Raw genomic sequence first — 57,671 nt, 5'->3', positions numbered from 1 at the left:
TTCAAAGATTGCCGTGGGTAGAACCGTGGTGATGATCTCTCACCGTCTATCTACATTGGTGAATGCACACACTATCTTGGTGATGCAGCAAGGTGAGCTGATGGATAGCGGCCGCCACGAAGAATTATTGACTCGATGTGAGACATACCAACACTTATGGCATCAACAAACAAGCCACCTGTAATTAAAAAAGGCAAAAAAAACTCGACGGTGATCGAGTTTTTACCCGATGCCGATGAAATAGAGCAAAGCCCCTTGCCGCGCTATGTGCGCAGCACCTTGCTTGTATTATTGGTGGCATTTATTAGCGCTATTTTATGGGCCAATTTGTCTGAGGTAGAGCAAATTGTGGTGGCGCATGGGCGGCTAGTGAATCCATTGCCTAATATTGTGGTGCAGCCGCTTGAAACCTCGATTATTCAAACGATTGAAGTAAGGGTGGGGCAAGTGGTAAAAAAAGGTGAGCTATTGGCAACATTAGATCCTACGTTTGCCCATGCTGATGATGCACAGCTACGTACTCGCTTACAAAGCTTGGATACGCAGATTGCCAGCTATCAATCAGAGCTTTCAGGCAAAACCACTAGCAATGCAAATATAGATGCCGATACCTTGCTACAAGCCAAGCTTTTAACTGAACGGCAAGCTAATTATCGCTCTCAAGTTTCTAAATTAGAGCAAAACGTCGCCCGCTTAGCTGCGGCAATTGAAACCAATCGTAATGATAGGGTGGTCTTGTCGAAACGGCTGAAATCGATGAATGAAATCGAGGCGATGCAAGAAAAAGCCTTGCTGCAGCAATATGATTCAAAGCTGCGTTTATTGGAGGTGAGGGATCGGCGCTTAGAAGTTGAGCGTGATTTGGTGCAAATACAAAATAAAGAAAACGAGCTGCTGCGTGAAATGGGCGCCTTACGTGCAGATAAATCAGCGTTTTCAAACAGCTGGCGGCAAAAAGTGATGGAAGACTTATTGGCCGCAACCAGAGAGCGGGATGGCGTGAATGAGCAACTTCAAAAGGCCGATAAACGTAAGCAGTTGGTGACCTTAGTTTCGCCAGTGGATGCCGTTGTTTTGGATGTAGGTAAGCTTTCTCAGGGGTCTGTACTAAGGGAAGCTGAACAAATGTTTACGCTGGTTCCCTTGGGGGCACAGCTTGAGGTTGAAGTGAAAATTGATTCCATTGATATTGGCTATATCAAAGAGGGAGTGCCAGTACATATGAAGCTGGATGCATTTCCGTTTCAAAAACATGGCGCATTAGAGGGCAAAGTGCGCACGATTAGCCAAGATTCATTTAGAAATGAATCTGCTACAGCGGGGCAAGAGGCGTTTTATATTAGCCATATTGTATTTGGCGATGCCAAGCTAAAAAATATGAAAGATAAATCTAGGTTGCTGCCTGGGATGACGCTTTCTGCAGAAATTGTGGTAGGTAAACGCTCGGTTATTTCCTATCTACTTTGGCCTTTAACTAAAGCAATGGAAGAGGCGATTAGAGAGCCTTGATTGGGTTTATTCCAGATTAAATTTCATTACAGTAAAAAGCTCGTTTAAATATAATCATATTATATGAATACAAAAGAGTCTAACAATGCCAATTTCTGAAAAACTGCATAGCGCAATTATTTTTCAAAACCAAGGAAATATTGAGGAAGCCAGTGCATTGTTTAATGAAATATTAGATTTAGAGCCAAATAATGCCGCAGCATTATACTCATTAGGGCTAATTGCATTGAATGCTGGCGAGTTGAAGCAAGCATTAAAATTCAGTGAGCGTGGTATTGAGGCCGCCCCTCAGTTTGCTTTACTAAAGTATTTGCAAGGCTCTATTGTGCAAGCCATGGGAGATAAAGAAGCGGCATTAAAGTGCTTTGATGCCGCCTTAGAGTTAGATCCCAATGATGTAAGCGTTTTGCTTAATAGCGGTGTGTTGCTTAGAGGCATGTACCGGCATTTAGATGCATTAGAAAGATTTCAAAGAATATTAGCGATTAATCCAGATCATGTTTCTGCCCTAGGTAATAGCGGCATTATGCTCACCGAGTTTAAGCAAAGTGAGCAAGCGATTGCCTTATTTGAGCGCTTACTTAAAATCCAACCCGATTACAATTATGGCTTGGGTTTGCTTTTTTATGAGCGCATGCATATCTGTGATTGGCGTGACTTCAAACAATCATGCGAGCAGATTACTGATGGGCTAAGAGCGGGGCAGACTGCGTGCAAATCGCTTGCTTTTATGTCGGTATCCGATAGCGCTGCAGATCATTTATTAGCCGCACAAATTTTTGCTAATCAATATTGCCCCAAAAATAGTAAATCATTTTGGCAGGGGGAGCGCTATCGGCATAAAAAAATACGTTTAGCATATTTGTCCCCAGATTTGCGTGAACATCCCGTTGGGCATTTAATGGCGGGGGTATTTGAGCAGCATGATAAATCACGCTTTGAAATCATTGCCATCTCGCTAGGGATTGATGATCAAAGCCGCTTACGGGCGCGAATGTTAAATGCATTCGATCAATTTATTGATGTGCGGGAAATGGGCTCAGAGCAAGTAGCCCAAATGCTAAGGGATATGGAAATTGATATCGTGGTGGATTTGGGCGGCTATACCTCAGATACCCGTACCGATATTCTGAGCTTTAGGCCGGCCCCTATTCAAGTGAATTACTTGGGGTATCCAGGCACAATGGGCATTGATTATGTGGACTATATCATTGCCGATCGGCATATTATTCCGCCAGAGCATCAGCCTTTTTATACGGAGCAGGTGGTTTATTTACCTGATACCTATTTACCTACCGATAGCAGCGTGCAAATAGCTGAGCGCACCCCCACGCGGGCTGAATGCGGCTTGCCAGAAACGGGCGTGGTGTTTTGCTCATTTAGCCATGATTACAAAATTTCCCCACCGGTGTTCGATGTGTGGATGCGGCTGCTCAGCCAAGTTCCTGGCAGCGTGCTGTGGCTGATGTCTAGGGGGGAAGTATCCCAGCGCAATTTGCGTAAAGAGGCTGAACTAAGAGGCGTGGCTGCAGATAGGCTGGTATTTGCTAATAGAGTACCTTTGGTGGAAGACCACCTTGCCCGCTATCGCCAAGCTGATGTGTTCCTCGATACCCACCCCTATAACGCGCATACCACCGCCGCTGATGCCCTGATGGCAGGCTTACCGGTGGTGACGTATATGGGCAATTCATTTCCATCCCGCGTGGCAGGAAGCCTGCTGCATGCAATTGGCCTACCTGAGCTGGTCACCCATTCCCTAGAGGAATATGAAAAACTTATTCTACAATTAACGAATAACCCTGAACAATTAACTAGCGTAAAACAAAAATTGATCAATAATAAAGCCAACTTCGCATTATTTGATACCAAAGGGCTTTGTCAGAATTTAGAAAACACCTATATCGCCATGTGGCGAGTGCAGCAGCTGGGTGAGTATAAAGACGAATTAAGTCATTAAGCGGCAATACTGGCTCACGCTATAGCTAATGTTTTAAAAAACAAGGAGACACTATGTCACGAAGCCTAGATATTGGTTGTGGGCCCAGCCCTAAAAACCCATTTAATGCCGATGAGGTGTTTGGCATTGATGTAAGAGAAGATCTGGATGCCAATATTAAATGTGCAGATTTAGTGATAGAGCCTATCCCTTTTGAAGATGGCTATTTTGATTTTGTAACCGCCCATGATTTTTTAGAACATATTCCCCGTGTTATCTACGTGCCTGATCGCAGAAATGCTTTTGTAGAAGTCATGAACGAAGTTTATCGGGTGCTTAAAATAGGGGGGCAATTTTTATCCTTTACCCCTGCTTATCCTCACCCTGAAGCTTTTCGTGATCCTACCCACGTTAATATTATTACCGATCAAACCTTTCAAGCCTATTTTGATAATGTTAATCGCTGGGCTGCGGGTTATGGTTTTAATGGCGCATTTGAAATAAAGTTGCAGGAATGGCGCGGACCTCATTTGCTGACTGTGATGCAAAAAGTTGAATTAATTAAATAAAACTTTTCATTTTATATTGGGTGCAAAGGCAATGATGGATGCTGAAAAAGTAAAACAATTACAGCAAGAATTTGGCTTAAGCTACCATATTGAATACGCTTCTTTTGCACAGCAGACGGTTGGGTTTCATGGCAAAAAAGTATTGGAAGTAGGGGGAAGCCTGCCGCAAAGGTTCGTTATAGAAGAGCTTGGCGCTGCACAGTGGACTGCGCTTGAAGAGCTGGATTATTGGAAAGAAACATTAAGCACTGGCTATGTGTTGGGTACCCCGCCCATTGAAGATAATCAGAAAATACTTTTTTCCAGTGCAACACCAGCTCTGCTGGATAAAAATTACAATATTTTTTATGGCCATATTGAAGATCTGCCTGAGCAGATGGAATCGCAGTTTGATTTAATATTTTCTATTGCTGCATTTGAGCATATTGCACGCCTGCCTTTAGCGCTGGATAAAATGAGAAGGGCGCTGGTGCCGGGGGGAAAGCTTTTTACGATGTTTGCTCCTGTGTGGTCTTGTTATAACGGACACCATTTACCTGAGATTGTGGATGACGCAGGTAATCACTGGAGCTTTGGTAATTCCCCCATTCCTCCATGGGGGCACTTACTTTTTCGCCCTATGGAATTATATGATTTGCTGTGTGGAAAATGCGATGAGAAAACAGCAAGAGAGATTGTTTATTTTGTTTATAACTCGCCTCATATCAACCGATTTTTTATTGATGATTATATAGAGATGGTTGAGCGTAGCGGTTTTACTGTTTTGCAAAGCCAAGCGATTTATGAAGTGCCGGTGCCTGATTTGGTGAAACAGCAATTACAAAAACAATATCCTGGAAGAAAAGACTTTTCTAATAGCGGTATTTTTTTTATTTTAGAGCGCAAGTTCTAATACTAAGCGCAGGCAGGTCTGAACAATGTCAATGAATGAAATTCATGAAAAGCACTGGTCAGAGTTTATGGGCGATGCCCATCACCGCTCTCTTTATGATTCATGGTGGACACCCGGCACTGTGAATTACTGGCGGCATACTCAATTGCTTGCCCCTGTGCTTGATATATTCAACAGCTTAAAAAAATATGCCTGGCTGACGGTGGGGGACGGTGCAGGGACAGATGCTTGGCGCTTATTGCAGGCAGGCTTTAGCGACGTATTAGCCAGTGATTTAGACGATACCGTGCTTAAGCAAACCAGAGCAGCAGGGCATATTAATGATTATTGTATTGAAAATGCCGAGGCGCTGAGTTTTGCCGATAATTCATTTGATTTTATATTGTGCAAAGAAGCTCTGCATCATATGAGCCGCCCTTATGCGGCTATTTATGAGTTTTTTAGGGTGGCGCGCTATGGCATTGTAATTATTGAGCCACAGGACCCATGGGTTGATTTTCCTTGCCGCTCAGATGCAAGCAGCCCGCATTATGAATCGGTGGGTAATTATGTTTATCAGTATTCAGGGCGTGAATTAGAAAAAATTGCCTATGGCTTAAATATCCGAGGGATAGCAACCAAGCATATGGTAGATGTTTATATCCCTAATTGTGAATTTGCATTTTGCACCACAGGTGACCCAATCTGGGAAGAAACACAAATAAAAGTGGCAGAGGCCACTGATGCCGTTAAAAATGGTGCGTTGAAGGCTAATTATATTCAAGCGGTATTTTTTAAAAGCACGGTTACGGCAGAGCTGTTTGATATGCTGGCTTTACAAAATCCGGAATGGCGCTTTTTAAGGACAGATACCAACCCTTATCTGGCAGGGCAGAGTGCAGGGTAAATAACAGCGCGTTAAAACAATGCTCAGGGGCCGTTATGGATAAAATTTTAGTGACCGGTGGTGCCGGTTTTTTAGGTTCTCATTTGTGTGACCGTTTAATAGAAAGGGGGGACGATATACTTTGCGTTGATAATTTTTATACGGGAAGTAAGCGTAATGTCTCACATTTATTTAATCATCCTCACTTTGAAATGATGCGGCATGATGTGACTTTCCCTTTATATATTGAAGTAAATAAAATATTTAATTTAGCCTGCCCAGCCAGCCCCGTTCATTACCAGCATGATCCAGTACAAACAACTAAAACCAGCGTGCATGGCGCAATTAATATGCTTGGCCTTGCCAAGCGGGTAAAAGCACGTATTTTGCAAGCATCAACCAGCGAAGTTTATGGTGACCCAGATGTACATCCACAGCCCGAGGAATATTGGGGGCGGGTGAATCCAATTGGTATACGTAGTTGTTATGACGAGGGAAAGCGCTGCGCTGAAACTTTATTTTTTGATTACCACCGTCAGCATAAAGTAGATATTAAAGTGATTCGTATTTTTAATACCTATGGGCCAAGAATGCACCCGAATGATGGGCGGGTAGTTAGCAATTTTATTGTGCAGGCATTAAGGGGTGAAGAGATCTCTATGTTTGGTGATGGGCAGCAGACGCGCAGCTTTTGTTATGTGGATGATTTAATTGAAGCCATGCTCAGAATGATGGATAGCCCCGCTGATTTTACCGGCCCAGTGAATGTAGGTAACCCTAGCGAGTTTACGATGCTGCAGCTAGCAGAAACGGTTTTAAAACTAACGGGTTCTACTTCAAAAATTGTTTATAAACCTCTGCCGCAGGATGATCCGCGCCAGCGTAAACCAGATATCAGTCTTGTACAGGCTAAATTAAACTGGACGCCCCGTGTTTCACTGGAAGATGGCTTAAAAGAAACGATTGCATATTTTAAAACGGTGCTGGTTTGATTTCTTATTTGATTTTAAGGACTGAAAATTGAATCCTATTCAGACGCTTTTTTCCCGCTTATCAGACCGTGATTTGCCAGCTAGGCAGGCGAATGAATATATCAGCAATGCTCAACACGATTCATTTTTTTATTTGGCGGCAGCAAAAGCAGCCCGAGTCAGCCTAATTAAAGCGCATTTTGAAAAAAACGCAGTTAAAAAAGTCTGGTTGAGTGCTAATTTAGCAGGGTTTAATTGCAGTATAAGCGGCATAGAAACGGGCATTCTGGATAAAGCTTTTTTTCAGGAAGACAATGAACAACAGCGTGCAGAGAAAAAAGCGCAGCTTGAGGGCTGTATTGTTATTGTCAATAATAATGATGTGGGCACCGATGTATTGCGCAATGCCTATGCGGATTTTTTTGATGAGTGCACGGCAACATTATTTATTGGCTGGGATTGGGATAATCATCACTGGCTGGATGTCAGTACTTTTTTAGCCGCACATTCAGATATTTATTCCCCAGCACACCATGAAAATTTATATTTATTAAGCCGCTATAATTGGCTAACGGCTGGGCCAGTTTATTGCTCATGCGTGCAGTGGTCACGTCAGTTTTTAAATGAAAACCTACATGGTATTTTAAATGCGGAGCGCTCGGCCCAGCCTTTAGGAATGCATATTCCTTATGCTAGATTTAGTTTTAGAATTCAGATGATTTCTACTTTAAGCCAGCATTATCCTTCTATTGGTTTTAGCAGCCACACTTTTCATGGCCGCTCTGCGAGTGATAGATTGAATGAATGGACTGCACATACCGCACACTGGATTGCGCCGGTATTAAATGATGTGCCTATCCGTATTTTTGATGCCTTAATTAGCGGTGGTATTCCTTTAGTGCCTGCCTCTTTACGCTTTTTGCCACCAGTGAATACAATTAGCCGTGAGCATATTGTTTTTTATTCTCCTGCAGATATTATTGCGCCGCAGGCGGTGGTTGAGCAGGCGAATCGCTTATTTAATGAAGGCGGGCGTGATGGCATACTGGCCCGACACCAATTTGCATTGCAGCAGCATCATGGCGATCAAAGTGTTAGGCAAATGCTGAGCTACGCAGCAGAGATGCTGGAGATTAAAATTGGCTAGCCATACAGGGCATTATTTTATGAATAAGCAGACTGATTCTGCATATTCATATGGGCAAGGTTTATTCTATGCCGGATAAGTTGCTGGTGCTGGTTCCGCTTTATAAGGGCGAGCTTTCTTTGATTGAGCAATACTCGCTGGATGTTTCGCTGCAAAATCTGGCTGGGCGGAATATACGTTTTATTGCACCTAAAAATATGCTCCGATCTTACTATCAGACTCGCTATCCCGCGATAGAGTTTATTTTATTTGATAGCCATTATTTTGCCAGTATCGCTGGCTATAATCGCCTGCTGCTGGCTGATTTTTTTTATCAGCAGTTTATCAGCTATGAGTTTTTACTTATTCTGCAAACCGATGCCATTATTTTACGCGATGATTTAGATGTTTGGCTTAATAAGTCTTTTGACTATATTGGCGCACCATGGCCAGATGGCAATGAGTTATTTGTCAATCTTGGCCGCTTTGAAGGCGAGTTTGGTAAACGGGTTAAGGTTTATGTAGGCAATGGTGGTTTAAGCTTGCGTCGAGTCAATAAGTGCCTCTCTTTATTAAATGAATTCCCTGTGGCGGTTTCGGTGTTTTTAAATACAGGATCAAGTGAGGATTTGTTTTTTTCTTATATGGGTGCTTTATCTATTGATTTTATTATCCCTAATGAAATTACGGCTTCTTTGTTTGCAATGGAATTAAAACCCGCTTATTACTATGAGGTAAATGGTCGGCGCACGCCCATGGGGGGGCATGCGTGGTGGAAGTATGATTTGGATTTTTGGCTACCGTTTTTGCCCTCGCCACCGCCTCAGGTTTAGCGTGGACCCCTGATAGATCTTGCAGGCTAGGCGCAGCATAAAACATGGTTTTCTAGCGTAACTGCTTTAAAAAGGATTGCGTAACCAAGGCGGCGTCTGCGGTGAAATGCACTAGCGCTGCATCTATTGCTGCAAAGGGGTAAAGCCTAAATTCTGCCACTTCTCCGTCCCTATTGTTAGGCACAAAATCTTGAGGCAGCAGTAGATCATAAATATACAAGATCTCATCTTGCGTACCATCTGCCTCCACGCGCGTGCTGCGAATGCTGCCTTGGTAGCTGGCATTTTGTGCGATCCATAGCGGCACACCCGCTTCTTCAGCTAATTCCCTGATCATACAATCCCAGATGGCTTCGCCTGCGCTAATGCCACCCGCCGCCAAATTATCTAAGCGATTGGGATCGGTGGCTTTGCTGCTGGCCCGTTGGCCTATCCATAGCTCCCCAGCGCTGGTATAGCCGTTGATATGCACCGCGCGGCTGGTGAGGCCAAAGCGCCTAAAAGCTGCGCGTTCTAGCTCAAACAGGGGGTGGCTAAGGTCAAGATCGCCCTCTGGGGTGGGGGAAAATACGCTGTAGTTTTCATTGCGCCAGCCTTTGATTAAGCCTGCGGCGCGCATGTCTAGGGCGGCTTTGTAGAGCCAAGCCGCTACTTCTTGGGTATTCAGCTGAGGGTCTAATGTAAAACTATCGGGCGTGATGCAGATCGCTTCATATTGGGATAAAAACTGCACGCTGATGTCTTCTAGCCAGCCTAATGGCTGATCGAGTGCAATAAAGCGGCGTAAAGGGGTTGTTTGCATGCTTAAAATGTTTCGGCTTCGATATAAAGTTGTACTGCATCGCCGGTGAAATGGGTGATGCCGTACTCAATCACATGATGCTGGGCATCGGTGTAAATGCTTTCTACGCAGAGCAAGGGCTGAAATTTGGTTTGTGCCAGCATCTGCGCTTGGCCGGTCTCTGGCAGGCGGGCGCTGATGCGGGACGATTTGCGCTGGCAATGATGAATGCCAAATTGTTGCAAAGCTTGGTCGATATGGTCAACGCTATTGTAGATGGCATCAAAGCCGTGAAAGCGGGGTAGGGGAAAGTATTGGTGGCACAGCCCCACCACGCGATCATCCACAATATCTAAGGCCTCGATATGCAGCACTTCGCTATTGCTGGTAATGCCTAAATGTAGGCAGATATCTTCAGAAGCTGGCTCGGCTTGGCTTTTTAAGATGCGGCTACGGCCTGCAAGCTGTTGTTTTTGTAAGCTATGCGAAAAGCGTGTGCGTCTGCCTAGGCGATAATCAATCAGCTCTTCTTGAACAAAAGTGCCGCGCCCTTGCTCGATCCTTACCAAGCCCTGCGCTTCTATGGCTTGTAATGCACGGCGTATCGTGTGGCGATTAACGGCAAAGCGTGCGGCTAGATCAGTTTCATTGGGCAGCCGATCGCGCAAAACTTTATGCTGTATATCACTCGCTAGGATTAACTCAATTTGTCGCCAAAGGGCGGTGCCAGAGTCTCGGTCGAGCATAGGTATCTAGTTTGTAAGGATGATAAAAGGTATTGTAATGGAAGTGTATTGCATCTAGATGATATTGGGGCAAATTTAGATTTGGCTGATTGCGCCAATATTTTTCACTGGCAGGCTTGCGCTACAATTGGGGCTTCTTAGTAAAAGCCCGCGCATACAGGGAGCCTAGAGATGACAACGATACGCCAGCAAGATTTAATCGATAGCATCAGTGATAGCTTGCAATACATTAGCTACTACCACCCTAAAGACTATATCCAAGCCTTAGGTAAAGCTTACGATAAAGAAGAATCCCCTGCCGCCAAAGATGCGATTGCGCAGATTTTAACTAATAGCCGCATGTGTGCCGAAGGCCACCGCCCTATTTGCCAAGATACCGGCATCGTTACCTGTTTTGTGCGCGTCGGTATGCAGGTGCAGTGGCTTGACGCGACCATGAGCCTTAGCGATATGATCAACGAAGGCGTGCGCCGTGCTTATCTGCACCCAGATAACAAACTGCGTGCTTCTATTCTTCAAGACCCAGCAGGTAAGCGCCAAAACACCAAAGACAATACGCCCGCCGTGATCCACTTTGAGATTGTGGAAGGTAATACGGTAGAAATTGATATTGCAGCCAAGGGCGGCGGCTCAGAAAACAAATCTAAATTTGCCATGCTTAATCCTTCTGATTCGATTGTGGATTGGGTATTGAAAACTGTGCCGCTGATGGGGGCGGGCTGGTGTCCGCCGGGTATGTTGGGGATTGGCATTGGCGGCACGGCAGAAAAAGCCATGGTGATGGCCAAAGAAGCGCTGATGGAATCCATTGATATCCAAGAGCTGATCGAGCGCGGTGCACAAACCCGTGCTGAAGAACTTCGTATTGAGCTGTACGAAAAAGTAAACGCGTTGGGGATTGGCGCGCAGGGTCTTGGCGGCTTGGCCACGGTTCTTGATGTAAAAATCAAAGACTATCCAACCCACGCGGCTAGCCTGCCGATCGCCATGATTCCAAACTGCGCGGCTACCCGCCATGTGCACTTTACCTTGGATGGCTCTGGCCCCGCTGTTTTAGAAGTACCTAAGCTGGAAGACTGGCCAGATGTGACTTGGACGCCAGCCGCAGACGCACTGCGTGTTGATTTAAACAACGTCACGCGGGAAGACGTTGCCAGCTGGAAGCCAGGCCAAACGTTGTTATTAAACGGCAAAATGCTCACCGGCCGCGATGCCGCGCACAAACGCATGGTGGAGATGCTGAATAAAGGCGAAAAACTGCCGGTGGATTTTGCTGGCCGCTTTATTTATTACGTTGGCCCCGTTGATCCAGTGCGTGATGAAGTGGTTGGCCCCGCTGGCCCAACCACCGCTACGCGTATGGATAAATTTACCGAGCAGGTGCTGGCCGAAACCGGCTTGCTAGGCATGATTGGCAAGGCAGAGCGTGGCCCTGCAGGCTTAGAAGCGATCAAAAAGCATCAATCGGTGTATTTAATGGCCGTAGGCGGTGCTGCTTATCTGGTATCCAAAGCGATTAAGGCTAGCCGCGTAGTGGGCTTTGCTGATCTGGGTATGGAGGCTATTTACGAGTTTGACGTGGTGGATATGCCGGTGACGGTAGCGGTAGATTCACAGGGTGTTTCGGTACACGCCACTGCGCCTAAAATCTGGCAGGCTAAAATCGGCAAGATTCCTGTGGTGGGTTGATTGATTTAAACCTAGCAAGCTTATGCAGGCTAAGCACCTCAAACATATGGCGTTTTTCCATGTGCTTGAGGTGTTTTTACGTGGCAAGAGCCATACAGATGGCGCAATGGAAGGCATTTTGCAGATTGTCTCTGAATCAGCCTTGTTTTTTTACCCGTGTTTGTGAGCGCAGTTTGTAGTGACTGCCAGGGTGGAGCAGGCGGCTAAAGCTTACAAGGTGCTTGTGTGACCAAGTACGGCGCAGTACGCGCAGGCAAGGCTCGCCTTCGTTGATATTTAGCAGTGCTTGCTCGGCGGATGTAGGCAGCACCGCTTCTACCGTGTGCTCGATGTCAGATAGTGGGCAGCTGCGCATCAGATAGGCGTTCGGTGTTTCATTGCTAAAATCTTGCTGCAAGTAATCAGGAGCAAAGGCTGGGTTAACGTAGCGGTCTTCAATCTGAATCGCCATTTCGTTTTCAAAATGCACAATGACGGAATGAAATAACTCGGCACCGCTAGCCAGCCCCAGCCAGAGCGCCACTTCTGCAGAAGCCGGTTCGGCGCGCTGCAAGATAATGGCAGCGCGGTAGCGATGGCCACGGCCCTGGATCTCCTCGGCGATATTATTAATATCCAATAGCGGTGATTCAGCCTTGCGCTCGGCCACATAAGTGCCATCTCCAGCAAAGCGGATCAGCACGCCTTCAGATGCCAAATCACGGACCGCCTTATTCACGGTCATTCTGGACACCCCAAATTGCAGCACCAGCTCGGCTTCAGTAGGGATTTTTGCGCCAGGTAAAAAGCGGCGCTCTTTAATGCCGTCCAAAATAAATTGGCGGATGCGTAAGTGAATGGGTCTGTTCATGGCCGTATTGTAGCGTTTGCAGGGGCTGAGTAAGCAAAATACTCATGAAAAAGAGAAGACGTGCGTAGGGCTAGATGGTCTATCAACGCGATTTAAATCAGCCAGTTGGCCGCCGTGAATTTGGGGAAAATTACTTTTATTAACCCTTATGTGCTTTGATTGGCTAAAAGGGGCTGGCGTTTGGCTTTTAATATCTACACGTACTTGGTATCTGCTTGTTTATTGAGTAAGTAATGTGAATTAATTTACATGGTCTACATTGTATAGACTTGGTTATTCTTGTTTTGTTTGTATTTTTATTGTAAGCGTTTGCAGGGGTATGGGTGATGAATATTGCATTGCTGCCTAAGGCAAAGAGGGCGGAGCCTGATCCGCATGCGCAGATTTATACCTTGGGGCGGCAGCTATTATGGGGCTTGCTCTTGCTGGGTTTAGTGCCCCTTTTATTGACGGGGGGATTGGCGTATCAGCGCAGTGAGCAAAGCTTACGTGAAAAAACGGGGCTGTATTTGGCTGGGCAGGCCGAAAGCGTGATCGACAAAATCGATAGAAATTTATTTGAACGCTACGGTGATGTGCAAATGATTGCACTCAATGCGGCGGTGCGTGGCTCGCCAGAAACCACCGCAGCGGCGGCAAATGCTTATGTAAGGGCGTATGGCTTTTACGATTTGATGATTGCCGTGGATATGCAAGGCAAAATTGTGGCTGCGAATACCGTAAGCGGTGATGGGCGGCGTATTGCTAGAGAAAAACTATTGGGTAGTAGTGTGGCAGAGACGCCATGGTTTAAGCAGGTAAGCAGTGGCGGGCTCACGGCAGGGCAGACTTATTTTGCGGATGCCGCTAAAGACCCGCTGCTAGAGGCGGCCTTGGGACAGCCTGAAATTAGCCTGTTATTTGTGTCTCCTATTGTGAATGAGCAAGGAAAAATCGTTAGGGTGTGGGCTAATTTTGCTTCTTATGAGCGGGTGGTTAGTGCGATTACGCATTCTGCCGAAGACCGCCTACGTCAAAGTGGCTATAAGCGAATTCATTTGCAAGTGGTGGATAAGCAAGGCCGAGTGCTGAGTGATTCACATGGCGAGCCTTTTGGCTCTAAAGCTTTGGCAAAAAATTCGCCAGCGGTGCAGGCCTTAATCAAGGGCAACAATGGCGTGTTAACAGAAGTAAACCGTGGCAAGGAAGAGCTGGTTGGCTTTGCCGCATCCAAAGGCGCTTTGGGCTTTGCTGGCTACGGCTGGGGAGTGGCGGTTAGGCAAGATACTGAAGAAGCTTTTGCTACTGTCCGAGATTTAGGGCGTTGGATCTTGGTTTCGCTGCTGATTGCCATCCCCTTAGTGATTTGGCTCGCCTTAGCGATCAGTGGGCGCTTCCGCAGAATTACGCTACAGCGTGAACAAAAATTAATCCGCGATGCTGATTTACAAGAATTTACTTCAACGGTTCATCGCGCCTTAGAGCTGGCAGAAACGGATAGTGATGCTGCCAGTATTGTGTCAGAAGCGATTGAGCTGGGCTTGCCTCAATATGCTACAGCCTTAATGATGTCTGACTCCAGTACTGCGCATCTTGCGATTATGTCCCAGAGTCAAAATTACAATGCCAGTTGCGGCTGTGGGGTGAAGTCTCCGGTGCAGTGTCTTGCGTTTCGGCGTGGGCAGGTGCAAAAGTTTAATGATAATTCCGCTTTAGACGTGTGTCGCTATATGCGTGGCAGGGAAAGTGGTGATTGCTCGGCGGTGTGTATTCCACTCACTAGCATTGGGCAGGGTGTGGGGATATTGCATTTGATTGGGCCAGCGGGGCAGTTGCCTGATGAGGCAGAAATGCAGCGTGCTTCTGCCATTGCCGCTCATGCAGGTATGCGCTTGGGCGTGCTGCGAGTCATGAGCGAATCGCAATTGCAAGCCCGTACCGATCCTTTAACGGGTTTGCTGAATCGCCGCAGCTTAGAAAATCAAGCGGCACGCGCGCTGGGCTTGCCCGAACCGGCTTGTGTTGCCTTTGCTGATATTGATCATTTTAAGCGCTTAAATGATAGTTATGGTCATGATACGGGGGACAGAGCCTTACGCTTGTTTGCTAGAGTGTTGAAAGAAGCTCTGCGCCCAGGTGATATTGTGGGGCGTTTTGGGGGGGAAGAGTTCGTGGTGGTGTTTCCAAATACCGATGAAGCGGGAGCACTGTGTGGTTTAGAAAGGGTACGTGCTGCTTTAGAGTGCCGAATTGCGATTGCGGGCTTGCCCGTGTTTACAGCAAGTTTTGGTTTGGCAGCGGCTTTTGGCCCTATAGAGTTTAATGAGCTGGTGCGCACCGCAGATATGGCCTTGCTAGAGGCTAAACGCACTGGACGTAATAAGGTGTGCATTGCAGGCAAGCCGCAGATGGCTGAAGAGCCCATTGTGCTAGCTGCTGAAAGCATAAAACTTGAAGTGAGCCCCTTGCTAAAGGTTGATGCGCTATGTGCGAGGGAGGATGTTAGTTTGAAAAGCTAGCGCTTTTTGTATGTAAAAACTTTAATTTATTTGCTGAGCTTTGTGCTTTAGTCATGGGCGATTTAACTAAGGCGCAGAGTAGAATCATTTCAATTCATTCATTTAGGCATTTCTGCTTATGTCTCTTTCTCAAACAAAGCTATGTATTGCATATAGGCCAATATACTGTAGGGGCGCTGCTTGCTGCGCCCTGTTCAGCGAGGGCGCAGCAAGCAGCGCCCCTACGAGTTCACTCTATTTACGGTGATATTCTCAGACAAACGCCAAAAAATGAGCAAGAGACATAATCAGGTAGGCATTTGTAGAGTGGCAAGTTTTTTGCCCACGTCGTGAATCCACGTGGGCAAAGCTAGCTCATTCTAAGTTAACGCCCCATTCTTTAGTAGCAGAAATGGGGCGTCATTAAAAGATAGCTGCTTATGCGCGGTTATTTTTTTAGTAAATCCCTAATCTCGCGTAATAGCTCGATATCTTCTGGTGTAGCGGCGGGCGTGGCAGGGGCAATTGCTTCTTCACGCTTTAGGTTATTTAAGCCTTTAATCACCAAGAAAACGGCAAATGTTACGATCACAAAGCTGATCAATACATTGATAAATACCCCGTAATTAAGCGTGACCGCCCCAGCTTTTTGCGCAGCATCAAGGGTGGCATAAGGGGCAGGGGTTTTACCCTCGGATAATAATAAATACAAATTAGCAAAATCAACCTTGCCCATCAGCATGGCAATAGGCGGCATGATGATATCTTTAACCAGCGAATCAACAATCTTGCCAAAAGCTGCACCAATGATAATACCGACGGCTAAGTCGATTACGTTACCGCGCATTGCAAATTCTTTGAATTCTTTAAACATGCGATACCCCTGTTGCTTAGTGACTAACAATGAATAACTCTCTTAAAAATATAAATTAAAAAATGCTGATTAGCAGGCCTATTATTGGACTGTTTTGTAAGTATAAAGGGTTTTTTACTAAGATGGGGAGGGCTTACTGAACGCGTGCGAATTGCCGTGGGGATGATCACTTAATCAAGTCATTTTAATAAAATAGACTAGCTTGCATATTAAATAACTGATAAATATAGCTAATCATTGTGTATCTAAAATAGACGCATGATAAGGCCGTTTTGCAGCGTTTTGTAATACCAAGCAACGATGATTAAAAAGGGATTGCCCAGCAATTACCTTAGGGAACCTCGAAAAACCCATCTGATCTCATAATACTGCGTTGCGAATTAAAAAATACCCTTACATATCAAACATATGCAGCGTCGATTTCTTTAATACACGCCTTGTTTTATTTAGAAATATAGATTTTTTGAGATCCACCTTAATGGATGCATATCCACGATATGCAAGGGGCACTGCTTGCAGCGCCCCTATTGATATCAACTTAGGTATTTGAAAACTACCATACGCCACTCACGTTATATGGTATTGGCTTCACTGGGTGCGAGCCGCAAGCCAGCTCCTCAGTTTTACTTAACCTTAGCGCTTGATTTTACTTAGATAGCAAGTGACTTCTTCGCGGTCGTGATACAGATGGCGCGCGCGAAATTGATAGCGGATACCTGCTCCACCTAGTGCATCATCAATGATTTCCATGCAGCGCTGCAGCTCATTCCAGCGTTTTTTCATGGGCAGTTTAAAGTTAAAAATAAACTGACGGGCGTGGCCTTTGATCATCCAATCGGCCATCAGCGCAGCAATGCGGGCGGGTTGCTCCACCATATCGCAAACCAACCAATCCACTGGGCTTTTAGGGCGATATTTAAAGCCATCTTCACGCAGATGTTTAACGCTAGGGTGGATAGCCATACTGCCTTTCATGGGGCCGTTATCAATGGCAAAAATCTTGGTACAACCACGGCTGACCATTTGCCAAGTCCAGCCACCAGGTGCGGCACCTAAATCTACCGCGCTCATGCCTGGCTTAACTTGGGCAGATTCTGGCACCAGCATCATAAATGCTTCGGCAAGTTTAAGTGTAGAGCGGCTAGGCGCATCTGTTGGCATACGCAGGCGTGGAATACCGAGCTGCCAGTTCACAGAAAAATCTGGGCGGGTAAAACCGATATAAACACGTTCTAAAGTTGGGAAAAACAGATGTAAACGGGCGCTGGCTTCTGGCTGATTACCCCAGCCTTTGGCGGCTAATTTGGCATCGAGGAGTGCGCCAAATTTGCGGCTAAACGAGGAGATTTCTTTGCCATCGTTGGTGTCTGGATATTCAATCCATACATCACGCCAAGGGCCTTGGTGCGTTTCGTGTAAGCCATCGAGCGCATTTAGGATGGGAGTCAGCCGATCTTTAGGTGGTAGATCAAGGGCTTCGGCCACAAATACGATTTGGCGCGGAAAAACCCAATCGCCACATTCTAGTGTGCGATAGAGTTTGTCCCAATCGGCAGGGCGCTTAGGTAAAAAGAGGCAAAAACCTTGGCCGATTTCCCACTTACCAGGGATATCTGCTTTAAAGGTGAATTCGGCCTCCACATCGGCTTCGAAGCCGGGGCGACAATAAAATAGGATGGCATGTTTCATGGGCGTAAGGATACCAGATTATGACTGTTTCTAACTGGATTTGCTTTCCTTCGCCTGGGGGGCGATCAGCGGAAAGCAGGCAATAAAGCAAGTGCCTTTGCCTAACTCTGAATTAACAATCAACGAGCCGCCTAAGGTTTGGGTGACTAAGTTGTACACCACATTTAGCCCCAAACCGCTGCCACCACTCCCTCGCTTAGTGGTAAAAAACGGGTCAAAAACTTTTTTAAGATGCTCAGGAGGAATGCCCCCGCCGTTGTCTTCAAACCTTAGGGTGACACTAGCATCGCTGCGCGTGGCACTGAGCGAAATCAGCCCTTCTTGCCCTTCAGCAAAGGCGTGCGCTAAGGCATTGGTTAAAAAATTGGTGATGATTTGCGAAATGGCACCAGGGTAGCCGTCTAAATCTATTTTTTCAGGGCAATTGGTTTCAATGGTAACGAAGGTGCGTTTCAGCGTGGGCTTGAGGCTCATAATTACCTCGTCTATATATTCACCCAATTCAAAACTGCGGCGTGCTTCTGATGTTTGATCAACGGCAACTTGTTTAAAGCTTTGAATCAGCTGGGCAGCGCGTTCAGCATTGGCTAAAATCAAACGGCTGGATTCAATCGCCATTTCTGAATAACGCATCACTTCAGATTTTTTAATCGCTCCCGCATCTAAGTTGTTTTTAAATAGAATGGTTTCTTCAGATAAAACCGAAGCACTGGTCAAAATAACTCCAACGGGTGTGTTGACTTCATGGGCCACCCCCGCCACTAAGCCGCCTAAAGAGGCCATCTTTTCTGCTTGAACAAGATTGTTTTTAGTTTCATTCAACTGCTTAAATGCGCTCTCAGTAAGGTCTCGAGTGAGGCGCATGGCTAGCTCGGCAGCTTTACGGCTTTCTAAATCATCACAAAGCCTGCGGGTAATGCTGTGTACCGCAGCGGCTACATCCGCAAATTCACCTTTTCTATGCTGTGGAAGATTGATGTTGTTTAGATCAAAATCTTTGGCATCCGATGCGTGGATGAGTGATTCTCTGAGTTGATCTAGTGGCCTAATCACCACTAATAGCAGGCTATGGGAGAGCGCCATAAATAAGAGTAAATCAAGTAAAACCACCTCTATTATTTTTGAAATGATCATTTGATTAAGGCGGGCGGATATTTTATCCCGTGAAAAAACATAATAAACTTTGCCCATAGGCTTAGATTTTTCATTGGCTGGGTAATAAATAGGAAAGGTTTGTGCATTTGCAGTGGGCGTATTGCCATTCACGGTGGCCATATTGCCCCGCACATTGATGCGGCCATCTACTTGTTCTTCATTGTTGTAAACCAGCAGCATGGATAAATCGGCGGATTGCATTTCTGCTTCTACAACTAGGCCTAATTGGGTGCTGTCAAAATTCCATAAGATACCTGGTAGCACGGTTTGCAAGCGCTTTTGTAAGGCAATAGCGGAGTGTCGCATATTGTTTTCTAGCTCTTGCTGCGTTTGCCAATAGGAAATCACACCAGAGATCGCTAAAAATAGCGTCACGATGGCAAGGAAGATCAGATTGAGTCGTGAGCGTATGCTGTGCATGCATTTTTGAGGTGGTGTGATTTGCCTTAACAATAGCCTTTAATGTAATTAAAGGGCAAGTCAGCTTGCAAAGCCTTCATTACTTTAGCGACAAAACAATAAGCAAACCCGCCGTACACCCCATGGTTTCAGCCCTTATTTAATTTTTATGCGTTAAATAAAACGCATCATTAAAAGTGCTTACCCATTCTGGCCGCCAAACAACTAGCAGTGTTAGGTAAATGCCGCTGCTAAATCCTTCGGGCCAGCCTAGTAAAAAATAGTAGGGCAGTTGTTCTTCAAGTAAAAAATCCAGAGGATAAGCGCCACTGGCCGCTAAGAGGCCACAGGTGAGCAGGCCTACGCTCCACATTGATAATGCGCTGGCGGCAAAGCAATTTACAAAAATATAGATAAAGTAATTGGCAGGTAAGGCGCGCTGCGCCCAAGTCAACAGTACATGGGCAAGCGTAACAGGGATAAAGGCAATGATCAGGTAAGACAGCCCAAAGCTGGCCCATTCACCGTGGCCATAAGCGGTATCTGCAGCTAAGACTGCGGCCAGCCCTAGCAAGGCTTTATCTCGGCCTGCGATCATGGCTAGGGCGCTGGCACCAAGTAGATGAAATGATAGCCCAGGCTGAATACTGGCTTTCATTTGCCAAAATCCCAGCACCACTACGCTGGCCCCAAACCAGCCGGTTAGTTGCTCTTGGCTAAGGGCAAACCAAGCAATCCGCGTGGCCGCGTGCAAAATAAGGCCGCCACTGATGAGTAGTGCAATCAGAAGCAGCCAGTGTGCAAAGGGGGCGGCGATTAGATTCATAGATCTGCGCTAAAACTATTCAGGGGCTGTGAGGGGGCATAGGTATCTGCACAAATGCCACAGCTGTAGCTTCCCCCTGTGTAAAAAGGGGGAGCTCGTACAGCTAAATTGTGTAGATACTGATGGTGTAGGGGCACGGCATGTCGTGCCTTTTTTAGCTACGATGACGCCATTCTTTGTTGATCCAATCCGCCAATTGGGTGAGCTTGCCGTGAAAATAATGGCCAACGCCTGGGAATACCACTACGGGTAATGATTGTGGCCTTGCCCAATTGAGTACGGTGGCAAGGCTAATCACTTCGTCTTCTTCACCATGAATCAGCAGCGTGCTGTGATTGGGAACGGGAGGAAAATTATGTCTGCTTACTGCTGGCCCAATCAAAATCATCCCTTCCACTTCGTCATCATTTAAGCGTTGGCGTAGCTGGCTTTGCACAAAGGTGCCAAAAGAAAATCCTGCTAGCGTAAGCCGCGTTAGTGTTGGGTTTTCGGCTCTGGCAAAGGCTAATACCGCCGCCATATCGTCCACTTCGCCTACGCCATTCTCAAATGCACCTGCCGAGTTGCCTACGCCGCGCAGATTAGGGCAATAGGCGATATAGCCAAGGCGGCTGAGTGTTTTTGCAAGGGTATGCACGATTTTATTATTAAATGTGCCGCCTTCGGTGGGATTAGGGTGTGCGACCAGCACAATGCCCACGGTTGTTTCAAGAGCGGAAGATAACCTCAGGCATTCCAGTGTGCCCACGGGGCCGTTGATTTCAATCAGCTCAAAAGAAGGGGCTTTGCGGGGAATATTCATGGGCGGAGGTGTGCCAGATGGTGAGTTTGAAAAATACGGGCAATCAATTGCCCTTGATGCAGACTAGAAACGGTTTAAATCTTTAAACGCTCAACGATGCGGCCATTGACGATATGTTCGTCGATAATCTCGTCAATATCGCTTTTATCGATATAGGTATACCAAACGGCTTCTGGGTAAACGACCAGTACAGGGCCTTCTTCACAGCGCTCTAAACAGCCTGCTTTATTAATCCGTACTTTGCCCGGCTGGCTTAGCCCTAGTTTTTTGATGCGGCCTTTGGCGTGCTCCCACATCTCAACTGCGCCGCAGCTATTACAGCTCTGACGCTCGCCCGGCTCGCGCTGGTTTAGGCAAAAAAATACGTGGTGCTGATAATGGCTCATGGTGGCCTCGATATTGGAAGTGGAAATTTATCGTGGAGTGGGACAACCCGTCGTGCTTACATCATCTCATTATTGGCGGGTTGCTCTATGTACGCTAAGCAAAGTCAAAAAGACTTTTTTAGTGCCTTCGGCACGTTGATTTTGGTGCGGTAATCCCCCGTGAGGGACTCCCTTTCTTGAACGGCCTAAGAAAGGAAGCAAAACCGCAAACTCAAAAGCACGAAGGCCCCTCACTGCGGATAATCGGCTCGGCGAAAAAGGCTGCTCGGGAGCACGCCCGCTACCCCTTTTCCGAAACTCCGAGCCGTTTATTCCTCGCTTCGGCGTGCTTCAAGGGGGACTTAAGCCCAATGTTGAGAGCGTGGCTATTACACTTTTTCGTAGCTTGCTAATACAAAAAACGGTTTAGCGAGGATCGCTTTATTAAAATCAATTAATGCTGCACAACCGCCTTAATATGCGCCGTTACAAAGAACGGTAACTGATCACTATCCATATTAGGCTGTACGTTTTCGATAATGCGAATATCGCTCACCATACATTCACGGAATAACTCAACCGCGTATTGGTGGATTTTTTCTACGTGATCCCAAGCCGATAGCGGCCAAACAAAACCTTCCCAGCGCTCAGCATCTTCAATCGTTGAAAATGTGATGCGGATTTCGGCGTTTTCGTGCGCAGCAATACAGATAACCGGTGTGCGGCCTTTGCTGCGGATGCTGCGCAATGCATTGCTGGCCATGAGCTGTAACCGGGTTTGTAGCTGGGTTTCACGGCCTGCTTCGCCCGCAGTGAGCCACGGCATTGGGGTGCGTGGAATCGGGAATAAAGTTACACCATTGGTTTTAAGTTGCTCACCAATCAGATTGGCTAACTGCATACCCCAAGCGCCTAAGTTGCCACCGAGTTTAATCGCTGGGGCCGCGTCTTTGTTCTGCATTGCCACGCCAACTAGATAGCGTAAGAATACCGCCTCGTCTTTAAGTGGCATTGGGGAGGTGTTTAAATCCAGCGGCAAGCCACCCGAGGCGTATTGCAATTGATCACGCCATTGGCTGAGTTGCGATGGATTAACGCTTGCCAGTGTTTCGGCGTGTACCAGCTTGGCCGATAGCCATACATCAGCGTCTGGGCTGATGACTTCGTGTTGTTTTAATAGTGCAAGTACGGCATCAACATCGGATAATTGGCCTGCTAGCTCGGTTGTGCCTTTGAAACCCGCCACCAAAATCACTGGGATCGCAAAAGGGATCGCATAGTGTTCGGCATTTTTTGGCGCGTTTTCAACGGCTGCGCGTAAGAGGCTCCACAGCTCCAGATAAGCGTCTAAAGACGGCGCTTGGGTCATGGCTGCATTTAACGCCGCATGATCTTGAATGGCGAGGGTATCGGCCAGTAGAGCGGTGAGTTCTTCACGTTTTTGCTGAACAAGCGCGCTGGACGATTCTGTTAGCAGTGACATCAGTAGGCGAATAATTGGGTTTTGTGCGTTAACTCTAGCGTAGAGGCGAGGATCTGGTAGGTACATGGCTGGCCTGTACGGAAGGTGACAAAAAAGTGATTATACCGACAGTGGCGCTGTTTGAATGATTTGCCTTGTTGCCTGTTGAAATAAGGGTTTATTTCACCCAGATTATGGAGGATTAGGGCATAAGTGCACCTGATTAGCGGCTTAGCTCAGCGGATTGAATCGTCATTCCACGGATGGCGGGAATCCAGTCTTGCGGCACTCCAAATCTCTGGATCCCTGATAAAAACACTCGGGGATGATTATTTTGATGCATTTAAAATTTGAAATAACTTTTTGCTGAGCTATCCCGCTAATCAGGTAAGTGCACGGGTATTTGTGGTTGGTCGTATCTGGCAAGGGCTTATGCATCAATTGCGCCTTGAATCAGCGCGGTTTTTAACCACTGGCCAGCGAGGCCTAGCTGATGCCCCGGATGCCAAACCAGCTGAATACCCAGTTGTAATTTACTTTCGCTAAACTGAATTGGTAGCTGAACAATATCTTGCTCCAGTGCCACATCGGCAAAGTGCTTGGGTAAACAAGCCCAGCCTAAGCCCCGCCGCACCAGCTCAAGCACGGCCCAATCGCCTTCTACCCACCAAACTGAGGGTGAATAGCGAAAGCGCTCTTTTTCGGCGCCGCTGTGTCTGCCCGTGACCATCAGTTGCCGGTGGCTTTGTAGCATGGCAAGGCTCACATTGTTGGCTGCGGCAAGCGGGTGTTGTCTGGATACGACAAACTGCAGTTCGCATTGTTTGAGCCAATGAAATGCCAACTCTTTGGGCTGCTCAGCCGCTTCATAGCTGATCCCTAAGTCAACTCGTCCTGATTGCAGTAGCTTGTATAAATCATCCATGATGGGGAATAACAACTCCACCTCCAGTAGTGGAAATTTGCTCGCTAATTGCTCTAGTAAATCCCCCAGCCAAGGCATCTGTGCCGAATCATCTACGGCGAGGCGTAGCTTGGCTTCTTGCCCCGCATTCAGGCCATGAGCAATGCCGCTGAGCTGCTCACACCGCTGCAAAATAGAGATGGCCTCGGGCAATAAGCGCTTACCTTCAGCGCTAAGTTGGGGGTAACGCCCCGCGCGGTGAAATAAGCTCACCCCTAGATCAATCTCTAAATTGGCGATGGCGGTGCTAATCAAAGACTGCGCTTTGCCCATACGCCGAGCCGCAGCGGAGAAAGAACCGCACTCAGCAGCGGCTTTAAAGGCACTTAACTGATCTAATGAATATTTCATCTATCTGCTTTTAAGATGGTTACCAACTAACAACTATCATAGAAGCTGGGTATGCTAATGGCCATTGTGAATAAGACGAGCGCCTAAAAATGCAGATGAGAAATCGAGCCGATCGTATTCGGCATGTGATTGGTTTTGAAGTGATTGGTTTGCTGCTATTTATCCCTCTTGCTAAGTTAGCTTTCGGTTTCTCCGTGGGGGAGCTTGGGGTGCTGGCGGTAGCGATCTCGATTATTGCTACAGTATGGAATTATGTTTACAACTTGGGTTTTGATCATTTATTAGCGCGCTGGAAAAAACGCGTGAATAAAACCCCAGTAGAGCGTGTTGTCCACGCGATTGGGTTTGAAGGTGGTTTGCTATTGGTGAGCCTGCCCTTAGTGGCGTGGTGGCTGAAGGTGGGGCTTTGGGACGCTTTTATTATGGATCTTGGCTTTGCCGCTTTTTATCTGGTTTATGCCTTCATCTATAACTGGGTTTACGATAAAGTTTTCCCTTTACCTGTATGGAAAGCGGCGTAAGCTGGCACTGTTTCACCTGATTATGTCTCTTTCTCAAGCAAAACCATGTATTACATATAGGGCAATATGCAGTAGGGGCGCTGCTTGCTGCGCCCTGTTCAGCGAGTGCGCAGCAAGCAGCGCCCCTACGCGTTAGCTACGACAAAAAATGAGCAAGAGACATCTTCAGGTTGTTTAATGCGTGTCTAATGCAGCTTCAAGGAATCTATGATTAGTTTAATTAATACAGAAACACTGGCTGAGCTATCTCTAGCGGCGAAAGCAAGCCCGCGTTTGCGCAAGAATTTTAATTTTCACGCCAGCAATGAATCCAGCTGTCATCGCTTACTGAATGCTTTAGAGCCGGGCACGTATGTGCAGCCGCATTGCCATTTAGATAGCGAAAAAGACGAAACCATGGTCGCTTTAAGTGGCCGATTTGGGATTCTTATTTTTGATGCTCAGGGAGAAATCACCCAGCAGGTGGTTTTGAGCGCTAAAGACGGCAATGTGGGGATTAATATCCCCGCCGGTGCGTTTCATAGCATGGTGGCGCTGGAAAGTGGCTCGGTGTTTTTTGAAAGTAAGGCGGGGCCATATGTGGCACTGGCTGATGCTGAAAAAGCCAGCTGGGCCCCCGCCGAGGGCGAGCCGGGCTGTGCTGCGTATTTAGCTAAGATGGTGGCTTGTTTTGTAGGGTGTCAATAAGCTGATTATAGGGCACGCATGTGTCGCCCTATAATCAGCGCATTGCACCGTTTGAATTTATAAGGCTTGGTTTGTCCCATGTGGCGTAATGCGTCTGGGAAAATCACCAGACTTATTACGCCCTACGGAGTCGCAAAATTTTAACGCCTTGCTAAGCCAAAGCGGTAGCCCAGCGATAAATCTAACACGGGGCTGTTTAGCTCACCCTTGAGTGATTTGACTAGCCCCGCGCCCGCTTTGATTTGCCAGTTTTTAGCAATAGGGTAGCTGGCATAAGCCATCGGCTGCATGATGCCTCCGCCGTCTGAATCGACGCCACCTCCACCGGCTGCGCCGATCAGCATTTCTGCGCTAAGGCGTAATTTGCCGAGTACTTCTGGGCTTTCCCAGCCTGCGCCAATCAGGCCAACTGAATAACCGCCCGCTCCGCCACCCAAGGCGCTATGCGCTTGGCCGGTGAGATAGAAGCCATCATCAATATGGCGATTGAGCTTAAAACCAATGTTTTGCATGCTACGTTTGCTGCCATCGCGGCGTGCGGCGCTGGTGTATTGCTGCACGCTGGCGTCCCATTCCCAGCCTTCGATTCGGCTAAGAATATCGGTGCTGGCGTGGGGGTGATCCAGTGCCATGCCAAGCTGTAAGCTGGCGTAGCGGGCATTGAAACTGCCATCAAATGCTTTAGATACGCCGGTTTCTAAGGTTAAATCTAAATCACGGTTAAGCTGATACGTGCCAAAAATGGCTGCTTTGCCTAAGCCCCCGCCGCCGGTATCCACGGCACCGCCGCCGCCCATCCCTAGCGAAACACGGCTGCCTGCGCGCAAAGATGGGTTAAATGCGTACTCCCAACCCAAGGTTGCCAATACTTCGGCGTAGCCATCGGATTCGCCTTTTACGGCTCCAGCGGCTTCCACACCCCATAGCCAGCCATTGGCTAAAGATTGCGTCATCAAAAAGCCAGCGTAGGAGGTGCTCTCGGGTGCTGGCGCGCCCATGGTGGTTTTTACATCGCCTTGTGGTTTAGATTGCGCCGCCACAATGGCAATGCGATCAAAGCCCACGCCACTGCGCGTGTTGCTGCTTAAGTATTGGCCGATGCGGCTGGCGTCAGAATAGTTGAATGTATCGTCAAAGGACAGCATCAGTCCGAGCTGGCGGCTGTTGAAATGGCCGCTGGGAAAGCGCACTTCAGAGGCTGATACTCCCGCTCTAACCCCGCCAAAATCCCAAAGTAAATCAATATGTGGGCGCAACATTAGCCCACCGCCCACGCCCGCTGCACCGCCACCGCCACCGCCCAGATAAAAGCCACTATCTACGCTCAGGCGATTATTAATCGGTAAGCGATAGGTTATTTCAGCGCCGCCAGTAAAAAAGCCACCGCGCTCGCCCGTGATTGCGCCATAGGCCGCCGGGCCAAGGTAGAGGCCGGGCAGGGTTTCAATTAAATAACTACCTCCAATCATGCCCATATTTTCATTATTGGGCAGGGTGATGGTTTCAAAACCTAGCTTAAATGCCGCAGGTTTTTGATTTAAAGTTTCACCTGGCTCGGCATAAGCTTGGCTGGCGATCAGCAGGGCAATGGGGAGGAGTTGTCTGAGCATAGGTTTCTTGTGTAAAGAGAAAAAACCGCCACGAATGGCGGTTGATTTAAGGGCGTCTCAAGATATCCATCTTCGCGATAAAACGCGCCTTGTTTTATTGAGTCGATTGGTTTTTGATGCACCCTTAAGCAAGGTTATTTCACCCGCATGCCAGGTTTTGCGCCGGTATCTGGGCTTAAAATATACAAGCCGCCATCGCCACCTGCGGCCAGTACCATGCCTTCGGATACACCAAATTTCATTTTACGTGGTGCAAGGTTGGCCACCATCACCGTCATGCGGCCTTGTAAGTCTTCTGGCTTATACGCGGCCTTAATGCCTGCAAAGACATGGCGGCTTTCATTGCCAATATCTAGCGTTAAAGAAACCAGCTTATCTGCGCCTTCTACGGCCTTGGCCTCAGTAATCATCGCCACGCGTAGATCGATTTTCATAAAGTCATCGATGCTGATGGTTTCCGCGATCGGCGGGATCTCGTAGTCCGGCTTGGCGATTGTTGGCGTGGCTTCTAGGTTTTGCTTGTTTTCTTCTACCATGGCTTCGATATTTTTAGCATCAATACGGGTCATTAGGTGTTGGTAAGGCTCGATGGTGTGATCCAGCAGCAATACCTGCGCATCGGCCCATGTAAATGGTGCAACATTAAGAAAGGCTTCTACATCGGCAGCCAGCTTAGGTAGCACAGGTTTCAGGTAAATAGTCAGAATACGGAAGGCATTAATCAAGAAGCTGCACACCACGTGTAAATGCAGGCTTTGCTCAGGGTCTTTGGCCATTGCCCAAGGCTTGACGCTATCCACGTACTGATTGACTTCATCGGTTAAAGCCATGATTTCACGAATGGCGCGGCCATATTCGCGGGCTTCGTAGAGGCTAGCTAGCCTTTCGCTCACGCCTTGAAGCTGAGCTTGCAGCGCCACGATTTTATCCATTAATGGATAATCATCGGCGGTGAAAATGCCGTCATGCAAGCGGCCTTCAAAGCGCTTGCTGATAAAGCCCGCAGCACGGCTGGCGATATTGACGTATTTGCCGATCAGGTCAGAATTAACGCGGGCGCTGAAGTCTTCTAGATTTAAATCCAGATCGTCCACGCCACTGCCCAGCTTAGCGGCAAAGTAATAACGTAGCCATTCTGGGTTTAGATATTTTAAGTAAGACTCTGCGGTGATAAAAGTGCCACGTGATTTGCTCATTTTTGCGCCGTCTACGGTTAAAAAACCGTGGGCATTAATGGCGGTTGGCGTACGGTAGCCTGCGTATTCCAGCATGGCGGGCCAAAATAGCGCGTGGAAATACAGAATGTCTTTGCCAATAAAGTGATATAGCTCAGCATCGGAATCTTTATTCCAATAGCTATCAAAATCTAAGCCAAGGCGATCACAGAGGTTTTTATGGCTTGCCATATAACCCACTGGTGCATCCAGCCATACATAGAAATACTTGCCCGGCGCATCTGGAATCTCAAAGCCAAAGTAAGGTGCATCGCGGCTGATATCCCAATCTGAAAGACCCGATTCAAACCATTCTTGCATCTTGTTAGAGGCTTCATTTTGCAGGCGCGGGCGCTGCTTGCCATCCACCAGCGTGGTTTCTTTGGTCCAAACCTTAAGAAACTCTTCGCAATCGCCCAGCTTAAAGAAATAGTGTTCGGAGTCTTTTAACTCTGGCGTTGCACCAGAAATGGCCGAGTAGGGGTTTTTTAGCTCGGTAGGGGCGTAAGTCGCACCGCACACCTCACAGTTATCACCGTACTGATCTTTGGCCGCGCATTTTGGGCATTCACCTTTTACAAAGCGGTCGGCCAGAAACATGTTTTTTTGTGGGTCAAACAGTTGGCTAATGGTGCGTTGAGCGATTTTTCCATCTGCTTTCAGCTTATTGTAAATCTCACAAGCCAGTTGCTTGTTTTCTGGGCTGTTGGTGCTGTAGTAGTTGTCATAGCTCACATGAAAGCCTGCAAAATCACTCATATGCGAGCGTAGTGATTCAGCAATCAGGGCTTCAGGCGTAATTCCCAGTTTTTCTGCGCGCAGCATAATGGGGGCGCCGTGGGTGTCATCCGCACAAACACTGTGGCACTCATGGCCACGTTGTTTTTGAAAGCGTACCCAGATATCAGTCTGAATATGTTCGACCATATGGCCAAGGTGAATCGCACCGTTGGCGTAGGGAAGGGCTGAGGTAACGAGAATCTTGCGCGGCATCGTGGCTAAACCGGAATATTAAAGAGAATAAGGAATTATCCCCAATATTGCATCTTACTGCGAGGTGAATAGATAGATATTTGTGGGATTGCTGGTAAATAGCCACTTGTAGGCGTAGATCTGCTGTTTTACTTCGCTTGGTAAAAGAATAAAAAACGTTTTTAGTGCCTTTTATTACGCAAATAGCAATGTCTTTGTCATTTGCTTGGTGTTTGGCTGGCAACACGTCATACGGCTCACTATATTGAGTGGCATGTAGATGCGCAGGCCAACGTTGCAATGAAGTCATTTTTGCCAAGATTTGATGGGGACAAAACGGCATGGCAAGGCTCCATCTTGCTTGGGCTATGTGGGGTGGTGATCAGTGCTGTAGTGGCTTTATTTGTTGATCGAATCGAAACTGAACGAGCCGATGCCGCCTTTTTGCAAATGAGTGGCCGCTTAGTTTTTTCCATACAAAGCCGTATGTCCAGTTATGCCGAAAGCTTACGCCAAGCCCATGCTTTTTCAGGGGCGAATGCAAATAATAGGATTGAATTTTCTCGCTATGTTCAATTTATGAATTTGCCTGTTGTTCTACCCGGGGCCTTATCTATTGGCTTGGTAAGAAAGGTTTCTGTTGCAGATTGGGATAACTACTACACGCAGTGGCAACTTCACTTTCCACTTATCCAGCTAAAGATGGTGAGTTTAACGGATGCTTTTATTATTGAGGCACTAGAGCCGGGGGTGTTAAAAACGGAAGTATTGGGCCATGACTTTGCACAGGACACTGAGCTATCTAAGCAGCTAGCGTTGGCAATGACGCAAGAAAAAGAGCTGATTATTCGTTCAGCAACAATGGGGGCGCAACATCGTGCTGATTTTTTTGTATTTGTCCCTTGGTATCGCTTAGATTCAAAAATAAATAATATTTCAGCCAAAGGAGGAACGTTATTAGGTTTTTTTTATATGCCAATTAATGCTGAAAAAATGATGAGAAGCATAGCGTATGAGTATGGCGACTTTTTTAATTTTGGTATTTTTTTTGGTAAAGAAACTAAGGAAGGCAATAAAATATATAGTTTAAATGATGGTTTAATGTCATTTTCTGAGGTAAGTAATTTTGAAAGAAATGTTTTAACTAATTATGGAGGCACAGAATTTACCATAAGAATAAAAGGTAATCATGATTTTGATGCTTTGTATAAAAAAAATGACCACGTGTGGTTTTTTTTGATTGGAGCATTAATCAGTATATTTTTATCTGTATTTTTTATTTTGCTAAAAGAAAAAAGAAAAGTTGTGAATGATTTTGATTTTTTTATTAAATCAAATAGCAATTTTAATGATAAATATGAGTATATAATTGATACAATTAAAGATGTAGTATTTACTGTTGATCAAGGCGGTAATATATTGCAAATTAACAAACAAACTGCAACGGTATTTAAAATATATGCTGCCGAAGTGATTGGGAAAAATATAAGTTCATTATTTACTGATATTAGCGAATTTGAATTTAATGTACATATTCAGCGCTGCATAAATATCCAAGATAATACGGCAGATCCTTCCATAATAAAAGTGCAATGCAAAAACAGCCAAGGTGTTTGTTTTTATGCTGGATTGACTTTACATTATTTAAAATTTGATAAAACTTTGCTATGTATTCTAAGTAAGCCTTCGCAGGCATGGTTTGCGGATGCAGAAAAAGAAACTATGCAAGAGCGCTTGCAATTGGCTGTTGATGCGGCTGGCTTGGGGGTTTGGGAGTGGGAATTAGCTGAGAATAAAATATTTTGGGATGAGGTAATGTATGGCTTATATGGTTTAGATGCGATTCAATTTAATGTGAACTATAGCAATTGGTCATCCTTAGTGCTTAATGAAGATTTATCTCAATTTGATGGTGCTATACACGCCATGCTGCAAGGCGGGGAGCCTTTGTATGAAACGGTTAGAATTCGCCGAGCTGACGGTGAAATTCGTTATATATCAATGCATGGAAAATTAATTATTAATGATGAAGATCAATCTGAGCGTGTCATTGGTGTTAATTTTGATATTACTCCGCTAAAAGCGGCGGAAGCTTCATTAAGGGAGTCGGGAGAAAGGTTTTCTTTGGCAGCACAAGCGGCACAAGAAGGGATTTGGGATTGGAATATGCAGACAGGTGAAGTTTGGTTCTCACCACAATGGAAAGCAAATTTTGGCTATCGTGATGATGAATTAGCTAATAATTTAGCCACATGGGATGAGTTAATTGACCCTGAAGATAGAAAACGCTCTTTACGTTTAACTCAAGAATATAACGAAGGTAAAGTGGCACGCTTTGAAACGACGCTGCGTTTTAAGCATAAAGATGGGCATTGGGTGAGTGTGCGTAGCCGTGCAGTTCATTTAAAAAATGAGCAGGGAGATGTGGTAAGAATGGTTGGCTCACACGAAGATATTACTGAAATTCTAAAGCACGAAGCTGCATTAAATGATAGCCGAAAACGAATGGATTTAACCATTCAATGCGCAGGCTTAGGGGTGTGGGACTGGGATATCATGAGTAATGAAGCCTTATTTGGTGGTAAATGGGCGGAAATGCTTGGATACGAAATATCTGAAATTAAGCCAAATATAGAAAGCTGGACAACGTTAACGCATCCTGATGATTTCATTGCGGCGAGTAAAGTATTACAAGCCCACTTTGATGGGAAAACGCCAACTTATTCTGCTGAATTTAGAATGCGGGCAAAAAACGGCAGTTGGCGGTGGATTTTAGGCGTGGGCAGGGTGAATGCATTTAATGAAGAAGGCCGACCTTTGCGAATATTAGGGGTAAATATTGATATTCATGAAAGAAAAATGAATGAGGCTGCTTTGCAAGAGGCAACTGCAATGGCAGAGGCGGCAAATCGAGCAAAAAGTGAATTTCTAGCAAATATGAGCCATGAAATTCGTACCCCTCTGAATGCGGTATTAGGATTTTCATCTTTGATGCGCGGTGGAAAACTAGAGCCACAACAGCGTGATTTTGCCAATTCTATTCATACTGCAGGTAATGCTTTATTGTATTTAATTAATGATTTATTAGATTTTTCAAAAATTGAAGCAGGTAAGTTAGAGCTGGAAAATATTCAGTTTGATTTTCGCCATGTTTGTGAAGAGGCGTTTGAGATTATTGCCCCTAAGGCATATGAAAAACAACTGGCTATTGCTTGCATTGTTTTGCCATCGGTGCCTGAGTGCTTAATGGGGGATCCAGGCCGAATTAGGCAAGTTTTACTTAATTTATTAAATAATGCCATTAAGTTTACTGAGCAGGGTGAAGTAGTTATGCGCGTTTATAGCGAAACTATTGCAGATAATAGAGTTAATCTTCGCTTAGAAGTAAAAGACAGTGGTGTGGGTATTTCTGAGCATGTAAAAAAAGAATTGTTTAGTTCATTTACCCAGGCGGACGCATCAACAACGCGTAAATTTGGTGGCACGGGACTGGGTTTGTCGATTTGTAAAAAATTGATTGAGGCCATGGGAGGGGAGATTAGTGTTGATAGTGCAGAAGGGAAAGGCTCCTTATTCTGGTTTGAATTACAATTTTCTACTGCGAATGTGCCAGCTCCCATCAAAATAAACCATCCAAATCAATCTAATAAGGTGCTGGTCATTGATGCTTTTCCTGCTCATGCAGAATCATTATGGGTATTGCTAGGGCGGCTTGGCTTGGAGGCTGATTGTTATAGTGATGTGCAGCAGGGCTTAGCCGCACTGGCTTCTATTGATGCAGATTATATTTTGGCATTTGTGGATAACCGATTTGAAGGTATGAAAAGCCCTCAAATAATTGAGACGATTCGATCTCATAAAAAATGGCTTCATCTTCCTGTGATTGTTCTTTCGGATTGGAGCTGCTCAGAAAGTGCGCATGTAACAGATCACGTTGAGTTTTTTTTGGCTAAGCCAGTGCAAGAGCGAGCATTGCGGCGCTGTATCGATGCGGCTTTAAATTTACCTAAAAAACTGACTCCGCCTCCTCAAGATCTTCCCTTCGCCGCAGAGTCTATTGCTGATTTAAAACTACATATTTTGGTGGCTGAAGATAACCCGATTAACCAAAAAGTAGCTATGTTGATGCTGCAAAAATTGGGGTGCAAAGTGGATGTGGCTGCAAATGGCTTGGAAGCCCTAAACGCAGTGCAAAAAGGCAATTACGATTTGGTTTTTATGGATTGCCAAATGCCAGAGATGGATGGTTATACTGCGGTGGCGCATATTCGTTCACTTGCAGGGTCTCAATCTGAGGTGCCAATTGTGGCGTTAACTGCCAATGCGTTTAAATCAGATGAAGACCGCTGCTTTGCCATTGGTATGAATGACTTTATTGCCAAGCCCATTAGTGTTGAGCATCTCATCCGCGTGCTCTCGAATTTTTTCCCCAACCAGCAAACTGGGCCAGTAGTGTCTGCCCAAAGTGGAGGAAGTATGTCTTTGCCTATTGATGCGACTGAGGTTGAAAATGAAATGGCCAGTATTTATCAAACCTTTGAAGATTTGAAAAAGATGCTGGGCATGGATATGACTGATGAGCTGATTCAATTATTTTTGCCGACCTTAGACGAGTGTATGGCTAATTTGGGCACAGTGATTGAGTCGGGTAATGGTGACGCAGTGGTGGCCTGTGCTCATAAATTAAAAGGAGCTGCCGCACAGATGGGTGCGCAATCTTTAGCTGATTTATGTAAAAAAGTAGAGCAAACAGGACGCGATAAAACATTGGATATGGCATGGCCTTTTCATGCAAAAATTTTAGCTTTGGGTAGCGCTGTGGGGCAGCGTTTACGGGATAAATAGTTGGCGCTGTTTATCGCCTACTGCTGAGTATGGGGCCCATATTCTTTAGAGAATTATGGGGCTTTATTTTACCCCGTACTAAGGCTATCTCTACTCATGTTGTGCATGGCTGCTTTATGAATAGGGCGGCACTACATAATGACTAAAATGCACAATTATTTTGTGCGTTATTCCCCTCTATAAAATAGGTATCTTCGTGATCTTGCCCGCCTCCAGCCAGATTCGTTCATGGCTGCAATTAAAACTGAATGCTGCAAGCAAAATATCTGCTGGTGATTTGGGGGGGAGCCCCTTGCCTAGTAGCCGTGCTGCCGCTGTGTTAATTCCCTTGGTACTGCATCCTTCTGGTGTGACCGTGCTATTTACTGAACGCGCCGCACATCTTTCTACCCATGCGGGGCAGGTGAGTTTCCCCGGGGGGGCACGTGAAGTGCAGGATGCGGATCTAGTGGCCACCGCCTTGCGTGAAACACAGGAAGAGACGGGCATCCCTATTGGGCAAGTTGAAGTGGTGGCGAGCTTAGCAGAGTATTTTACGATTAGCCGCTTTAGGGTGACGCCAGTTGTGGGGCTGTTGCAGCCTGGTTTTGAGCTAGCACCCGACCCAAGTGAGGTGGCTGCGGTATTTGAGCTGCCTTTGGCGGTGTTGTTGGATGTGCGCCACTATGAACGCAGAATGGTTGAGCGTAATGGTCAGAGAGGGTTTACCCATTTTCTGGAGCACGATGGGCGCGTGGTATGGGGTGCGACAGCGGGGATGTTGCTGATGTTGGCTAAGAGCTTGGAGTAATCTTTGGTAATATTTGTGTTGCTTTATTGTGTAACTTACTTGTTTTTATTTTGGCTTGCTTGACATGATAATGTCATTGGCTTGATGATCTATGACAGGAAGTGATTGATTCTTAGTTGTTAATTGCTTTCGGCAGAATATCGGCGCAATAACTAACAATAAACCTAGGAGGTCAGACAATGACAAAGCATCTGGTACTTGCAATCGCGCTGGGCGTGGCGAGCTTATCTCAGGCCGCGACAGTAAGCCGTTCTTATATTACCAAAACCGGCTCAGAAATTAGTCAGGAAAAGGGCCGTTACGCCAATCCGACTATCTATATTGATCAACGCGCCTGCGGTGAACCTAGTCCAAACGCAATGGCCTGCGGCCCAAGCATCATTAGCGTGGGTACACAGTTTTTACAGTCTCAGGAAACACAGCACGGTAATTACGCCGCAAAAATGGTGCTGGCACATGAGTGGGGCCATTCTATTCAGTTTGCCAATGGCATTAATCTGCGTGCACCTTACCAAGAGCTGCAGGCCGATTGTAATGGCGGCTCATTTATCCGTTATGCGGTTAATAATTTGGGCTATTCGTCTTTTCTAGAGGCTGCGGTGAGCAGTGCTCGTGCTGCTGCCGATTACAGTACGCATGGCACACCGGCTCAGCGTGATGCATTTACTCGCTGGGGCTATGCTCAGGGTGATTTACTAAAATGTTTTAATAATTTGCCAAGATAATTAACAGCGATCTTGCTGATGCCCGTGCTTAAGCATGGGCATCAGGGGCGATGGAGTGGGGCAAAATATGAAAAAACAGAATTGGATGATTGCACTTGCCTTGCTGGGCGGTAGCGTGGTTTATTTATGGCAGTCGCCTATTTCTATGAGTGCGTTAGTAAAGGGGGCAGGGTTGCAGCAGGATAAGTTAGCTGCGTTATCCTCTGCTGGGGTGTCGGCATCGGCTGCGTCAACCGCAGCATCGTCGCTGAGCCAGTCAGCCATGCTGCAGGCATCGCCTTTTGCAAAAAATAAAAGTATTGATTTAAGCAGTGATGAGCTTAAAACCGATCCGCATTTAAATACCGCGCTAATGACGCCGGATAAAGAAGTGATTGGCCCAGAAGAAGCTGCCCGTCGCAAAAAAATGGAAGCATTGGGCTATATGGTGCCTGCGGATTATTTAACTAAAGATCTGCAGAGCTTAAAGAAAATGGCCAAGGCGGGCGATGCGTATGCCATGGTGCATCTGGGTGAAAAGTATTACTTTGAATTAAATAAAAACCCAGAAAATCCAGATTATGATCCGCAGACCGATTACGCCAATCAGGCTAAATCAACATTTAAAGATGCGCTGGTGGCGGGCAATATTCGCTCTGCAGCGATTATCTCTGAGCTGTATCTGCAGGAGAACAATCTGGTGGATGCCTATGCATGGCATTTAATTTCTGATCGCCTTGGGGATAGCATTAGCGCTGATTGGTTTCGTTCTACCAAAGTCTATACCGAAGCTAGTGAGCAGCTAAAGCAAGCGGCAAAGGCGAAATTACCGGTATTGATTGCGGAATTAGATAGCCGCAGCAAAGCAGCGAATCGCACGCCTATATTTAAGTCTTAATTGAGGTGGGGTTCCTTCTATTCGTTTAAGAAAAAGCTGTAATAAATGATGCTTTTATAGGCTTTGTTGGTGCAATAAAGCGGCTTACATAAGTTAGCAATTGTATTAAAGTTGATAGAGTTGGGATGAAGCGAGCACTTTATTTAACAATACGCGCAGGTTTTACCCACCCTAAGCGATATCAGTGCTAGTTATCTAGCATATAGCTTTAGAAATGGATCAGTCTTTACCCTGACTTCTGAATTATTTATATTTTTATTGGTAATCAAAAGGGCGGGGGTTTCTAAAATTACGGGGATTTGCTTTTTCTCTAGTAGTTTAAAAAGTGTTTGCATGGCTTTTTGCCCCATTAAATAGGGATCTTGTATCACCACGCCATTTAGGCTGCCGTCTTTGATGGCTTCATTTATTTTGTGATTAAAATCAAAACCATAGTGTTTTATTTTACCTGCAAGGTTCTTTGCTTTAAGTGCGCGTATTGCACCCTCGGTGCTGGATTCATTGGGGGTGAAAATAAGATCGATATCTGGAGTTCGGCTCAGAATTGCGCTTACGTTGGATTCGGCATCTTGCATTGTTACACCGGCATATTGCTTATCAATAATTTCTGCTTTGGGTAGTAACTTATGGATGCGGTCTAAAAATCCTTTTTCGCGCTCGGTGGTTGAGCCATGCTTGGGGGCGTATCTAAGGAGTAATATTTTTTTTATCTGCGGAAAATCTTTAGCGGCTTGAGCTGCAGCAAGAGCGCCTGCTTCTTTATTGTTTGTGCCCACATAAGGTAAGCTGTTTTGCTCTGCTAGCGGCGAATCCACAACAACAATTTTAATGCCCTTATTCACGGCTTCCCGAATCGGCTTATCAAGTTGCGCCGTAGAATTGGGTGCTAGAATAATTCCAGAATATTTTTCCTGAATGTAAAAAGCCATAATGTGAGTTTGTGCATCCACGTCATCTTCTGAACTTGGGCCTCGCCAAACCAGCTCGATATGTAAACTCTTTGCTTTGTCCTGCGCACCACGTGCCATTTCCTTCCAGAAAACCTGAGTAGCCCCTTTCGGGATGAAGACGGCCTTATAAGGGGCTGCTAGCGCACTACATGCTAGTTGGAGAAGAGCCATACCCAACAGCAGTTGCATTGATCGCATTTTTTACTCCACCAACATGTTTTATTTCTAGCAATATAGCCAACCCTCCGCGTGCGAGGGCTTTTCCCCGCCCAGCGCAATTGTGAATGAAACGGCAACAGGCCCTAGGGCTGGTGGTTAACCTTTTGCGCTTAAGTACTTTATTAGTCAGTGCGGCATAAAAAAAGGCCATCCTCGCGGATGGCCTGTGCTTCATGTTTTAAAAACTACTTATTCGTAATCAGACATCGGCAAGCAAGCGCAAAATAGATTGCGATCGCCGTAAACGTTGTCGGCACGGCCAACCGGTGGCCAGTATTTATTTTTTCGAACGCTTTCTAGCGGGAAGGCGGCAGTAGCGCGGCTATACGCGTGTTCCCACACTTCTGCCGTTAGTACTTCTACGGTGTGCGGTGCGTTAACCAGCGGATTGTCGGCCAATGTCCATTCACCCGAAACCACGCGATCAATTTCGCTACGAATGGCGATCATGGCGTCGATAAAACGATCCAACTCGATTTTTGATTCGCTTTCGGTAGGCTCCACCATCAGCGTGCCAGGCACGGGGAAGCTCATGGTGGGTGCGTGGAAGCCATAATCCATCAGGCGTTTGGCCACATCTTCATTGCTGATGCCGCTTAGCTCTTTGAGTGGACGCAAGTCTAAAATGCACTCATGCGCAACCAAGCCATCGTGCCCGCTGTAAAGCACTGGGTAGAAAGGCGCGAGGCGTTTGGCGATGTAGTTGGCGTTTAAAATCGCAATTTCAGTCGCGCTCTTAAGGCCTTCCGCCCCCATCATGGCGATATACATCCATGAGATCGGCAGAATCGCGGCCGAGCCAAACGGCGCGGCGCTGACTGCGCCAATCCCTTGTTCGCCGCGCACATAGCCGCTGCTTTGCTGATTAGGCAAAAACGGTACTAAGTGTGCTGCCACAGCCACTGGGCCAACACCTGGGCCGCCGCCGCCGTGAGGGATGCAGAAGGTTTTGTGCAGGTTTAAGTGGCTAACATCGCCGCCAAACTGGCCAGGTGCACATAGGCCCACCATGGCGTTCATATTTGCGCCGTCGATATACACTTGGCCGCCGTGGCCGTGCACGATATCGCAGACTTCTGTGACTGATTCCTCAAATACGCCGTGCGTGCTTGGGTAGGTAATCATAATCGCAGCGATATTTTGGCTGTGCTTATCCGCCTTGGCGCGTAAATCGGCTAGATCAATATTGCCTGCTTCATCGCAAGCCACCACCACCACATCCAGCCCTGCCATTTGAGCGGAGGCTGGGTTAGTGCCGTGTGCGGATGCCGGAATCAGCACGATATTGCGCGCCGCATCATTACGCGAGGCGTGGTAAGCCTTAATGATCAGCAGGCCAGCGTATTCGCCTTGGCTGCCCGCATTAGGCTGCAAGCTTACACCCGCATAACCAGTAGCCGCGCAGAGCATGGCTTCTAGTTGGGCGATCATTTCGCGGTAGCCTTCGGTTTGCGCAGCCGGGGCAAATGGGTGGACATTGGCAAATTCTGGCCAAGTGACCGGCATCATTTCGCTGGCCGCGTTGAGCTTCATGGTGCAAGAGCCGAGCGGAATCATGGTGCGATCAAGTGCTAGGTCTTTATCTGCCAGGCTACGTAGGTAGCGCATCATCTCAGTTTCGGAGTGATAGCGGTTAAAGGTGGGGTGAGTCAGAAAATCAGACTGGCGTAGTAAGTCGCCTGGCAATGCGCCTGCGATTTCTGCATCGATGGCGTCCACTGTTGGCAGGGCTTTACCGCTAGCAAATACATGCCACAGTGCGGCAATGTCTTCACGGTTGCTGGTTTCATCTAGCGAAATACCCACGGTAGTTGCGTCAATCTGGCGCAGATTCAGCCCGTGGTTGTGCGCTAGAGCGTGGATTAGAGCGGCTTCTTTCACGCTAATAGTCAGCGTATCAAACCAGCTGTTATTCAGTACGGTGACATCCAGCTGCTTTAAGCCCGCTGCCAGAATGCTGGTGAGGCGGTGTACGCGATGCGCGATGCGTTTCAAGCCTGCGGGGCCGTGGTAAACGGCGTACATGCTGGCCATCACCGCCAGTAATACTTGGGCGGTACAGATATTGGAGGTGGCTTTTTCGCGGCGGATATGTTGCTCGCGGGTTTGCAATGCAAGGCGGTAAGCGCTCTTGCCTTGGGCATCAATGGTAATCCCCACCAAGCGGCCTGGCATAGAGCGCTTGAATTCATCGCGGGTGGCTAAGAAACCCGCATGTGGGCCACCAAAGCCCAGCGGCACACCAAAGCGTTGGCTATTGCCAACCACCACATCGGCGCCCCATTCGCCAGGGGCTGCCAGTAGGGTGAGCGCCAGTAAATCAGCAGCGACAACGACTAAAGTGCCTTTGGCGTGTAAATCAGCCACCAGTGCGCGGTAGTCAGACACTTCACCGCTAACCCCAGGGTATTGCAGCAGCACACCAAAGCCGTCGCCTGCTTCGCCAAGACCGGTGCGCACTTCAATGCCCAGTGGGGCTGCACGGGTGGCGATCACTTCGCGGGTTTGTGGCAGTACGTCTGCGGCAACATAAAAAATGCTCGATTTGTTTTTGCTCATGCGCATCAACAGCGTCATGGCCTCGCTGGCAGCCGTGGCTTCATCCAGCATCGATGCATTGGCAATTGCCATGCCCGTCATATCGCAAATCATTTGCTGGAAGTTAATAATTGCTTCCAGACGGCCTTGGCTGATTTCTGGTTGGTAAGGCGTGTAAGCCGTGTACCAAGCTGGGTTTTCTAAAATATTGCGCAAAATCACGCTAGGCGTATGGGTGCCGTAATAGCCCTGACCAATGAAATTCTTCTTCAGGACATTTTTGCCAGCAATCGCTTTTAGCGTGGCAAGGGCCTCTGCTTCGCTTTTTGCTTGGGTGAATTCACCCAGCGGCAGTGCATCTGCGCGGACAATCGCTGCAGGAACAATGTTTTTAATCAGATCTGCACGCGTTGCATAGCCAAGCGTGGCTAACATTGCGGCTTCTTCCGCAGCATTAGGGCCAATATGGCGAGCCACAAAAGCGGCGTGATCTTCAAGATGGCTAAGAGATGCAGTGGTCATGGCGGCAACCGTAAAAGGGGATGAGGCAAAAGGTCAGAACCCATCAAACCCAAACCTCGAACCACGGAGTTTAGGAGGACACGGAGGGCCACGGAGAAAAACAAATTAATTGAAGGTTTTCTCCGTGAAACTCCGTGCTCTCCGTGGTCTGCGTGTTTTAAGATTTGGGTTTCAGGTTTTTTTAACTATGAAAATTAGCCGATGGCTTTTTCGTAATCGGCGGCGCTCAGCATGGCATCGAGGTCGGCGGCGTTGTCTGGGGTGATTTTGAATAACCATGCGCCGTAAGCGTCGGTGTTGACTTGTTCTGGAGCGTTGGTCAAGTCGTCATTGCTTTCCAGAATCACACCCGCCAGTGGCGCGTAGATATCACTGGCGGCTTTAACTGACTCAACCACACCACAAGCGTCGTCTTTTGCGTAGCGTGTGCCGGCTGCTGGCAGCTCCAAAAACACGATATCGCCCAGCGCTTCTTGCGCGTGGTTGGTAATACCGATGGTGATGCTGCCGTCAGCTTCTAGACGTAACCATTCGTGAGTGTCGGTGAATTTCAAATTTGCAGGGATAGACATAAAAGTACTCCGATATGGGGTTAGTGCTAATAAATATGGTCTGTAAATAGCATAAAAAGAATAAAAGAAATTTGGCTTAAATAATTAATAACAAGCTCAGTAGTTTTTCTCAAAACCCAAACCTTGAACCACAGAGTTTAGGAGAACACGGAGGGTCACGGAGAAAAACAAAGTCTCGAAGGTTTTCTCCGTGAAACTCCGTGTTCTCTGTGTCCTCCGTGTTTTAAGATTTGGGTTTTGAGTCGTTTCTATTTGCGTAGGTTTTTTAAAGCTGTGATTTACCGTTGCGCACAAAAGGCATTTTCACTACGCGGGCGGCTAGTTTTTTGTCGCGGATGGCTACATGTACGGTGTCGCCAATGGCCACGCCCAGCGGTAAACGCGCCATGGCGATAGATTGTTGTAGGCTTGGCGAGAACGTGCCGCTGGTGATTTCTCCGATCCCGTGTTCGGTATGCACCACTTGATGACCACGCAGTACGCCGCCTTTATCTAGCAGCAATAGGCCGAGGAATTGTTGAGTTTGTCCTTGGGCGATGAGGGCTTCTTTGCCGACGAAATCGCGTTCGGAAACCAGATCAATTGTCCACGCCAAGCCCGCATTCAGTGGGTTAATGGTTTCGTCCATATCTTGACCGTACAAATTCATACCGGCTTCTAAACGCAGCGTGTCGCGTGCGCCAAGGCCACAAGGGCGAATGCCTGCAGTAATTAGCTGATTCCAGAAGTTTTCAATTTGCGTAGCAGGCAGTACCACTTCAAAGCCGTCTTCACCGGTGTAGCCGGTGCGGGCGATCATTACATCGCCAATTTGTGCGGCGTTGAATGGTTTAAGTGCTTCGCTGGCAGCCTGAGTTTCAGGCAGAACTTGCCAAACTTTAGCGCGGGCGTTTGGGCCTTGCACGGCCAAAATGGCTAAATCGTTGCGGGAGGTAATGGTCAGGCCAGTACTCCAATCGCTATTAAGCTGCTGCAACCATGCGATGTCTTTATCTGCTGTGCCCGCGTTCACCACAAGGCGGAAGTAATCTTCGGCGAAGAAATAGACGATTAAATCGTCGATCACCGTGGCTTGTGGGTTAAGCAAGCAGGAGTAGAGTGCTTTGCCAGAAACTTTAAGCTTGGCCACATTATTGGCAATGGCGCGGGTCAGAAAGGCGCGAACTTGTTCGCCCTTGATATCCACCACACGCATATGGCTTACATCAAACATGCCCGCGTCAGTGCGAACAGCGTGGTGTTCTTCGATTTGTGAGCCGTAATTAACGGGCATGTCCCAGCCACCAAAATCGACCATACGGGCGTTGGCTGCGCGGTGGGCTGCATGAAGTGGGGTAGTGTGAAGTTGGGCGGACATGGCACTCTCGGGCATGGCGCTGCAAGCCGATTCGGCTTTTTAGATGCAGCGGCCCCTCTGTCCTTGGTACCTGAGAGATTCCAAAACGGCTCATGACGATCCGTTTTGTTAGCCCCTTCGGTGGGCGTTGTGCACGCCGCTCTCCAGAGTGTTGATGCCAAAGAGTCCTTTTGCCTGAGCGTTCGCGGGCGTTGCGCCTTCGGCGGTAACTGGGGTTTTCCCTAGCTACTCTCTCCTCTTTGGTCTTGGGAATTTAACCACTTAGACCGATTTTGTCAATTTTACCTAGCAATAAAAAACGCCCACTTGAAACGGTGGGCGTTTGGATTTTGGTGCTTATGCTTTAAGTATGCCCAGGGGCAGAATTCAGCAGATGGGTATCTTTATTGTGTACCAAGCTTAAATAGCGTTCATATTGTTTTAACACGTCGGCAATCAGCTCTTGCTGAATCATATATTGCACATCGTAACCTTGGCGGCCGTCTTCAAAGAAGGTGATGGGCACGTAATGATGAGGACGGCTAGACATGGGTAGCGATGCGTCCCTGAGGGCAAAAGCAGGCACAGGCTGTTTTAATGGCCGCACGCCGTAGACAAAATTACGCAGATTGGCTTGTGGCACAATCAAAGAAACGGCCTTATCGTCCCCAACGAGCACGGATGCTTCTAAGCCTTGTTTTTGCAGCTCGGCGGCGACTTCTTTGAGCGCGGGTTCTACGCTTTTTGCAATAAACTTTTCAACATCGCTTAAGCGTGGCTCTTGCAGAATTTGCGTAAGACGTGTGCGCCAGTGCTGGCCTGTCCAAAAGGTAGTGCCAGGTGAAAATTTTTGTGAGAAGTGTTCACGATCGGCCGCTAAGCCTTTGCAGAGGCTAAAGCAGAGCAGCAGCATGATGGCCGTGAAAGGTAGGGCGGCAATTAAGGTGACGGCTTGCAATGCCTTTAAACCACCCGTTGTGAGTAGAATTGCGGCGGTCACGCCAAGTAAGCCTGCCCAAAATAGGCACTGCCAAGCCGGTGATTTTTCTGCGCCACGGGTGGCAATGGTATTGAGCACAAAGGCACCAGAATCGGCCGAGGTCACAAAAAATACGGCAATCAGCAAAATGGCAATGGAGGATGTGACTTTAGCTAGCGGTAGGAATTCAAAGAATTTGAAAAGCAGTGCATCCACATTGCCCGCGGTTTGCGATAGCGCACCGGCAGCGGTATGCATATCTAGCCAGATGGCGGTGTTACCAAAAATGGTCATCCAAACCAGATTAAATAGCGCGGGAATCAGCATTACGCCGATGATAAATTCACGCAAGGTGCGGCCACGGGAAATACGCGCAATAAACATCCCCACAAACGGCGACCATGAAATCCACCACGCCCAATAGAGCAGCGTCCAGCCACTAAACCAGCCTTCTTTTTGCGTTGGCTCATAGGTATAAGAGCGGAAAGTCAACTCCACAATACTGGAAAAATAATTTCCAAGATTGTCACCAAAAGCGCCAAGTAGAAATAACGTTGGCCCTGCAAATAATACAAACAGCATCAGGATAATGGCAAGGCTAAGGTTTAGCTCGCTTAAGCGGCGTACACCCTTATCTAAGCCCGATGCGGCTGAGCAGCCAGCTAAGCCAATAACGACGGCAATTAAGCCATATTTAAAATTAAGCCCAGAAGTATCCCAGCCGGTGAGGGATGCAATCCCCGCGCTGATTTGTAAAATGCCAAAGCCTAGGGTGGTAGCGATACCAAAGATGGTGCCACAAAGGGCAAATACGTCGACAGCGTGTCCCATTGGGCCGTTGATTCGGTCACGCAAAATGGGGTAAAGGCCGGAGCGAATGGTGAGCGGCAGATTGTAGCGAAAGCCAAAATAAGCCAGCACTAGGCCCACTAAGCAGTAAATCGCCCAGGCATGAAAGCCCCAGTGAAAGAAGGTCATATTCATCGCTTCACGGGCGGCAGCCATAGTGCTGCCTTCGGCCAGTGGTGGCGATAAATAATGCTGCATGGGCTCGCCCACGCCAAAATACATCAGGCCAATCCCCATGCCTGCGGCGAACAGCATGGCAACCCAAGAGGTGAAGTTATATTCAGGTTTGGCATCGTCTGGGCCAAGGCGGATATTGCCGTAAGGGCTGCAGGCGATTGCGATAAGGGTGACGATAAAAATAGCAACGGACAGAATGTAGAACCAGCTAAAATTTGCCGAGATCCACGTTTGACCATGCGAGAATATTTGCTCTGCGGCGGCGGGGTTGAGGGTACAAATAGCGAGCAAAACGCCGATTAAAATCATGCTGGGTAGAAATACCGGCATGCTAAGAGTGTGATGAAAACGGTATGGGGTGGCGGTACTCATGCGTCTCCTATAATGACCAAAATCCGTGGCCTTTTATGGGTGGGAAAGCGAATACACGCAATATGCCCTTGTATTGAATGGGATATTGCCTGTAAACGTCGATTTTACTATAGCAATAATTTCGATATTTGTAATGTTGAATAGTACAAATAGGTGACTAAATCACATATTGCTTAAGGAATCTCTTTTCCCATTATGGTTCTGAACCCCTTCAGCGTTTTTTAGCCAATTACTAGGCTTTTTTACTGTTGAAATCGCTGCGAAGCTGATTCTGCTAGGGCTTTTTCCTATTGCTCAAATTGAATTGTCCGCTTGCTTTCATGCCCCAGAGAGGCTGTCTAGGAGCGTGGTTTATGCGGAGGTTCCAGTGTTGATAAGTAGGCGCTTTTAGATGCAAAAGACTTGCAATCCATTTGTTGAATATGACGTGTTAGCTATCTATTTTGACAACAATGTAAGAGGGGCAGCAGCAGGGGCTCCTGAAAACCGCCGTGCTAAATCCTGCTCCGCAAAAGCCGCTACCACATAGTCAATAAATACCCGTGTTTTGGCGGGCAGTAGGACTCGGCTGGAGTAGTACATACTGATCGAGCCAGCATCGGCGTACCACTGAGGCAATAAACGCACCAGTCGGCCCTGCTCTAAGTGCGCTAGCACATGCGGCATGGGAGCCAAGGCCACGCCCAGCCCCAGTACTGCTGCTTGGCTGATGGCATCGGGATCGTTTAAAACGAGCTGCTCTTGCACCGCCGCCAGCGCTTCATCGCCTTGAGCATTGCGCAGAGTCCAGTGCTGCACCCGCCCAGTTTGCACCGAGCGCATCACAATGCCCGCCAGCGTAGCCAAATCACGAGGCTGCTCCGGTATGGCGCGCCCTTGCAAATAGCTGGGCGCTGCCACCGCCACGACATGTGCGGGCCCTACATGCCGTGCTACCACCCCAGGGGCGAGTTGGATGCCGCCACCCATTGCCACATCTACTCCTTCGCCAGCTAGGTTGACTTGGCGGTTTTCAAGCTGCCAGTCAAGGCGGATACGCGGATAGCGCGCCATCAATGCGGGCACTAGTGGCAGCACGTATTCCATGGCAAACGATGGCACCATACTGACTTTGAGTACCCCGCTGGGCTCATCACGCTCAGAATTCATATCGCTAATGGCTGATTGTAGCGCATGCAAATTGCCTCGAATTGCATACAGAAACCGCTCCCCTTGCTCGGTTAGTGTGAGCTGGCGTGTGCTGCGATGAAATAGCCGTACACCTAGATTGGCTTCCAGCATGCCCACATTGCGGCTAACTGCTGCCGGCGTGAGAGCCAGCGTACGGGCCGCTGCAGAAAAACCGCCGGCCTCCGCGCTACGGACAAATGATTCCAGATTGGTCAGAGTTTCCACGGTATTGATCTTCAATAAATGCTTGAAATTGATTATAGCCATATACGACTTATCTAATTATGCAAATAAGCGCACATTTCTATCCACACCAGAGCCCGCTATTACGTTTGATTTGTGAAAATTATTGAGGAGGGTATTCCACCTCAGTGTTACGAATTTTAGGCTCGGCTAAATAGTGCTGTTTCACTCCATAAACATAAAAAGGTTAGTTATGAAAAAGATTTTTGTTGCATCTGTCCTAATGCTTAGCACCGTGGCTTATGTTCAAGCGGCCCCTCCGGCTTCCGGAGTTGAAATTCAAACCATTACCAATGCGATTGATAGCATGGATCCAGCCGTCTTTGCCAAACTGCTGACGGAAAACGCTCGTTTCAAATTTGGCAATTTTCCAGAGGCCCAAGGTAAAGCGGCCATTTACCAAGCGCAGGTGGATTTTTTCAAAAGTGTGAAAGGGGTTAAACATCGCGTTATCAAAGAGTGGCAAGACAAAGACTCTATCTTGGCTCAAATGGAAGTCACTTACACCCGCCACGACGGTAGCGAAATTACTTTGCCAGTGACTGATATTTTCAATATTCGTAATGGCAAAGTAGATGGCACCTATATTTATATGGACGTAGCACCGCTGTACCAGCCGCCTAAGTAAGCTACCGGTGTCAGCGGCGTTGCCCTATTTGACGAGGCTGGATTCGGGTTTCTTATCTATCCAAAAGTGAAGATGGATAAGAATTTATACGGCCCGTTAATTTATGCTGGCGTTGTTTTGTGATAATGGCCACGTGGTTTTCTTGTTTGGTATGAATCTGGCCGTTGGGCCAAAAGCATTGTTGTAACAAGAAGAAAGTCGTTTTTGCTTGCGGGGAGCTGATACCAATAACATTGGTCTAAGTTGATGTTTGTAGGGGCGCAGCAAGCAGCGCCCCTACAATGTGTGTATCACTTTAGTTAATGATTAAACGCTGTAGAGCTAATTGCGCACTGTACTTGATTGCGTCCAGCGGCTTTTGCGGCGTACATGGCTTGATCGGCCCGATTTAATAGATGATCTAAGCTGCTATCGTTGTCTTCTAGCATGGCTACACCCACGCTGATGGTGATGCGGATTTTCTGTTCGTGGTATTCAACTAGGGCTTGATTCTCTACCGCGATGCGTAATTTATTGCCCGCCAAGATGGCTTCTACCTGTGTGGTACCAGGGAGTAGCAGCACAAACTCCTCGCCACCCCAGCGGGCAAAACTATCCGTGGCTCGTAGCTCGGCGGTGCAAACTCGGCACAGCTCTTTCAGGGTTAAATCGCCAGCTAAATGTCCGTGCTGGTCATTAACGTTTTTGAAGTGATCGATATCAATCAGCAAGATAGACAGCGGTTGCTGATAGCGGCGGGCGTAAATAATGGCCTCCTCACAACGGCGCTGCCATTCGCGCCGATTGGCAACACCGGTTAGCTCATCCGTGGTGACTAATTCTTCTAGGCGTTGATTGGCTGCGGCCAATGCTTCGGTTCTTAAGGTCACTTCCGTTTCTAGCTGAAGATGGCTATGGCTGAGTAGTTCTTGTAACAGCGCTAAATAGTGCAGAGTCAGCCCAATTGAAAATAGAAATAACTGTAAATTAAGGAAAGAAAGAGGCTCGCTGGGGGTAAAAAAAGGCCCAATATGATGGGTGGTTCCTATCATTGAAAGCATAAAAACAATCAGTAATGCGAGTGAGGTTCCTGCTAATCGAAACCGAATGGCAATCAAAAGTAAGATAGGCAAAATAAGCATCATCAAATAGCTATAGAGCAGAAACCCCAAGGCAATAATCAAGATTAAAGCAAAAAAATAAGGAATGGCGGGGCGGATTCTATATTTGAATGCGCTGGATTTCCAACTGGCGTAAATCGGCGCCACGATAAATAGCCCTGCGGTATCCCCCATAATCAGCATAAACATTTGCTGAATGTTACTGAATCCATCCTGCGTGCTAATAATACTGCTTAGGCTTAGCAAAGTATGGGTGAGCGCCATGCTGAATAGGGCGGGTATAAAGCATATTTTCCCCCAGAAATAGGGGAGGTCAGTGGGTTTTTGTAAAGGGGAGCGATGATGTTTTGTAAGAAAAAACTGCCAAGCTTTGGCTGCCATATATGCTTGCCACACGTCGATGAGTGCTGTGCCAATGCCAACAAGCAGCGATGTGATCAGGGGGTGAGTATTGCTTGGGGTGTTGATATAGTAATAGGTGGGAGTGTTGAGGATAAAGCTTGCGAAAAAAATAAAGATAAATGCAGCAGGGCCAATTTCCAGTGCCATTAATAAGCCAATACCTGCGGGCAGCCAAATAACAGCAAGATGGCCTGGGGATAAATGCGCCTGCTGAATATTAATAAACCCAATGCCCACATAGCCGATAAACAGGATAAAGGCGATGAAATATCGCTCTGGGTTAAGAAATGTAAGTGCTTGCTTCATTACATTTTTTTCAAAGTTTGATCGTTTAGCTTATCGCATAATTAAGAGATTTGTGAATAATTTAAAGAAATACAAGCATTGAATTAAAAGCACAGTGTTTATCGCAAACTATGCTTTTCTTGATTAGCCGCTTTGCTCAGTAATGTATAGCATCATTCCCGCTTAGGCGGGAATTCCGTTGCGGTGTACTCAAAGCCTTTGGATCTCCGGTAAAAGCACTCGGGGATGACGCGTTTTTAGTGGGATTTTGTGCTGAATTTTATTTTGCTGAGCAAGCCGTAGATAAAAACGGCGGCCCTCAGGCCGCCGTTTTGAATTTCCACATCTTTTATGTAGATTGCTTAAAACACAGGGCGTCATTGTCAACATCAATAGTCAGTACATGCCCCGCGCTGACTTTGCCCTCTAGGATTGCCTTAGATAGCGGGTTTTCAATTTCGGCTTGAATGGCGCGTTTTAAAGGCCTTGCGCCATAAACGGGATCAAATCCTGCTGTCGCAACCAGATCGAGCGCTGCATCGGTGATGCTCAGCTCAATCTCCATATGGGCTAAACGCCCTTGCAAGCGATTAAGCTGAATGCGGGCAATGTTTCTAATTGCCGCTTGATCCAGCGAATGAAACACCACCATTTCATCGATACGGTTTACAAATTCCGGCCTGAAATGGCCTTGTACCTCGGCTAATACCGCCATTTTAATGAGCTGATAATCCATACCGGCCATAGCCTGAATTTGCGTGCTGCCCAGATTACTGGTCATCACGATCACGGTATTTCTAAAATCTACCGTGCGGCCTTGGCCATCGGTGAGCCTGCCATCGTCCAGCACCTGCAGCAGGATATTAAACACATCCGGGTGCGCTTTTTCGACTTCATCGAGCAAAATCACGCTATAGGGTTTGCGGCGAACGGCCTCGGTTAAATAGCCGCCTTCTTCATACCCCACATAGCCTGGCGGCGCGCCCACTAATCTGGATACGCTGTGTTTTTCCATAAATTCGCTCATATCGAGGCGAATTAAATGATCGGGCGAGTCAAATAAAAATTCAGCTAATGCCTTAGTTAGCTCCGTTTTACCTACGCCGGTTGGCCCTAGGAATAAAAAGCTGCCATAAGGGCGGTTAGGGTCTGATAGGCCTGCACGCGAGCGGCGGATGGCATCGGAAACTAAGCGTACCGCTTCGGATTGCCCCACTACTTTTTGATGCAAGGCGTTTTCCATCGCTAGCAGTTTGGTCCGTTCGCCCTGCAGCATGCGGCTAACCGGAATGCCGGTAGCGCGGCTCACCACTTCGGCGATTTCTTCTGCGCCAACTTGCGTGCGCAGCAGTTTTAATTTACCGCCGCTGACTTCAGAGGCTTCGGCGGCTTTTAGCTTGGCTTCAAGCTGGGGCAGTTGGCCGTATTGCAGCTCGCTGGCTTTATCCCATTCACCCTGACGTTGGGCGGCGTCCATTGCTACTTTTACTTTTTCAATTTCTTCGCGGATGGCTTGGCTGCCCAGTACGCTGGCTTTTTCGGCTTTCCAGATTTCTTCTAAGTCTGAATATTCTTTCTCTAGCCGTGCGCTTTCTTCTTCGATTAGGGCAAGGCGTTTTTTGGATGCTTCATCTTTTTCACGTTTTACGGCTTCACGCTCAATTTTGAGCTGGATAATGCGCCGATCTAGCTTATCCATGACTTCGGGCTTGGAATCGATTTCCATCTTGATTTTGGCGGCAGCCTCGTCAATCAGATCAATCGCCTTATCCGGTAAAAAGCGATCGGTGATATAGCGATGGCTCAGCTCGGCGGCGGCCACAATTGCAGGGTCGGTGATTTCTACCCCGTGATGGATTTCGTATTTTTCTTGTAAGCCACGCAAGATGGCAATGGTGGCCTCGACACTTGGCTCGGCCACAATCACTTTCTGGAACCGCCGTTCTAGCGCAGGGTCTTTTTCAACGTATTTGCGGTATTCATCCAGCGTCGTTGCGCCGATGCAGTGCAGCTCGCCACGCGCCAACGCGGGTTTGAGCATATTGCCCGCATCCATCGAGCCTTCGGTTTTACCCGCGCCCACTAAGGTGTGCAGCTCATCGATAAAAATAATGGTATTGCCTTCGTCTTTGGCTAGCTCGTTGAGCACGGCTTTTAGACGCTCTTCAAATTCACCACGGTATTTGGTGCCTGCCAGCAAGGAGGCCAGATCAAGTACCAGTACCCGTTTAGATTTGAGCGATTCGGGTACTTCGCCATTCACAATCCGTTGGGCAAGGCCCTCTACAATCGCGGTTTTACCCACGCCAGGCTCGCCAATCAGTACCGGATTGTTTTTGGTGCGGCGCTGCAACACTTGCATGGCGCGGCGGATTTCATCATCGCGGCCAATGACAGGGTCGAGCTTACCAGCGCGGGCTCTGGCGGTAAGATCCATACAATATTTATCTAGCGCTTCGCGGTTTTGATCCGCTTCAGCACTGTTTACGCTTTGCCCACCCCGTACGGCATCAATGGCTGCGGCAACGGCTTCTTTGTTTGCGCCATTTTCTCTTAATAAACGGCCTGTTTCACCTTTGTCGCTGCTTAAAACCAGTAAGAATAAATCGCTAGAAATAAACTGGTCATCGCGCTTGAGTGCGGCTTTATCGGTCAGATTAAGTAGATTGCTCAGCTCTTTAGAAACGCTGATGTCACCCTCGTTGCCGCTTACTTTTGGCAGGCGCTCAATAGCGGCGGTGAGTGCATTTTTGAGTGCGGTGACGTTGACCCCCGCCCGCGCCAGTAGGGCAGGCGTGCCGGAATCCACATCGGCGAGTAGGGCCGCTAAAACATGCTGGGGTTCGATATAGGGATTGTCATGGGCATTGGCGCTGCTTTGCGCATCACCAATGGCCTGTTGAAATTTTGTGGTCAGCTTATCAAAACGCATCTTGAACACCTCCTCGTATAAGTTCTTACTCTAGAGATGGGGGTGAGGCAGGGGGGATTTCAAGTGCAAAAAGATGATTTGAATCATCTTGCTGGCGAATGTAGTTGGCCGAGGGGCTAATTTAAAAGGAATATTGCTGCGTGGTTGGCAGGTTTGTAGATGCCTCAAGAGGGCAGCATACCTTGGCAGCTATAGCCAGCAAGGTATGCTGCACCTTGGGTTTTTTAGTTTAGATGGTGGTTTTTCCGATTTCTTTCACGGTGTCATTCAGTGATAAATGTTGCAATTTTTCTGAAGGCAGGCTGACAAGTAGATCGATTCTGCGTTTAATTTGGGCGAATATTTTGCTAAATGAAGCACGCTTTTCTTCTTCGGTATCACCGCGTGGGTCTTCGTAGCCCCAGTGTGCGCTGATCGGGTGGCCAGGCCAGGCGGGGCAAGCTTCACCGTGGGCTTTATCGCAAACGGTAATGATAATATCCATATGTGGTGCGTTGCTATGCTCAAATTCTTGCCATGATTTTGAGTGCAAATGGCTGGTTTCATAGCCAATGCTTTGCAGTAATTCTATGGTGTAAGGATGAATTTGGCCGCTAGGGTGGGTGCCCGCGCTGTAAGCATTAAAGCGGCCCTGGCCAAGGATATTGAGTAAGCCTTCAGACATTACGCTGCGGGCTGAATTAGCGGTGCATAAAAATAGCACATTAAAAACACGGTTAAAGGTGGGTTGGGTCATGGTTTTTATTTCTCTTTTATCTGATTTTTAATTTAGAACGACAGCGCCAATCGGTTTGTTTTTTGCCACGTTCACAGTGCTAACGGGCAAAGTGCTGATGCTGTGAGGGGCGTATATTAACGGGCAAAGATGAAGCAAAAGCTTCATGTTGCTTACAAGTAGGTGTTTTTTTATTGAGGGGATGGAGCTATAGGCAATAAAAAACGGCTCCCTAGAGAGCCGTTTTGGAGCTTAAAGCGAAGGCTTAATCAACAATCAGTTTGTTGTTTTGCAGTAGGTTTTTTACAATATCTGCATCTGTTGCACCAGTTAAGTCAACGCCTTGCAAGATGATGGTTTGGTCTTCTTTGCCGGCGTTGTAGCCAGCATTAAATTCCCCTGCGGTACTGACGTGAATAACGGTGCTGCCACCGGTTTTTTCAACGTGCAGATAGTTAAGCAGGTTGCCAATATCGTTACTGCCATGGGTTTCGCCGATAAGCAGATCGCGCATATCTAGTTTATCGTTGTTACCCGTGGTGACGTTTTGATTGAAATCCATCACCACGTCGGTCGCTGTTTTAACTAGATTGATGTTTGCCGCTACACCAAATTCATTGCCTGTACCTGCTGCAGTGGCACCGCGGGTAATCGCTTGATCGCCTGGCATCCAGAGGAAGACATCATCCCCAGCGTCCCCTTTGAGTACATCGTTGCCAGAGCCACCGCGCAGTACATCATCGCCTAAGCCGCCACGTAAGGCATCGTTATCGCTACCGCCGTCTAGGTAATCATTGCCGGTGTGGCCGTAGAGCAGGTCCACCCCTGTCTGGCCAAAAATGGCATCGTTGCCGCTACCGCCGTTCACCACATCTGCCTTTGGATTGCTGACACCAACGGCTGCACTAAATAGCTGGGTGCTTGGGTCAACTAAAGAGCTCAGATCCAGTGTCATTAGTTTGTGACCCAGAATGTCAGCAAACTTATAGCCAGCAGAATCGCTGTCGCCAGCATAAATCACATCATCACCACGGCCCGATTCAACGTAATCGTTACCGCCGCCCGCATCAATCACTTGGTCAACCGACTGGGTGTATTGGAAGCGCTCGCTAGGGTTTGGGTTTGGTGCGGTTGAAGTGGCACCTCCGCCTAGTTGCAGATCAATCACTGTGCCTTCGGTTTTTTCTGTGCCCCAAAGCGTGGTGGATTCGCCATACATATCGCCAATCTGATCATTGAAGCTGGAGCCCATAATCACCACCGGATCGGTGTGGCCTTGAATATTGATCGTGAGCGTGGCGGTGGATGTGCCGCCTTTGCCGTCGGATGCGGTGTAGGTGAATTTCTCGCTTAAGCTATCTCTGTCGTTAAGTGCGTTAACACGTGGATTGCTATTGTCTAGCTTGTAGCTATAGCTACCATCTGCGCTGATTGTAAGCTGGCCAAATTGACCATTGATGGTTTTGCCTACATTAGCTGCATTGTTGTTAACGGCTTGAACCACCAGTTTGTCGCCATCTACGTCGATATCATTGCTAAGCACATTGCCGGTAATTGGGTTTGTTGCGCTATCTTCGCTAATATTTGCGCTATCGTCGTTGGTGTTTGGCGCATCGTTAGTATTGGCCACTTGAATCGAGACAATGGCGTTGTTTGTTGCCGTTTCACCGGTACTGTTTTCTACGCTGACGGCTTGCAGGCCTACCTTGTACTCACCAAAGAAATTAAGCGGTGGTCTGATTTGCAGGCTGTTTAAATCCCAGCCTTTGAGATTCAAAGTTGAACCATCGCTCGGCACGTTAAATGTATTCACGTTATCAAATACGGTGCTGCCTGCTTTAAGCTCGGTGAGAGAAAGGCTTTGTAGTTTTTCGGAGCCATCGGTATCGCTGAGTTTGGCAGCTAAGCCAAAGAGCTGGATATAAGAGTCTTCCTGCCCACTGATACCCTGCGGGTAGTAGCCGCCATCGCCGGTAGTCACCAGATTGCTGTGCAAACCGCCGGTGCTTTCTAGCTGAGCTAAATTGCTATAGAGCGAGAAGTTACTGGTGTTAAAGTCGATGGCTTTTGCGCCATTAACGCTTACATTTAGATCCATCGCACCTACGTTGGATGCGTTGTAAACGATAAACTCAACGGTGTAGTAGCCTGATTTGCCAGGTACAAATGGTGTGGCGGTAAATGTGCCATAGCCATCGTAAGGGCGATTCATTAGTTGGACGCCGCCAACTTTAAGCAGGGAAGTATCGTCAACATAGCCGCTGAACGTATAGTTTTTACCTTCTTCTAAGTAAACTAAACCACTGACTCTGTAAGCAGAATCAGTAGCGATACCACTTGGCGCAGATGCACCATTATCTACATACACATCGGCTGAGCTTACCAGCGTGGTGCTGGTTGGCGTTTTGCCCTCAAGCGTTGTTTCGATCAGTGTTGGCGTTCTGGCCGAGGTGGTGTTTAGATTGTCATTTGCGTCTGGTGCATAGTACTGCTGGATTAAACCATTACCTTTTGGTGGCGTAACGGTGGTGGTTGAGCCATTAACTAAGTTGATCCCGCCAATGCTAATGATAGGCATATCGGCCACAGGCTTGATATCAACCACCATGCTGACTTTATCGCTGCTAACGCTGCCATCATTTACTTGGTAATCAAATTTTGCGTAGTCCGATTTCTGATCGCCAGTGCCAATGGTATTAAAGCTATTGTTACCAGATTCATTTGCATCTGGCACAAAGGTCAGCTTACCCGCATCAATATCGGCCTTGCTGATGGTGAATTGGGCTGGGTTTGTAATGGTTACACCATTAAATTGCAATACCCCATCCACAGGAAGTGAGCTTAATTTGATTGATAGGCTGCTTGCCGCAGTATCGCTATCGACGGCATTAAAGTCATTCCATTTAAAGGCATAGGCGGTATCTTCGGAGCCAGTAACCAAGCCACCCGTGCTGGTTGGCGCGTCGTTGGTACCCTGCACGGAAACCACAACATTAGACGTTGTGCCATCCGCCGACATCACCACGAAGGTTTCAGTCTTGGTTTCACCCTCTTTAAGCGCCTGAACATTGGCTGCGCTGTTGTTCAGCGCATAAGTCCACTTGCCATCGCTGCCGATGCTGAATTTACCGTAAGTACCGTTGGTATTTGTCTGTGCTTGGAAGCTAGATTGGCCAGCGTCTTTGTCATTGACCAGCAGCGTGCCGCTGGTGGTCAATGTTGTATCTTCCTTAACCAGCCCAGCATCATCACCTGGTTTATTCGGGGTAATGATAGCTGCGTCGTTGGTACCCACAATCGTTACGATCACATTTGAAGTGGTGCCATCCGCCGACTTCACTGCAAAGGTTTCAGTCTTGGTTTCGCCTTCTTTCAATTCTTGGACGTTGGTGGCTGAGTTATTCAGCGCGTAAGTCCACTTACCATCGCTGCCGATGCTGAATTTACCGTAAGTACCGCTCGTGTCAGTCTGTGCTTGGAAGCTAGATTGGCCAGCGTCTTTGTCGTTCACCAGCAGCGTGCCGCCAGTTGTAAGGGTCACATCTTCTTTAACCTGACCCGCATCATCACCTGGTTTATTCGGGGTAATGATAGCTGCGTCGTTGGTGCCTACAATCGTCACAATCACATTTGAAGTGGTGCCGTCAGCCGACTTCACTGCAAAGGTTTCAGTCTTAGTCTCGCCTTCTTTCAACTCTTGGACGTTAGTGGCTGAGTTATTCAGCGCGTAAGTCCACTTGCCGTCCGTACCAATGCTGAATTTACCGTAAGTACCGGTGGTATCGGTTTGCGCTTGGAAGCTAGATTGACCAGCGTCTTTGTCGTTCACCAGCAGCGTGCCACCAGTTGTAAGGGTCACATCTTCTTTAACTTGGCCAGCGTCATCACCTGGCTTGCTTGGGGTGATGATGGCTGCATCGTTTGTGCCGACAATCGTCACAATCACATTTGAAGTGGTGCCGTCAGCAGACTTCACTGCAAAGGTTTCAGTCTTAGTTTCGCCTTCTTTCAACTCTTGAACATTGGTGGCTGAGTTGTTCAGTGCATAAGTCCACTTACCATCGCTGCCGATGCTGAACTTGCCGTAAGTACCGGTGGTGTCGGTTTGTGCTTGGAAGCTGGATTGGCCAGCGTCTTTGTCATTAACGAGTAAAGTGCCGCCAGTTGTAAGAACGGTGTCTTCTTTAACTTGGCCCGCATCATCACCTGGTTTATTCGGAGTGATGATGGCTGCGTCGTTTGTACCCACAATCGTTACGATCACATTTGAAGTGGTGCCGTCAGCCGACTTCACCGCAAAGGTTTCAGTCTTGGTTTCGCCTTCATTCAGTGCTTGAACATTGGCCGCTGAGTTATTCAGTGCATAAGTCCACTTGCCGTTCGTGCCGATGCTGAACTTGCCGTAAGTGCCAGTAACATCAGTCTGTGCTTGGAAGCTAGATTGACCAGCGTCTTTGTCATTAACGAGTAAAGTGCCGCCGGTAGTCAGAGTCACATCTTCTTTAACTTGGCCAGCGTCATCACCCGGCTTACTTGGGGTGATGATGGCCTTGTCGTCTAGGCCCTGCACATTAATGGTGATGGTGGTTTTACTGCCATCGCTCAGGGTGACGTTGAAGTTTTCGGTTTTAAATTCACCCGTCTTCAGCGCTTGTACATTGTCAGCGGCGTTGTTGAGTGTATAGGTCCACTTGCCATCGCTGCCCAGCGTCAATGAGCCATAAGTGCCAGCCGTGTTTGCTTGAGAAACAAAGGTTGCCCCACCACTAGCCGTTAGTGCGCCGCTGCTGGAGGTGATGGTGTCTTCTTGCACTGCGCCTTGGCCGACCGTGGCGGATTCATTGGTGCCGGAAATCTGAACAGTCACCGTGCTGCTTGTGCCATCGGCCGTTTTAACGGTAAAGGTTTCAGTGCGGGTATCGCCTTCTTTTAGCTCTTGAACATTAGTGGCTGAATTGTTCAGAACATAAGTCCACTTGCCATCCGTACCGATGCTGAATTTACCGTAAGTACCGGTGGTGTCAGTTTGTGCTTGGAAGCTGGATTGGCCAGCGTCTTTGTCATTGACCAGCAGCGTGCCGCCGGTAGTCAGAGTTACATCTTCTTTAACTTGGCCCGCATCATCACCTGGTTTATTCGGGGTAATGATAGCTGCGTCGTTGGTACCCACAATCGTCACAATCACATTTGAAGTGGTGCCGTCAGACTAACACTGCTAACACCCATGGTTGCTGCGTCGATAGTAATGGGGCTTATTTGGTCCACTACTACGCCCGGTTCAATTTCTTCTACATTGAGACTGATGGC

41 protein-coding genes and 1 riboswitch (1 of these 42 cut by a window edge) are annotated in these 57,671 nt (G+C 47.5%); of the genes, 18 read left to right on the top strand and 23 right to left on the bottom strand.

From position 1 onward, the window contains the following. The 9 genes from R6242_RS06060 to R6242_RS06020 all read left to right on the top strand — a co-directional run. Positions 1-184, top strand: the 3' portion of a protein-coding gene (locus R6242_RS06060) for a peptidase domain-containing ABC transporter (RefSeq protein ID WP_318425033.1). The gene continues 1,964 nt to the left of window position 1, outside the view; only the last 184 of its 2,148 coding nucleotides appear in the window; its start codon lies beyond the left edge, outside the window; it ends in the stop codon at positions 182-184. Then, the gene (locus R6242_RS06055; RefSeq protein ID WP_318425031.1) at positions 157-1,509 is read left to right on the top strand and encodes an HlyD family type I secretion periplasmic adaptor subunit; all 1,353 of its coding nucleotides are present in this window, start codon (positions 157-159) and stop codon (positions 1,507-1,509) included. Before R6242_RS06060 ends, R6242_RS06055 begins: the two co-directional genes overlap by 28 nt. Positions 1,510-1,594: 85 nt before the next feature. Further along, the gene (locus R6242_RS06050; protein WP_318425029.1) at positions 1,595-3,469 is read left to right on the top strand and encodes a tetratricopeptide repeat protein; all 1,875 of its coding nucleotides are present in this window, start codon (positions 1,595-1,597) and stop codon (positions 3,467-3,469) included. Positions 3,470-3,522: 53 nt separating this feature from the next. Then, the gene (locus R6242_RS06045; RefSeq protein ID WP_293935681.1) at positions 3,523-4,017 is read left to right on the top strand and encodes a class I SAM-dependent methyltransferase; all 495 of its coding nucleotides are present in this window, start codon (positions 3,523-3,525) and stop codon (positions 4,015-4,017) included. A gap of 31 nt (positions 4,018-4,048) precedes the next feature. After that, entirely contained in the window at positions 4,049-4,909 is an 861-nt protein-coding gene (locus R6242_RS06040) for a methyltransferase domain-containing protein (protein WP_318425026.1), read from the top strand. A gap of 25 nt (positions 4,910-4,934) precedes the next feature. After that, complete coding sequence (locus R6242_RS06035; RefSeq protein ID WP_318425024.1) at positions 4,935-5,795, top strand: class I SAM-dependent methyltransferase; 861 nt, start codon at positions 4,935-4,937, stop codon at positions 5,793-5,795. A 35-nt stretch (positions 5,796-5,830) separates the two neighbouring features. Next, a complete protein-coding gene (locus R6242_RS06030) occupies positions 5,831-6,766 on the top strand; it encodes a UDP-glucuronic acid decarboxylase family protein (RefSeq protein WP_318425022.1) in 936 nt (311 codons plus the stop codon). Between the two features lie 28 nt (positions 6,767-6,794). Beyond that, positions 6,795-7,892 carry a hypothetical protein gene (locus R6242_RS06025; protein WP_318425020.1) on the top strand — a complete coding sequence of 366 codons (1,098 nt, stop codon included), beginning with the start codon at positions 6,795-6,797 and terminating at the stop codon, positions 7,890-7,892. 68 nt (positions 7,893-7,960) lie between these two features. After that, complete coding sequence (locus R6242_RS06020; RefSeq protein WP_318425018.1) at positions 7,961-8,704, top strand: DUF5672 family protein; 744 nt, start codon at positions 7,961-7,963, stop codon at positions 8,702-8,704. Positions 8,705-8,756: 52 nt separating this feature from the next. On the opposite strand, the gene R6242_RS06015 is transcribed toward R6242_RS06020, so the two are convergent. Together R6242_RS06015 and phnF are read right to left on the bottom strand one after the other, a co-directional pair. Beyond that, positions 8,757-9,506 carry an NUDIX hydrolase gene (locus tag R6242_RS06015; RefSeq protein WP_318425015.1) on the bottom strand — a complete coding sequence of 250 codons (750 nt, stop codon included), beginning with the start codon at positions 9,504-9,506 and terminating at the stop codon, positions 8,757-8,759. A 2-nt stretch (positions 9,507-9,508) separates the two neighbouring features. After that, on the bottom strand, positions 9,509-10,231 hold the full coding sequence (gene phnF, locus R6242_RS06010; protein ID WP_293935688.1) for a phosphonate metabolism transcriptional regulator PhnF: 723 nt from the start codon (positions 10,229-10,231) through the stop codon (positions 9,509-9,511). Between the two features lie 171 nt (positions 10,232-10,402). Here phnF and R6242_RS06005 point away from each other — a divergent pair, with 171 nt between their 5' ends. Further along, complete coding sequence (locus R6242_RS06005) at positions 10,403-11,920, top strand: fumarate hydratase (protein ID WP_318425012.1); 1,518 nt, start codon at positions 10,403-10,405, stop codon at positions 11,918-11,920. Positions 11,921-12,056: 136 nt separating this feature from the next. Here the strand turns inward: R6242_RS06005 and hutC are convergent, their stop codons facing one another. Beyond that, a complete protein-coding gene (gene hutC, locus R6242_RS06000; RefSeq protein WP_293935690.1) occupies positions 12,057-12,770 on the bottom strand; it encodes a histidine utilization repressor in 714 nt (237 codons plus the stop codon). 326 nt (positions 12,771-13,096) lie between these two features. Between hutC and R6242_RS05995 the strand changes: the two genes are divergently transcribed. Beyond that, on the top strand, positions 13,097-15,268 hold the full coding sequence (locus tag R6242_RS05995) for a diguanylate cyclase (protein ID WP_318425010.1): 2,172 nt from the start codon (positions 13,097-13,099) through the stop codon (positions 15,266-15,268). A gap of 427 nt (positions 15,269-15,695) precedes the next feature. Here the strand turns inward: R6242_RS05995 and mscL are convergent, their stop codons facing one another. The 8 genes from mscL to R6242_RS05955 all read right to left on the bottom strand — a co-directional run bounded on the left by mscL (position 15,696) and on the right by R6242_RS05955 (position 24,134). Further along, on the bottom strand, positions 15,696-16,121 hold the full coding sequence (gene mscL / locus R6242_RS05990; protein WP_293935692.1) for a large conductance mechanosensitive channel protein MscL: 426 nt from the start codon (positions 16,119-16,121) through the stop codon (positions 15,696-15,698). A 633-nt stretch (positions 16,122-16,754) separates the two neighbouring features. Beyond that, on the bottom strand, positions 16,755-17,810 hold the full coding sequence (rlmM, locus tag R6242_RS05985) for a 23S rRNA (cytidine(2498)-2'-O)-methyltransferase RlmM (RefSeq protein ID WP_318425006.1): 1,056 nt from the start codon (positions 17,808-17,810) through the stop codon (positions 16,755-16,757). Positions 17,811-17,840: 30 nt separating this feature from the next. Further along, on the bottom strand, positions 17,841-19,385 hold the full coding sequence (locus R6242_RS05980) for a sensor histidine kinase (protein WP_318425003.1): 1,545 nt from the start codon (positions 19,383-19,385) through the stop codon (positions 17,841-17,843). A gap of 139 nt (positions 19,386-19,524) precedes the next feature. Next, positions 19,525-20,190 carry an energy-coupling factor ABC transporter permease gene (locus R6242_RS05975; protein WP_318424999.1) on the bottom strand — a complete coding sequence of 222 codons (666 nt, stop codon included), beginning with the start codon at positions 20,188-20,190 and terminating at the stop codon, positions 19,525-19,527. Positions 20,191-20,344: 154 nt separating this feature from the next. Next, entirely contained in the window at positions 20,345-20,992 is a 648-nt protein-coding gene (locus R6242_RS05970) for an alpha/beta hydrolase (RefSeq protein ID WP_318424996.1), read from the bottom strand. Between the two features lie 74 nt (positions 20,993-21,066). Continuing rightward, positions 21,067-21,378: a (2Fe-2S) ferredoxin domain-containing protein gene (locus R6242_RS05965; RefSeq protein WP_293935697.1), complete on the bottom strand. Its 312-nt coding sequence runs from the start codon at positions 21,376-21,378 to the stop codon at positions 21,067-21,069. Between the two features lie 433 nt (positions 21,379-21,811). Next, complete coding sequence (locus tag R6242_RS05960; protein WP_318424991.1) at positions 21,812-22,906, bottom strand: hypothetical protein; 1,095 nt, start codon at positions 22,904-22,906, stop codon at positions 21,812-21,814. A 343-nt stretch (positions 22,907-23,249) separates the two neighbouring features. Further along, the gene (locus R6242_RS05955) at positions 23,250-24,134 is read right to left on the bottom strand and encodes a LysR family transcriptional regulator (RefSeq protein ID WP_318424988.1); all 885 of its coding nucleotides are present in this window, start codon (positions 24,132-24,134) and stop codon (positions 23,250-23,252) included. 89 nt (positions 24,135-24,223) lie between these two features. Here R6242_RS05955 and R6242_RS05950 point away from each other — a divergent pair, with 89 nt between their 5' ends. Continuing rightward, on the top strand, positions 24,224-24,655 hold the full coding sequence (locus R6242_RS05950; RefSeq protein ID WP_318424986.1) for a PACE efflux transporter: 432 nt from the start codon (positions 24,224-24,226) through the stop codon (positions 24,653-24,655). A gap of 207 nt (positions 24,656-24,862) precedes the next feature. Next, the gene (locus tag R6242_RS05945) at positions 24,863-25,342 is read left to right on the top strand and encodes a WbuC family cupin fold metalloprotein (RefSeq protein ID WP_318424983.1); all 480 of its coding nucleotides are present in this window, start codon (positions 24,863-24,865) and stop codon (positions 25,340-25,342) included. 140 nt (positions 25,343-25,482) lie between these two features. On the opposite strand, the gene R6242_RS05940 is transcribed toward R6242_RS05945, so the two are convergent. Together R6242_RS05940 and metG are read right to left on the bottom strand one after the other, a co-directional pair. Further along, positions 25,483-26,952: a hypothetical protein gene (locus tag R6242_RS05940; protein WP_318424981.1), complete on the bottom strand. Its 1,470-nt coding sequence runs from the start codon at positions 26,950-26,952 to the stop codon at positions 25,483-25,485. A gap of 134 nt (positions 26,953-27,086) precedes the next feature. Continuing rightward, positions 27,087-29,159: a methionine--tRNA ligase gene (gene metG / locus R6242_RS05935; protein WP_318424978.1), complete on the bottom strand. Its 2,073-nt coding sequence runs from the start codon at positions 29,157-29,159 to the stop codon at positions 27,087-27,089. Between the two features lie 201 nt (positions 29,160-29,360). Between metG and R6242_RS05930 the strand changes: the two genes are divergently transcribed. From R6242_RS05930 to R6242_RS05915, 4 genes are all read left to right on the top strand, one after another. After that, entirely contained in the window at positions 29,361-33,983 is a 4,623-nt protein-coding gene (locus R6242_RS05930; protein ID WP_318424975.1) for a PAS domain-containing protein, read from the top strand. A 196-nt stretch (positions 33,984-34,179) separates the two neighbouring features. Next, positions 34,180-34,773 carry a CoA pyrophosphatase gene (locus tag R6242_RS05925; RefSeq protein WP_318424973.1) on the top strand — a complete coding sequence of 198 codons (594 nt, stop codon included), beginning with the start codon at positions 34,180-34,182 and terminating at the stop codon, positions 34,771-34,773. A gap of 179 nt (positions 34,774-34,952) precedes the next feature. Beyond that, complete coding sequence (locus tag R6242_RS05920) at positions 34,953-35,498, top strand: hypothetical protein (RefSeq protein ID WP_293935707.1); 546 nt, start codon at positions 34,953-34,955, stop codon at positions 35,496-35,498. A 67-nt stretch (positions 35,499-35,565) separates the two neighbouring features. After that, positions 35,566-36,375 (top strand): hypothetical protein, encoded by an 810-nt coding sequence (locus R6242_RS05915; RefSeq protein ID WP_318424970.1) that lies wholly within the window; start codon positions 35,566-35,568, stop codon positions 36,373-36,375. A 191-nt stretch (positions 36,376-36,566) separates the two neighbouring features. Here R6242_RS05915 and R6242_RS05910 read toward each other — a convergent pair whose 3' ends face one another. From R6242_RS05910 to R6242_RS05885, 6 genes are all read right to left on the bottom strand, one after another. Beyond that, the gene (locus tag R6242_RS05910) at positions 36,567-37,523 is read right to left on the bottom strand and encodes a substrate-binding domain-containing protein (RefSeq protein WP_318424968.1); all 957 of its coding nucleotides are present in this window, start codon (positions 37,521-37,523) and stop codon (positions 36,567-36,569) included. A 210-nt stretch (positions 37,524-37,733) separates the two neighbouring features. Continuing rightward, positions 37,734-40,604: an aminomethyl-transferring glycine dehydrogenase gene (gene gcvP, locus R6242_RS05905; protein ID WP_318424965.1), complete on the bottom strand. Its 2,871-nt coding sequence runs from the start codon at positions 40,602-40,604 to the stop codon at positions 37,734-37,736. 194 nt (positions 40,605-40,798) lie between these two features. Next, the gene (gcvH, locus tag R6242_RS05900; RefSeq protein ID WP_318424962.1) at positions 40,799-41,176 is read right to left on the bottom strand and encodes a glycine cleavage system protein GcvH; all 378 of its coding nucleotides are present in this window, start codon (positions 41,174-41,176) and stop codon (positions 40,799-40,801) included. 265 nt (positions 41,177-41,441) lie between these two features. Then, a complete protein-coding gene (gene gcvT / locus R6242_RS05895; RefSeq protein WP_318424960.1) occupies positions 41,442-42,533 on the bottom strand; it encodes a glycine cleavage system aminomethyltransferase GcvT in 1,092 nt (363 codons plus the stop codon). A gap of 152 nt (positions 42,534-42,685) precedes the next feature. After that, positions 42,686-42,781: riboswitch (glycine riboswitch) on the bottom strand. 95 nt (positions 42,782-42,876) lie between these two features. Then, positions 42,877-44,889, bottom strand: a complete 2,013-nt coding sequence (locus R6242_RS05890; protein ID WP_318424958.1) for a BCCT family transporter — start codon at positions 44,887-44,889, stop codon at positions 42,877-42,879. 438 nt (positions 44,890-45,327) lie between these two features. Further along, positions 45,328-46,326, bottom strand: coding sequence for a LysR family transcriptional regulator (locus R6242_RS05885; RefSeq protein WP_318424956.1), 999 nt, complete (start codon positions 46,324-46,326; stop codon positions 45,328-45,330). Positions 46,327-46,495: 169 nt separating this feature from the next. Between R6242_RS05885 and R6242_RS05880 the strand changes: the two genes are divergently transcribed. Further along, complete coding sequence (locus tag R6242_RS05880) at positions 46,496-46,930, top strand: nuclear transport factor 2 family protein (protein ID WP_293935375.1); 435 nt, start codon at positions 46,496-46,498, stop codon at positions 46,928-46,930. A gap of 299 nt (positions 46,931-47,229) precedes the next feature. Here R6242_RS05880 and R6242_RS05875 read toward each other — a convergent pair whose 3' ends face one another. The 4 genes from R6242_RS05875 to R6242_RS05860 form a co-directional block, all read right to left on the bottom strand. Next, positions 47,230-48,738, bottom strand: coding sequence for a GGDEF domain-containing protein (locus R6242_RS05875; protein WP_293935372.1), 1,509 nt, complete (start codon positions 48,736-48,738; stop codon positions 47,230-47,232). Positions 48,739-49,066: 328 nt separating this feature from the next. Continuing rightward, positions 49,067-51,649, bottom strand: coding sequence for an ATP-dependent chaperone ClpB (gene clpB / locus R6242_RS05870; protein WP_318424952.1), 2,583 nt, complete (start codon positions 51,647-51,649; stop codon positions 49,067-49,069). Between the two features lie 229 nt (positions 51,650-51,878). Then, complete coding sequence (locus R6242_RS05865) at positions 51,879-52,385, bottom strand: arsenate reductase ArsC (protein ID WP_318424950.1); 507 nt, start codon at positions 52,383-52,385, stop codon at positions 51,879-51,881. Positions 52,386-52,629: 244 nt separating this feature from the next. After that, positions 52,630-57,549: a VCBS domain-containing protein gene (locus R6242_RS05860; RefSeq protein ID WP_318424947.1), complete on the bottom strand. Its 4,920-nt coding sequence runs from the start codon at positions 57,547-57,549 to the stop codon at positions 52,630-52,632. Positions 57,550-57,671: the final 122 nt, after the last annotated feature.

Source organism: Iodobacter sp. CM08, assembly GCF_033446605.1.
Classification (GTDB): Bacteria; Pseudomonadota; Gammaproteobacteria; order Burkholderiales; family Chitinibacteraceae; genus Iodobacter.
The sequence above is the reverse complement of the archived record's forward strand: the minus strand, read 5'-3'. Positions and strand labels throughout refer to the sequence as shown.

What these genes read in the sequence shown, in the direction of transcription:
- R6242_RS05965 (WP_293935697.1), bottom strand. Translation starts at nt 21,378, where the DNA reads ATGAGCCATTATCAGCACCACGTATTTTTTTGCCTAAACCAGCGCGAG.
- R6242_RS05955 (WP_318424988.1), bottom strand. Translation starts at nt 24,134, where the DNA reads ATGAAATATTCATTAGATCAGTTAAGTGCCTTTAAAGCCGCTGCTGAG.
- R6242_RS05970 (WP_318424996.1), bottom strand. Translation starts at nt 20,992, where the DNA reads ATGAATATTCCCCGCAAAGCCCCTTCTTTTGAGCTGATTGAAATCAAC.
- R6242_RS06035 (WP_318425024.1), top strand. Translation starts at nt 4,935, where the DNA reads ATGTCAATGAATGAAATTCATGAAAAGCACTGGTCAGAGTTTATGGGC.
- R6242_RS06055 (WP_318425031.1), top strand. Translation starts at nt 157, where the DNA reads ATGGCATCAACAAACAAGCCACCTGTAATTAAAAAAGGCAAAAAAAAC.
- R6242_RS06045 (WP_293935681.1), top strand. Translation starts at nt 3,523, where the DNA reads ATGTCACGAAGCCTAGATATTGGTTGTGGGCCCAGCCCTAAAAACCCA.
- R6242_RS05975 (WP_318424999.1), bottom strand. Translation starts at nt 20,190, where the DNA reads ATGAATCTAATCGCCGCCCCCTTTGCACACTGGCTGCTTCTGATTGCA.
- R6242_RS05980 (WP_318425003.1), bottom strand. Translation starts at nt 19,385, where the DNA reads ATGCACAGCATACGCTCACGACTCAATCTGATCTTCCTTGCCATCGTG.
- R6242_RS05890 (WP_318424958.1), bottom strand. Translation starts at nt 44,889, where the DNA reads ATGAGTACCGCCACCCCATACCGTTTTCATCACACTCTTAGCATGCCG.
- phnF (WP_293935688.1), bottom strand. Translation starts at nt 10,231, where the DNA reads ATGCTCGACCGAGACTCTGGCACCGCCCTTTGGCGACAAATTGAGTTA.
- R6242_RS05885 (WP_318424956.1), bottom strand. Translation starts at nt 46,326, where the DNA reads ATGGCTATAATCAATTTCAAGCATTTATTGAAGATCAATACCGTGGAA.
- gcvH (WP_318424962.1), bottom strand. Translation starts at nt 41,176, where the DNA reads ATGTCTATCCCTGCAAATTTGAAATTCACCGACACTCACGAATGGTTA.
- clpB (WP_318424952.1), bottom strand. Translation starts at nt 51,649, where the DNA reads ATGCGTTTTGATAAGCTGACCACAAAATTTCAACAGGCCATTGGTGAT.
- R6242_RS05995 (WP_318425010.1), top strand. Translation starts at nt 13,097, where the DNA reads ATGAATATTGCATTGCTGCCTAAGGCAAAGAGGGCGGAGCCTGATCCG.
- R6242_RS06030 (WP_318425022.1), top strand. Translation starts at nt 5,831, where the DNA reads ATGGATAAAATTTTAGTGACCGGTGGTGCCGGTTTTTTAGGTTCTCAT.
- R6242_RS05875 (WP_293935372.1), bottom strand. Translation starts at nt 48,738, where the DNA reads ATGAAGCAAGCACTTACATTTCTTAACCCAGAGCGATATTTCATCGCC.
- R6242_RS06015 (WP_318425015.1), bottom strand. Translation starts at nt 9,506, where the DNA reads ATGCAAACAACCCCTTTACGCCGCTTTATTGCACTCGATCAGCCATTA.
- R6242_RS05910 (WP_318424968.1), bottom strand. Translation starts at nt 37,523, where the DNA reads ATGCGATCAATGCAACTGCTGTTGGGTATGGCTCTTCTCCAACTAGCA.
- R6242_RS05920 (WP_293935707.1), top strand. Translation starts at nt 34,953, where the DNA reads ATGACAAAGCATCTGGTACTTGCAATCGCGCTGGGCGTGGCGAGCTTA.
- gcvT (WP_318424960.1), bottom strand. Translation starts at nt 42,533, where the DNA reads ATGTCCGCCCAACTTCACACTACCCCACTTCATGCAGCCCACCGCGCA.
- R6242_RS06005 (WP_318425012.1), top strand. Translation starts at nt 10,403, where the DNA reads ATGACAACGATACGCCAGCAAGATTTAATCGATAGCATCAGTGATAGC.
- R6242_RS05880 (WP_293935375.1), top strand. Translation starts at nt 46,496, where the DNA reads ATGAAAAAGATTTTTGTTGCATCTGTCCTAATGCTTAGCACCGTGGCT.
- R6242_RS05940 (WP_318424981.1), bottom strand. Translation starts at nt 26,952, where the DNA reads ATGCTCAGACAACTCCTCCCCATTGCCCTGCTGATCGCCAGCCAAGCT.
- metG (WP_318424978.1), bottom strand. Translation starts at nt 29,159, where the DNA reads ATGCCGCGCAAGATTCTCGTTACCTCAGCCCTTCCCTACGCCAACGGT.
- R6242_RS05960 (WP_318424991.1), bottom strand. Translation starts at nt 22,906, where the DNA reads ATGTACCTACCAGATCCTCGCCTCTACGCTAGAGTTAACGCACAAAAC.
- R6242_RS06020 (WP_318425018.1), top strand. Translation starts at nt 7,961, where the DNA reads ATGCCGGATAAGTTGCTGGTGCTGGTTCCGCTTTATAAGGGCGAGCTT.
- R6242_RS06050 (WP_318425029.1), top strand. Translation starts at nt 1,595, where the DNA reads ATGCCAATTTCTGAAAAACTGCATAGCGCAATTATTTTTCAAAACCAA.
- rlmM (WP_318425006.1), bottom strand. Translation starts at nt 17,810, where the DNA reads ATGAAACATGCCATCCTATTTTATTGTCGCCCCGGCTTCGAAGCCGAT.
- hutC (WP_293935690.1), bottom strand. Translation starts at nt 12,770, where the DNA reads ATGAACAGACCCATTCACTTACGCATCCGCCAATTTATTTTGGACGGC.
- R6242_RS05950 (WP_318424986.1), top strand. Translation starts at nt 24,224, where the DNA reads ATGCAGATGAGAAATCGAGCCGATCGTATTCGGCATGTGATTGGTTTT.
- R6242_RS05915 (WP_318424970.1), top strand. Translation starts at nt 35,566, where the DNA reads ATGAAAAAACAGAATTGGATGATTGCACTTGCCTTGCTGGGCGGTAGC.
- R6242_RS05865 (WP_318424950.1), bottom strand. Translation starts at nt 52,385, where the DNA reads ATGACCCAACCCACCTTTAACCGTGTTTTTAATGTGCTATTTTTATGC.
- mscL (WP_293935692.1), bottom strand. Translation starts at nt 16,121, where the DNA reads ATGTTTAAAGAATTCAAAGAATTTGCAATGCGCGGTAACGTAATCGAC.
- gcvP (WP_318424965.1), bottom strand. Translation starts at nt 40,604, where the DNA reads ATGACCACTGCATCTCTTAGCCATCTTGAAGATCACGCCGCTTTTGTG.
- R6242_RS06040 (WP_318425026.1), top strand. Translation starts at nt 4,049, where the DNA reads ATGATGGATGCTGAAAAAGTAAAACAATTACAGCAAGAATTTGGCTTA.
- R6242_RS05945 (WP_318424983.1), top strand. Translation starts at nt 24,863, where the DNA reads ATGATTAGTTTAATTAATACAGAAACACTGGCTGAGCTATCTCTAGCG.